Genomic DNA, 57207 nt, shown 5'->3' with positions numbered 1-57207 from the left:
GGAGACTTTAGAGGCATTTACGGCAACCAGTATGCCACCACCTACTCACCGGCCATAATGGAGCTATTAATAAAAGCAGGCTACAGTAATGATCACCGCATAAAAAAGGGTTTCCAGTGGTTGATTTCCATGAGGCAGGAAGATGGAGGTTGGGTTATTCCCTTCCGAACCTCGGGCAGAAATATTAAAGAAACATTACTGGCCAGTGAACCTGATTTACCCGACCGGGGCAAGCCATTTTCCCATTTAGTGACAGGCATGGTTCTCCGGGCATTTGCAGCGCACCAGGAATATCGTGGATCTGAAGAAGCGAAAAAAGCAGCGAACCTGCTGGCCAGGAGATTTTTCCAGGCAGATAAATATCCAGATCGTAAAGACAAGAAATACTGGGAAAGGGTTTCATATCCTTTCTGGTTCACAGATATTATCAGTGCTATGGATTCCTTATCACTTCTTGACATAAAAATGGATAATCACCATATACAAGATGGATTAGACTTTTTAATTAAAAAACAGAATAATAAAGGTCTTTTTGATTTAAAAATAGTAAGAGGAAGTGATAAGGACTTAAAATACTGGATTTGTCTTGCCATCTGTAGACTGTTCAAAAGATATGGTTAATAACTGGAAAATAAATAATGGGCTTTAACTTATAGGTTGATGTGGGAGCATAAGTAACATCAAAGGAGATCAAAATGAAAGATAAAAAGGCCCTTTTAATAATAGACATGTTAAATGACTTTGTACGAGAAGGTGCACCCCTGGAAGTTCCATCTACCAGAACCATCATCCCCCATCTTAAAAAAGAAATTGAAGAAGCCAGAAGGGAAGGATTTCCCATTATTTATGTTTGCGACACTCACAACCAGCAGGATAGGGAATTTGTGAAGATGAACTGGCCAGTTCACGCCATCAAAGATACTACTGGATCAGAAGTGATTAGGGATTTAGAACCAAAAGATGAGGATATTTTCATAGAAAAAACCACTTACTCTGCATTCTACAATACTAATCTGGATAAAGTCCTAAAAGATCTAGAAATAGATACGTTGAGGATTACCGGTACAGTTACCCATATCTGTATACTTTTCACAGCTGCAGAGGGAGGTATAAGAGGTTATGATGTGGAAGTACCATCGAGTTGTGTGGCTGGACTGGATGAAGATGACGAAAAATTCGCTTTTAGGCTTATGCAGAACGAATTTGGAGTGAAACTGCTCTAATTTAATTTGAGAAATCAAATTCCTATTAAAAAATCTCTATAAATATCTCCAATAATTTTTTTAAGTTTACCAAATCAATATAAACTTTTCATTAATAACCACGGGGACTCAGACAATGGCTGAAACTAGGGACACATTTCAAATTGAAGACGATAACTATGCTCTTTTTGCGAATAAAACAAAAGTATCAATAGAAAAAGGCGAAGGAGTGTATGTTTATGGCGAAGATGGTGAAAAATATATAGATTTTACTGCAGGATGGGGAGTAACCAGTATAGGGCATGCTAATCCGGTAATTACCCAAGCCCTTTGTGATCAAAGTAAAAAAATTATACAGAATCCTAATTCAGGGGCAACATATTCACCAGCACGGTCAAAACTTCTATCCTTAATGCAGGAAATACTACCTGAAAATTTAACCAGAATATTTTTTTCAAATAGTGGAGCAGAAGCAAATGATGCTGCAATTAAGCTTGCAAGGAAAGCAACCGGGAAATTAAATATTATATCCACAGAAAAAAGTTTTCATGGGCGAACTATCAGTACAGTGTCTGCAACAGGCCAAAATGTCCATAGAAGCCGATTTAATCCCCTAATTCCCAACCATATATTCGTTCCATACAATAACATCCCAGCAATTGAAAAAGTTATAGGAAATGATGTCGCTGCTGTGATAGTTGAGCCAATACAGGGTGAAGGTGGAATCAACGTACCAGATCCCGATTATCTTGAAAATTTATCTAATTTATGCATGGAAAATAATGTTCTTTTGATAGTAGACGAAATTCAGACAGGATTTTACAGAACAGGGCCAGTGTTCATGTCAAATAATGTTAAAGTAGATATTTTGACCATGGCAAAAGGTATCGCAGGAGGATTTCCCTTTGGAGCATTTGCATTTACTGAAGAAATACAGGATAAACTTGGAATAGGAGACCATGGCGGCACATATTGCGGGAACCCCCTCGGTTGCGCAGTGGCATATTCTGTTATCAAATATATGCTAAATAATAAACTATGGGAAAATGTTGAATATGTTGGTGAATCCTCAATTGCAGAACTAAAAGAGTTGAAAAAAGAATACCCTAATATTATTAAAGATGTGAGAGGAAAAGGCTTATTAATTGCCGTAGAGTTAGCGAATGATAATGCCGCAGCCACTATAAACTCTAAATGTTTGGATGATGGGCTTATTTTAAATGTCACACAGGGTAATATAATCCGGATGTTTCCAGCTTTGAATATATCCATAGAAGAAATGGAAGAAGGGTTAAATATATTTAAAAATGCTTTAGATGAATTTAAAGATCAATAACATCCTTGACATACCGACGTGTTCTGGGAAATATTTGCTCTGGGGGGATCAGAGGATATGGTTAATATTGTATTTATTGAAACTGGTGCTTTTGATCTGGATTTAATCCAGCAACTGTGGGAGAAGCTGAATGACCATCATCGCAAGCAAAAATCAGATTTCAAGGAGCACTATGAAAATTTCACTTTTCCCGAACGTGCAGAAGCTCTTTTAAAGAAATCCCTTGAGGGGGATATGCATATTGGCCGGGCGGAAGAGAAGAAAACAGGACTTCTGGTGGCCTACTGCATCACCACCATCTCCCCTGATAATGAGGGGGAAATTGATTCAATCTATGTTGAAGAAGAATACCGTGGCCATGGTTTTGGTGATGAACTGATTAAACGCTCCTTGGAATGGATGGATAAAAAAGGTGTAAAGAAAAAGACAGTCCGGGTGGCAGTTGGTAATCAGGATGCGGTGTCCTTTTATGAGCGTTACGGATTCCGTCCTCGATCCATAACCCTTGAACAAACAGCTAATCAAGAAAGGTAATTTTAAGAAAGGTAATTTTAAATATAAGGTTTAAAATTATTATTTAAGACAAAGCAGAGATTATTTGATTAATCTTAAAACTAATCTTGTACTAAATAGGAGGGAATTTCTCTTGAAGGAAAAAAGTCTTGACCAGTTACTGAAGGAAAAATTCAGCCAGGGTGCTTCTTCTTATGACCGACAGCGAAAGCATGTGATTCCCTGCCTGGAAGACCTTTACAGGATAACCTCTGATCTGGCCACAGTTGATAATTCCCGGGCTAAAATACTGGATCTTGGTGCTGGAACTGGACTTCTTACCAGCTACCTTCATGAACGCTACCGGGAGGGTCATTTCACTCTTCTGGATCTATCCAAGGAAATGTTGGAAGTGGCCAGGGCCCGGATAAATAAGGATTCTGTAAAAAATGACTCTGATTTCAGTTACATTGTTGGGGATTATTTGAAACATGATTTTGGAGGAACATTTGACATTGTAGTGTCATCTCTATCCATCCATCACCTGGAACACCATGATAAAGAGTTCCTGTACCAGAAGATCTACCAGCACTTAAACCCAGGTGGAGTCTTCATTAATGCGGACCAGGTCTTAGGACCACATTCTGCCAATGAAAAGGAATATCAGAGGAACTGGATGGAAAAAATAGATCTTGGTTCCCTTTCTGAATCTGAAAAAAAGATAATAATGGACCGGATGGAACTGGACAACCCTGCCAGTCTTCAGGATAACCTGGAATGGCTTGAAGAAATTGGGTTCAAGGATGTGGATGTCTATTATAAGTACTATAACTTTGTAGTGCTGTATGGCAGGAAATAATGCTTTAACCTGGATTAATTTGGTGAAATTTAACCGATAAAGATACTATGAAAGATGGTTAGGTGAAAGAATATTTTAAGTGGAAGATGATTCCATGAAATCGAATATAAAGACCAAACTAAATGAGAATATCAAAGATTTAGCCCTTAAAGAGGGGGCTGATTTTTATGGAGTGGCTGATCTTACATCGGCAAGGGATTTTATCCGTGATCAGGGTGGGGATGAGGTTGCATCCTACCCCCTGGCTATTTCCCTGGGAATTCGGATCATGGATAGTATTGTGGATCAGCTCCCCCACCGACAGGAACGGAAAGTGGCAGTTAACTATCGCCATCATGGCTATGATATAATCAACCGGCGGCTGGATCTTCTTGCATCTCGTGTAAGTAGCCTTATCCAGAATGAGGGTTTTCATGCTCTGCCCCTACCTGCATCGGAACGATACGATGATGAACGGATCTGTGCCGTGCTATCCCATAAACTAGCAGCCCGCCTGGCTGGACACGGCTGGATTGGGAAAAGCTGCCTTCTAGTCACCCCTAAATTTGGACCACGTGTACGATGGATAACCATACTGACCGATGCACCCCTGGAAGTCACCGGACGCGTGATGGATGAACATTGTGGGGAGTGCACTGAATGCGTGGACATATGTCCTGTTTCTGCATTCACTGGTGTTCATTTCAAGGAAGATGACCCCCGGGAAGTGCGTTATGATGCCCGGAAGTGTGAAAAATACTTAGAGGATGGTGAAGAATGGGCAGTTTGCGGATTGTGCGTTTACGTTTGTCCCCACGGAAGAGATAAAGGTATAATAAATGAGAATAGAGAAAGAGAATGAGAAAATAATTAGAATAGAGAAGATCTGAGAAAGAATAAATTTAAAAAAAATTAAATAAATTTTTATTCATACCTTTCGTAACAAACAATGTCATCTAAGGCCTTTCTCGGCCTTGGTGCAGGATTTTCATCAGCATATCCCAAGGTGAACATTGCAGGAACTCTGATGTCGCTAGGAATGCCCAGAGTCTCTTTAACTTTCCCTTCATCATAGGCACCCAACCAGCATGTTCCCAAGCCAATTTCTGTGGCCTCGAGTATCATGAAGGATACTGCAATTGAGAGATCTACAGTGTAAGCATACTGTCCGCAGGGCATAACCCTTTCAGACTCGGTTGAACAGGCTACAATGGTAATGGGTGCTTGTCCCACAAATTTCTGACCATGAGCCGCGTCAATTAGTTTGTCACGGGTTTCTTTATTTTTCACTACCAGAAATTTCCATTCCTGTCGGTTTGCCGCCGATGGTGCGATCCTGGCGGATTCTAATATTTTTTCGAGTTTTTCTTCCTCTACTTCGATATCTTTATATTTTCTAATGCTTTTTCTTTCACCAATTGCTTCAAAAACATTCATTTCTATAACCCCTTACCCATTCCTCTGAACATTGTAAATCCTCTGAACATTGCGAAAAAAACTCCAAGCTGAAAATAAAAAGGAAAAATTAAGTAAAAATAAAAAAAATTAAGAACTTTTTTTTATTCTGCGTCCATCATTTCGCCGTATTCAACTTCTATCTGACAACCTTTAGGACCACAGCAGAAATGTTGTAAATCAAATTGTGCTAGCATATTTTTCACCTCGGTAAAGTTTCAACAATATATAAAAGTAACTAATAGTATTTAAAGTAGGTACTGACACTGATCATACATACTTACATAAAGTATACTTAGTCCAGTGGTTATATCATTAATTAGTTAATCCACTATAAATAGACACACCTTAGTACTAATGAAAGCCCTCACATATCCGGTGATCACATGACCAAGAATGGAGAAAATCATGAATACATATGTTCAGTAGAAGCTGCCATTAATGAAATAGGCGGGAAATGGAAATCATTAGTATTATGCTCGTTAAAAGACGGGAAACTTAGATTTAGTGAAATAAATAATAAACTACCCAATATAAGCCAGCGAATGTTGACAAAAACCCTGAGAGAATTGGAAAAAGACAGAATAATCAACAGAAAGGTTTATCCAGAAGTACCTCCCAAGGTTGAATACTCCTTGACCCCTAAGGGACAGTCTGTCCTACCAATCCTGGACTCATTATGTGAGTGGGGTAAAAAATACTGCGAAGAAGAGGAAAACTGGGAAGAATAACCCACATCACCATTATGAATTTATCCCAGTACGTTGCCAATTTCCAACCAATCAACTTAAAAATCATTATATGCTAATTATAAACCTGATTTTAAACCAGAGTGGATGATAAATGGCTGTAAACACCCCTGAAACTTCCCAACTGAGATTATTTGATTTCAGGAGCAAAAAGAAGTTGTTTTTGATTTTATGTGCCGCTATTTTATGGGTAGGTGCATTAATAGCCTATTTCACTCCTGGTTTTGATTACTGGCTGGTGGCCAGTTTCAATTCCCTGCGTGCCAATTACTTATTTGCAGATTTCTGGTATTATTACACCAAATATATGCTTTACGTGGTTGGATTTCCACTTTTAATCATATACATTGCTTCATTTAAAATTGATAAATTAAAACCATACCGTTTGGTGCTTTTGTTAACCATAATGACTTCTGCAATTGGGAATCCAATTATAGACCCTATCTTAAAAGATTTAATTGCCCGTCCACGCCCCCAAGTGGCCCATCTCGATCTCAACAGTTTATATTATGAAAGTGGATTTTCCTTTCCTTCTGGACATGCGTTTCAAGCATTCTCAAACACCTTACCCCTGATAATCTGTTTTTTTACCAATGATGCGACATTTAAGAGAAACTGGAAAAAAATAGTTTTAGCATTAATTCTTCTGGTTTATGCTATAATCCTGGCTTTCAGCCGAATTTTCGCCGGTGTACATTACTTTTCAGATGTGTTATTTGGAATTGGATTTGCAATTATTTTAATGGTAATTTTAGCCAGTTTAATGCAATGGTTATTAAATAAGGACTATTTAAACCTTCAAAACGAAAAATTGTATGCTCTGGTATTTTTAATCATGACTGCAATTAATTATATTTCATTTTGGTGATCTTCCGTTTCAGTGATGATTTACTCAATCCCGCAAGAACCAATTAAAACAGCGAACTGGATTTAATCCGTGCAAACTGGATTTAATCCATTATTGTTTGTTTCACAACAGTAGCAGCAAATACTGCTGCCCCAAATCCATTATCAATATTAACTACTGCTATTCCCGGGGCACATGATTGTAACATGGCATTGAGCGCTGCGAAACCTCCTTCTCCCACGCCGTATCCAACCGATGTGGGCACTCCAATTACCGGAACATCCACCAGTCCGGCAACCACTGATGGTAGTGCTCCTTCCATACCAGCAACTACGATGATAGTCTTAACATCCTCTTCCAGCATCCATCTGATTTTTGAAAATAAACGATGAATTCCAGCAACCCCAACATCATAGGATGTTAATACTTCGCATCCTGCCTCCTCAGCAACAACACGCGCCTCTTCCGCCACCGGAATATCAGAAGTGCCAGCAGTGATAACACCAATTTTCCCCTGCTTTTCTATCTCCCCATCTTTAAGGACTAGAATCCTTGCTTTTTGATTGTACTCCACTTTAAGAGATCCATTTTGGATAAAATTGATTTCATCTTTGATATTCTGATATCTATCCTCTTCCAGTCTGGTTACCATCACCCGGCCACGCTTTGCACACCCCTGGATGATCTTAATCAAATCCTGATCATCTTTACCCTCAGCAAAAATAGCCTCGGGAAACCCAGTTCGAAGGTCACGCCCAGTATCTATCTTTGCAAAATCCTCCAATTCAACCATTTGCATGGTTTTAAGCATTTTTTCAGCTTCTTCCACTGATAATCTACCATTGATTAGTTCCTGGAGTATTTTCTTCATATTATCACTGCCTGATCAAACTTATATATAAAGCTGGAGTATTAAAAAGAATTCTATAAACTGAACTTATAACTCCAGATCAACAATGTTTAGATAACTGAAGTCCTAATAATTAAATAAAATTTATTATAGGGGTATTGAATTGAAAAAAGCACGTATACTTGTCCAGGGAATTGTGCAGGGAGTTGGATTCCGTCCCAATGTTTACAGAATAGCCAAAGCTCGGGGGATTAACGGATACGTGCGGAACCTTGGTAATGTGGTTGAAATAGTAGTTGAAGGGAATGAGGAAGATATTAAAACCTTCACCAGGGACCTTAAGATTAAAAAACCACCCATATCCAAAATTGATTCAGTGAAAATAGAAGAGTTAGATGATATTACTTCACCAGAGTTTACTGGTTTTAACATACTGGAAAGCTCCTCTAACTTTTCTGGATCTTCAGTTATACCCCCCGATGTAGCCACCTGCGACCGTTGCATGGAAGAGGTTATGAAAACTGGTGACAGACGTTACAGGTACCCTTTCACTGCCTGCACTGATTGCGGACCTCGTTTTACAGTTACAAGTTCCATCCCCTACGATCGTATGCGTACATCCATGGAAGAATTCCCTTTATGTCCGGATTGTTTAGAGGAATACCAGGATCCCGAAGACAGACGCTACCATGCTGAAGCCACCTGCTGTCCAGTATGTGGACCTGAAGTTTTCCTTTACCGTGACGGAAGAGTTGAATCAAATAACCCACTTAAAGAGGCAGCCAAACTCCTGGATGAAGGCAATGTGCTGGCTATGAAGGGTATTGGGGGCACCCATCTGGTGGCAGGTACCATTGATGATCTTCCAGTCATCAGGCTGCGTAAAAGGTTGGGTAGAATGAACCAACCCTTCGCCTGCATGTCCCCTGATATCCCTACCGTCCAGAGCTTCGGTGAAGTGGCAGATTACGAAGAAGAAGCATTATTATCTCGAAACAGGCCCATTGTTATCCTTAAAAAGAACAAAGATTATTATTTATCCCCTCATGTTGCCCCGGATCTGCATAACCTGGGAGTTATGCTTCCCTACTCTGCCCTGCATCACCTGCTTTTTAGTTACACTGATTCACCGGCATATATCATGACCTCTGCCAACATGCCGGGTGAGCCCATGCTCACTCAAAATCAGGAGATAATCAGTAAGCTGGATGGTGTTGCTGATTATTATCTCCTGCATAATCGTGAGATTGTTAACCGATGCGATGATAGTGTGGTTCGATTCCGTGGAGGTGATTTGGCATTTATCAGACGCTCCAGAGGTTATGTTCCCGAACCATACGATTTTTCCAGTATCAGCACAGATTTGAATGTTCTGGCCCTGGGACCAGAGATTGATGTTACTTTTTCCCTTCTTAAAGAGGGTAAATGTTACGTGTCCCAGCATATTGGTGATACCACCAAGTACGATACCTTCCTCTATCTCCAGAAGGCAATTGAGTATATGATGGGGATCACCCAGACTGAGAATATTGATGCAGTAGCCTGTGATCTGCATCCACAGTTTTTCACCACCAAACTGGCCCATGAACTGGGTGAAAGGTTCAGCTGTCCTGTTTTAAAAGTGCAACACCATCATGCCCATGCTGCGGCACTATCAATGGACTGGGGTGTGGATGAGTTCATCTGTATTGCTGCTGATGGTGTGGGTTACGGGGATGATGGTGGTGCCTGGGGCGGGGAGATACTATACTACCACGGAGCCAAATATGAAAGGATGGGGAGTTTAATGCCTCAAAAGATGCCAGGCGGAGATTTAACCACCCGTTATCCTGCCAGAATGATGTTGGCCATGCTTTATCCCCATTACAGTAGGGAAGAAATTGTGGATCTGATGAAAACCCACTACCTTGATTACTTCCCCCACCAGGGAAAAGAGGTGGATATCGTGGCCAGTCAGCTTCAGAAAAAGTTCAATCTAACTGAAACCACCAGTACGGGGAGAGTGTTAGATGCCCTTTCTGCCTGCCTTCACATCTGTGGTGAAAGGACTTATGAAGGGGAATGTGCCATGAAACTGGAATCTACTGCCTATGGTGGTGAGGATCTTTTCAATATACCTCTGAAAATTTCCCATAAGGAGGGTAGAGATGTTCTGGATACTTCAGGCATGCTAATATCTGTCCTGGAAAACCAATTAGAAGGCAGCATTGTTAAAGATCTGGCGTGTTCTGCTCAGCGGGCTGTTTCCCAGGGCCTTGCTGAACTGGCCATCACTGCAGCACGGAAAAAAGGTGTGGATATCATTGGTGGATCAGGAGGAGTTTTCTACAATGAAGCCATCAGCATGACTATTAAAGAAGTTGTGGAGGATGCGGGTTACACTTACATCCAGCATAAAAACAGTTGCGCTGGGGATGGTTCTGTTTCACTGGGACAGGCAGCAGTAGCCGCTTTAAGATGTGGGAAAAATTTTAGTCTATGAAAACTAAAATTCAGATGAAAAATTACACTAAGAAGTTAAAGGAAAATAAATATCAAATTTAAGTCAATTTAAAGATATTTTTTAATTCAGATTAATTTAATCCTAGTTTTTAAGGTTTTTCATCCTGGGACCCTCCTTCTGAGGACCCTTCTTCCCCAAACATAACTGGCAGATTTAAAGAACGTATTTTTAAAGCTCTTTTTCTTTCATCCACTTGTCTTAAGAGGAGTTCTGCGTGTTTTTTGGCCTCATCATAGTTTCCGATGAGGTTTTCCAGATCAGATGAAACATCTTCACCCATTCGAGCTCTTTCTTCCAGTAGTTGCAATTCCTGGAACTCATGGCCGGGTAATTTTACACGAATAGTACCCTGACTGATGAATATCTGGAATTCAACATCATTGGAAATGTCATAATATTTTCTAGGTCTTCCACGCTCTATTTTTTGGAATGTTGAGCTTAAAAGACCCGCTTTTTCCATAGCACGCAGGTGTTCAATGATGGCCTTCTGACCTATTTCCAGTTCTCGGGATATCTGGCTGACAAAACGAGGTTCATCCCGTAAAAGGTCAAGTATGTCCCTACGGGTTTTACAGCCCATAACATCCAGTAATAATTCTAAATCCATTTTGAATCCACTTTTTTAATGTATAAAATCATGTTGATCTTTAATTTATTTTAATTTTATCTGAGGCTATCAAATTGTATGATTCTGATGTATTGTATGATTTTGATGTATCAATTGTATGATTATGTAAAATCCATTCTAATTAAAAATTCCCTTCAGATGATTTTATTTTAGGAATTTAAACTCTAATTTGGGATTTAATCTACAATTAATATTAGATTATTTTTATTAATCTAAATAATATTTGCCAATGCAAAAATATCTAGAGATTTTTATATAACTGTTGGTTACTATAACCTCTATTTTCAGAAAGGTTTATATAACCTTTGGTTACTATAGTCTTATATAACTTTTGGTAACTATAACCCTGATTTAGAGAAAGGTTTATATAACCATTGGTAACTATAATGGTAAAGTTACTTATCTTTCCATCCCCACAATAAAGGTGAATAAATGATTGATAAAAAAGATGTTGCCCAGATGAAGGACGATCTGAAGGAATTAAAGTCAGAGATCCAGAAAAAAGATGATGAAATTAAGGAGAAGGAAGAGGAAATCCAGGCTAAAGATGAAACAATAACACAATACAAAGAACAACTATTAAGACTTCAGGCAGATTTTGATAATTTTAAAAAAAGAACCGAGAAAGAACTAAGTGAACAAATTCATTATGCCAATGAAAAACTCATTCTTAAAATATTAGACAGCTATGAAGACCTGGAAAGAGCCCTTAAATCAGGTAAATCCGATGATATCCATGAAGGTGTGGAAATGATCTACCAGAATCTCAAAAACATCCTGGAAGGAGAGGGACTGGAGATAATCCCTGCTGAAGGGGAAAAATTCGACCCATTTCAGCATGAAGCTCTCATGGCAGAGGCCCATGATGATTTCGGGAATGGACAAGTTATTGAAGAGCTCTGTAAAGGTTATAAGTTGAATTCTAAAGTTATAAAGTATTCTAAAGTTAAAGTTTGTAAAAAAAATGATTAAAAATATAAAAGAAGAGGTGATTTTGTATGGCTAAAACAGAAAAAATTATAGGAATTGACCTAGGAACCAGTAACTCTGCTGCTGCAGTACTGGTGGGTGGTAAACCAACCATCATACCCAGTGCAGAGGGAGCTACCCAGTACGGTAAATCATTCCCCAGCTACGTGGCTTTTACTGATGATGGACAGCGCCTGGTGGGAGAACCCGCCAGGAGACAGGCAGTAACCAACCCTGAAAAAACCATTACCGCCATTAAAAGGCAGATGGGTACCAGTTACAAGGTAGATATCTCAGGTAAACAGTACACACCACAGGAAATCTCCGCATTCATCCTGCAAAAAATCAAAAAAGATGCAGAAGCATTCCTGGGAGAAGAGGTAAAAAAAGCAGTCATCACCGTGCCTGCTTACTTCGATGACAACCAGAGAACCGCCACCAAGGATGCTGGAACCATCGCCGGACTGGATGTGGTACGACTGGTCAACGAACCCACCGCCGCCAGTTTAGCTTATGGTATTGACAAAGCCAATGAAGATGAACTGGAAATCATGGTCTTCGACTTCGGAGGGGGAACCCTAGACGTAACCATCATGGAATTCGGAGGAGGAGTCTTCGAAGTCCGCTCCACCAGTGGGGACACCAAACTGGGAGGAACCGACATGGACGCCACCATCATGAACTACCTAGCAGCGGAGTTCAAAAAAGAAACCGGCGTAGATGTCCTGAATGACGACCAAGCAGTTCAGAGGCTCAGGGAAGCTGCTGAAAAAGCCAAGATCGAACTATCCACCACCCTCACCACCGAAATCAACCTACCATTCATTACTGCCACCCAGGACGGGCCAAAACACCTGACCCACACCCTAACCCGGGCTAAACTGGAAGAACTGGTTGATTCCATCATCAAACGCTGCTCCGCACCAATGGAACAAGCATTATCCGACGCTAAAATGTCTAAAAGTGATGTGGATAAGATCATACTCGTGGGAGGACCCACCAGAATGCCCATCGTCCAGAAATTCGTGGAAGACTACCTAGGCAAACCAGTGGAACGAGGAATCGACCCCATGGAATGTGTAGCTGTAGGCGCTGCCATCCAAGGAGGAGTACTCGCCGGAGAAATCAAAGACTTGGTCCTCTTAGATGTGACCCCATTATCCCTGGGTATTGAAACCCTGGGAGGAGTTTTCACCAAGTTAATCGAAAGGAACACCACCATACCTACCAAGAAAAGTCAGGTGTTCACCACCGCTGCTGACAGCCAGACCTCAGTGGACATACATGTCCTGCAGGGTGAAAGATCAGTGGCCACTGGAAACACCACTCTGGGCAGGTTCCAGCTGATTGGAATACCACCAGCACCCCGTGGAATGCCCCAAATCGAGGTAACCTTCGATATAGATGCTAACGGTATTCTCAACGTATCTGCCAAGGATATGGGAACTGGTAAGGAACAGGCCATTACCATCACCGCCCCTAACAAATTATCCGAGGATGAAATTGATCAGAAGATCAAAGAAGCTGAACAGCACGCCGACGAGGACAAAAAACGTCAGGAAGAAGTGGAAATCCGGAACAATGCCGATTCCATGATCTACACCGCCGAGAAAACCCTGGATGAACTGGGTGACAAGGTCCAGGCTGACCAGAAAACCAAGATCGAAGGACTGGTCAAGGAACTCCGGGAAGTTATTGGTGGAGATGATCTGGAAGCCATTAAAGCAAAAACCGAAGAACTGACCAAAGTTGTGCAGGAAGTTGGAGCTGCTATTTATCAGCAAGCCCAGCAAGAACAGGCTCAACAGCAACAACAACAGGATGCGCAAGGTCAGGATCCTAAGGATGACGACACCATCGACGCCGACTATGAGGTTAAAAAATAGACCAAAAGAGATAGTATGAAATGGGAGTTGGATGAGATTTCTCATCACTCCCCCATTACTACCCAACACTTTTATTATACATCATCTCACTAAAATTGAATATACTGTAGTTAGATATTCTATGAAATTTAATTTAAAAAAATGAAATCAAATTTAGTAAGAAATTGATTTTAATTCACACTCATATTAATTCATCATTAATTCAATAGATCAGATGATAATTTAATAAATTTAGAGTATTTATTTAGAGTATTTAAGGAAGATTAGCATGGCAGAGAAGCGCGATTACTACGAAGTCCTGGGAGTGGAGAAAGGAGCCACTAAGAAAGATATTAAGAAAGCCTACCGTAAACTGGCCATGGAATATCACCCTGATGTGAGCGAAGACCCTGAAGCAGGCGAAAAATTCAAAGAAATTAGTGAAGCCTACGCTGTGCTGTCTGATGAGGAGAAAAAAACCACTTATGACCAGTACGGTCATGCGGGAATGGGTGGATTCAGTCAGGAAGATATTTTTAACAATATTAACTTCGAAGACATTTTCCGTGGATTCGGATTCGGAGGAAGCAGAGGAGGGGGAGGAGGAGCCAGTGGTTTCGAGAGTATATTCGACCTTTTCGGATTTGGAGGAGGCCGTCGTAACGGACCTCAGCAGGGCGATGATGTGCTTTATGAAATGAAGATCACCCTGGAAGATGCTGCCCATGGCCTGGAAGAGGACATTGAAGTTCCCCATAAAAAAACCTGCCCCCACTGTAATGGATCAAAAGCCGAACCTGGAACTGATAGCAGGACCTGTGATGTTTGTGGAGGAAGTGGTCAGGTAAGACAGGTACAGAACACCCCACTGGGCCAGTTTGCCACCATACGTCCTTGCAGTGCCTGTCGTGGTGAAGGGAAAATAATAGACAGCCCCTGTCATGAATGTCATGGAAAGGGTATTGTAAGACAAAAAAGTACCATTCACGTTAACATACCTGCTGGAGTGGAGGATGGATCCCGTCTGCGAGTTCCTGGTGAAGGAGATGTTGGTAAACGTGGGGGACCACCAGGAGATCTTTACGTTCTCATTCGAGTAAAACCACACAAGTACTTCCAGCGGGAAGGAGCCAACCTTCACTATGAAAAACCCATCAGTTTTGTGCAGGCCACCCTGGGAGATAAAGTTGACGTACCCACCATCGATGGTGAAGTGGAACTTAAAGTACCTGCCGGTACCCAAACTGGTACATCATTCCGCATAAAAGGTCATGGAATGCCCCATTTAAGATGGAATGGTAAGGGAAACCTGTATGTGAAGGTTAAGATTGTCACTCCCAAGAAGCTCAGCACCCGTCAAAAGGAACTCCTGGAAGAATTCGCCGAGATCAGTGGCGATGAGATCTACCAGGAGGAAAAAGGTTTTTTTGATAAGGTGAAAGATGCCATTAACCACTAATATGCCATTAATAATAATAATAATAATAATAATAATAATAATAATAATAAGAGCTTGAATTTGAGTAAAAAATGATATACTTCAAATTACTACCCTAAATTAGTATCAAACCCATTATCCACAATATCCATAATTTCTTAAGTATTATAAATCTCCAGCACCCTGATCAATATGTGCACTTTTTCTTAAAATCCCTCTGTTCCAAACCTCTTTATTTTTACAGTTCCCTCCCAACAAATAAGGGAATGAGGGCATAACTATTTATTTTACATAAGACAATTTGCATTTAATTGAATGTGTCCTGCAAAAAGCTTTGAAGAAGTGATTCTGTGAATACTGCCCATGAAAATTGTGAGATAAATGTAGAAGAGATATTGGAAAAGATAAACAGTTACTTTGGTTTTGTGCCAAAAATATTCCAGGTTTTATCAGAAAATCCACCTGCTTTAAAAGTTTACTTTGATAAAGTAGAGGTTATGATGGTGGATGATACTCTCCCACCATTAACCAAGGAATTTGTGTCTATTGGGGCTGCTGCTGCCCTAGGATCACCCCACTGCCTTAACACCCATCTGGAGGTGGCCAGGGAATTTGGAGCCACCAATGAACAGCTTCTCCTGGCGATTATTCTCGGAACTACCATTACAGAAACCACCGCACTTTCAAAGTCGCTAAGAGTTTATGATGAGTTTAAAAACGAGTAACCCCATTCAATTTCTCTTTATTCTTAAATTCTTCCCTAAATTCTTTTTTATTAATCCTTAAATTCATTTAAAACCTTAAATTCATTTAAAAAAATTCATTCAAAAATTAAATTTAATTGCTTATTTTCCGTTTATTCTTAATAATAAAATAAACAAGAGCCAAAACTAAGATTACTAGGATTATGTTGTCTATAAATGATAATCCCTCAGATAGGGTTAGGTAAAAGTTTCCAAACTGCCATCCAATGATTCCCAGAATGGATGCCTGTACCAGTGCACCGAAAAATGTTATTATCACATAATTCCGTGGATTGTATCGTATCATACCACAGAATAGGCTAATTGCTATGCTGGGGATCACTGGCACACATCTAGCAGCGAAAAGAAAAAGGCTTTCATATCTACTTTCCTTTACTTTCTGCTCCACACTCTCAAGATCCTCAACAGTAACCCCCAGATATTTCCCAGCACGTTCAACAAATGGAATTCCAATTTTATAGGTTATTCCATAGTATAAAAGTGAACCCAGGGTAACTCCTAGTGCAGCGGGGAAGGTTATGGTTAAAAACATGGTTTCCAGAGATCCGACAGATAGGGCAACTCCTTTCATTAAAAAGAAGCTAGCCCCTAACACTACCAAACTGGAGGGTATGGGAGTAACTACCTGTTCCAGTATAGATCCACCGAACACTGCCCATGGACCGTAACTAACTACAAATCCTTCCAAACCTGATAAAATATTAGTGAACATTATAAAACCCTGAATTTTTTAACCCCCCGAATTTAAAACCCTGAATTTTCTTTATTTTTACATTATTCACGGATGCATTATATCCTTATCCAAATTAGAGATGCGAATAGTATGAGCAAAATATTAGGAGCTAAATATTTGCTAGATACCTCCATGTAATAAGTTGAGAGTGAATTCTGAACACACTTTAAGATCATCCAGGGGATGGCACATTTCGTGAAAAAACTTAGTGTATTTATTTAAAACCAAATTCACATATACATATATGGTCATGAACCTATAGAAACAATTAGTCTGTCCAGACAAATTAAAAATAAATGAGGATCTGATCATTCATTTGTAAACAAGTGTAATTTTAAAAATAATGGAGGGATTCACCTGCTTTTATCCAAAAAGAATCGTGTTTATATTGAAGACCAGATAGTTCCATCTCCAGCTCGTAGGGTGCGAATGGTGCTAGACCTTCTTACCGATGAACCCATCATTAAGTTTCCAATGGAAAAAGGAGTCCTTGAAGACATGGAAATATTTGGGGTTAACCGAGACTGGTTTATCCCATTTTTAGAAGAAAATGGTCAGTTAATAATTGATCTGGGTAATCTGGATCAGTGGATTGGAACACCAAACGAACATGGGCTTAAACATGTGAAACTGGACATCAAATTCATTCTGGTGAACCCTGAATTTGAACTTAACCACTTAAATCGCGGGTATAATGGTATTGTTGAGCTTACCGAAGCTGAAGAAATGGAATTACACATTACACTCCCTCTGGGAATGAAAATGTCCCATGAAAAGGATGTTAGTAATATAACGCTTTCAAAAGAAAACAATAGATCAAAATCCATCTCCATACCTGCAACCAGCATACTGGATAAAGATCGCAGGCGCCGCTACGATTTTCTGGTAAACTCGGACCACCTTAAATCTATCCTAAACCCAGAAAATCCCGATGAAATGATAAACTTAAACTATGACGTGACCAATGAAAAAGAATACTACGTTATAACTGTAATAGGGCTGGGTTTATTTGCATTTGCACTTTTTCGCATGATAGATATGTTAGATGGGCAGATAGAATTTGATATCCGTTACCTGGCCGCTGCCGTTGCATTCATCAGCCTGTACATAACCATACTCCGTGAAAAATACGAATTACCATTTAGAAAAGTACTGGTTTACACCACTGTGTTTATTGGGATTGAACTGATTCTAGAACTTTTAATGGAATAAGTTCATTTATTAGATTTTCAAACTGGCAAGATTTTTTAAAAACTTTCTTTTTTGTCCATATCACTGGATTAATGCTTATATAGGATTATTTCTCTATTTTAGAATTCATTCCATCTGTTTTCAAGTTAATATTGAGTATAGGGGGATGGATCAAAAAATATAATACTAATGCTAAACATAATGCATCAAATAATAGGGAGTTAATTAACAATAGGAGGGAAAAATATGCAGAAAAATACCTTGGCCATAGTACTGATAATTTTAGGTATAATAGTCTTGGCCTTTCCCCTGCTGGGACTAGTCCCCATTAGTATATTAACCGGTCTTGGAGTGGCATTTTTAGGTATAGGTCTTATACTGGCTGGTTTTTCCGACAGAGTGGAAAGCAGCGGTCTGGGGCTTCTGGAGATAGTGCTGGGAATTATTGCCCTGGTATTGGGTCTTGGATTCATCCTGAACCCGGGTCTTTTCAGCTTCGTGGCAGGATTGATCGTCTACATGGCTGGTTTGTTCCTGATTATCGTCGGTGTAGTTGCTTTATTTACTAAAGCCGGTGGTAGCCGTTGGAACGGAGTTGTTGCCATTATTATCGGACTAATCTACCTGATATTTGGATATTTCATTTCCAACCCATTCTATCTGGGAATACTAATCGGTTTATGGCTGCTAATAACTGGAATTATGATGTTTTTCCAGAAAGATTAAAGTAAAAAACCCAATTAATTTCCTTTTTTATTTTTAATTATATTTCAAAGACAAATTTGATATTAAAAATTTCCCTAAAAAAACAGAGAATTTCTAAAAAAATGGAATAAAAATAAAGTAAAAATAAAGATAATGGCCTGCCGAGAGTAACCCACCTTCTGTTCGTGGCAGCATTCATCTATGCGAGTTACCTCTGCCTCATACAGGATTCACTGGCAGTGTTTACCCTTGCATCCCGTGGATTGGCCGTTTCACCGTTCCTTCTAGTGTCAATCAGACGAATCTTCATGTTCATCCACCAGAAGACGTGTCGTTTCTGCTCCAGAGTCCTGCTTCTCAGCAGATGCCTTATGACATCACGGTTCTGTATGATGGGTGGAGTTTCCTCAGTTTAACTACAGATATAGATCTGCTTAAAACCGGTAGCTGCCCTTCGGCTGGCCATAAAAAAATTAGTAGCGGGGCCTAGATTTGAACTAGGGCTCTCGGGGTTATGAGCCCCGCGGGATCACCAGACTACCCCACCCCGCTGTATACCAGTGTTGGGTCTCCGCAGTATATAAAGGTTTCCCCCACTCCGGTTGAAATCTTTTGTATTCCTATTTTATAATCTTAATTAATTCAATTTTTTTATTATATATAAGATAAGGATTCATGGAATTATTTGGATCATCATTTAACGGGGGATAGTTCCTTTAATTCGCTGTTTAACGAGTATCCAACCACGGTTCTTATGGCCACGATCACCGCCAGAACAACAACATCATTGAGGGTTGGTTGAAGTATGCTCTTGATTAAATCCGCGGCTATAAAGAATTCCAACCCCAGCACTATCTTATTGGTGAAGTCCAGGCGGATGTCATTATATTCGTAGGATCTTCTCAAAAGTTCCTTGGAGAGAACCTTTATTGCTGCCCTTAATCCCCCATAAAAAACTAAAATAGCCCCAAACAGGGCTAAAGAATAAGAAATATAATATACAATATCTTCGTACATTTCCCCTCAGTTTACTTTTTATGTTCTTTCTTAGGGTTTTCCAGACTATCTAAACGTTCCTCGATAGTTTCCAGTTTCTTGTTGGTTGATCCACGGTACTCGTTGAAACGTTTTTCCAAAGATTCAATATCAAGGGAGACCACATCGAAACGTTTTTCCAGTTGGGATAGATCCTTTTTTGTGGCTAGATCCCAGTCTTCTATTAGCTGGTCACTCTGTTCATTCAGGAAAAGGTCTATGCGGTGGGATAAATTATCAGTACTGATGGGAACACTTACTTTCCCCTTGATCTTTTCACCCATTCCTGAGACTTTTTCACTGACCCCGGAAACATTCAACTTTTCTCCGACTCCAGAAACTTTTTCACTGACTCCAGAAACATTAATTTTTTCACCCATTCCTGACATTGACCCCTCTCCTGCTACTTTTTGACCCAAGTCATTGGCTCCTCCCTGAACCTTTTCGCCTAGATTACTGGCCCCACCATAAACTTTTTCTCCTAAATTGGTGGCATCACCTTTCATCTGAGAGAAATTAACCTTACGGTTATCCTGTAGATAGTAATATAATAATACAATTACCGCTCCTGCTAAAACCAGAATGGCAAATATTTCTAAAGGAGTCATAGACTATTTACCCCCTTTTTTCCCCTTTTTATTAAGTTCTTCTTCCTTTTTCTCAATATCATCCAGAAGTTTCTGGAGTTTTTCGTATTCCGCACGAGTTTCCAAGCGGGTGACTCTTTCATTGATTTCACTGTGCAGAAAACCGACTTTTTGCATCATTTTTGATGTTTCGCCTCTAATATTTGAAAGTCTCTCCTGCTGGTCTTTAGGCAGTGGTATCACATTTTCCATTAATCGTTTGGATTCCAGATCACGTTCAACCAGTTCAATTTTCTTTATTTCTGCCTGTTTTTCAAGGAATATTACATTACTCTGGGCTTCTCTAACCTTTCTCCATTGCATTACAATAACGATTACTGCGATAAGTGCTATCACCGCAATAATAAGCAAAAAAATGTTTTGTGGGATGCTTATAGTGTCTGCCATATTGTATTCCCCCTTATCTATTAATTATTACAGCACAATACATAAATTTAATCATTTAAAAGGCTTTAAAGAGCTAAATCAGGGCATTGAATTCAGACATCCTTAAACATGTGTAAATCAGCAAGGTTTAGACCCTGTCAAATCTATACGTTTAATCCAAGCCTTTAAATACCTTAAACCTTTTATGGACTCTCATATGAAAAGTACATATAATATATAGGTTTTATATAATTAATGCTTTGTTATTTTAAGTTTCATCTTAGAACCAGTTCATAACACCAATGGACTTGACTCCATACTACGAAGGATTATGGTCATTGGATTATAATTATAATAATAAGTAAGAGTGTTAGCTATTAAAATTGTTAGATTAGTAATCAGTTCCATAGTGTGATGCCATGATAGATATGTACCAAAAAGCAGGTAAAATTGTAAAAGATGTCAGAGAACTTGCAGTTAGTGAAGTTCACGAAGGAATGAAAGTTTTGAGTCTGGTAAATCTCATTGAATCAGAAATCAAAAAAAGAGGAGGTATTCCCGCTTTTCCCTGTAACATATCCATAAATGAGGTTACTGCCCATTACACATCACCTCCAGGGGATGATACCCTCTTAAAAGATGGTGATCTGGTTAAAATTGATTTAGGAGCCCATGTTGAGGGTTTTATTGCTGATTCAGCCATTACTGTAATGATTGGTTCAGGAGAAGGCCCTTACAGATCTGGAGATAAAAACTATACCCCTGAAAAACAGGTTGAACTTATTGAAACTGCTAATCATGCCCTTGAAGTTGCCATCAGTAACATCCGGGCTGGTGCGGAGTTGGGTAAAATTGGTGGGGAAGTGGAGGAGTATGTGAAGTCCCAGGGGTTTTTACCAGTGGCCAACCTAACCGGCCATAGTATGGATCGATGGATCCTGCACTCAGGATTATCAATACCCAACATTAAAGAAAAAAACCATCACCGAATAGAAGAGGGGGATGTTCTGGCCATTGAACCCTTCGTAACTGATGGTATTGGTGTGGTGGGAGATATGAAAGACACATTCATCTTCCGATTCCTTCGAGACCGACCTTTACGCCTGGCACCTGCCAGGAAATTGCTCGATCTGATAAAATTAAAGTATGCTAACCTTCCTTTCGCCCAAAGATGGTTAAATGAAGAATCAGGTGTACGTCAACTTAATCCTGCCATGAGGCAGCTTATCTCTTCCCGGGCAATTTACCCCTACCATGTGCTTCGTGAGAAAAGTGGTGCCAGGGTGGCCCAGGCCGAACATACGGTTATTGTAGAAGGAGAAGGATGTACGGTTATTACTGAATAGAATAAAGTACAAAAAGGATATATGGTGATTAGATCTGGTGAAATTATAGTTCATTCACCAATCATCATCCCCACCTTCAAAAGAATCACATATATCATCAAAGGAATCAAAAACATCATCAAAGGAATCAATTTCTAAATCATCTAATGCATCGAAAACATCCACGTCGAACAAATTAAGGGCATCATCGTTAGAATCAAAGAAATCTAAATCTTCTTTTTTTCTAAAAGCATTTTTGGTACCGAATTTTATTCCAATCAAAACAGAAACCGGATACAGTAAGTAAGGATAGAATTTTGATGTTTTTGTCTTAACATTTGCCAGTCTATTTTTCAACGAAAGCAACTGATTCATGTCATATGGTAAGATAAATATATGCGTACCTACTGCGGAGAGAAAAGCTTTAGCTTTTTCTGGATTGGAATCCGCCCATTGGAACAAATTATCTGAATCCTTAAATATATCATTTATTCGATTTTTAATTTCCACACCCGATTTAGTTAGCTCATATTTTGCAGGAGATACTATGCCCTTCTTCTTAACCAGTATGACATATCCTTTTTCAATTAAAAGAGGCATTACATAATCATTTTTATATTTGAAAAAAGAATGACCAGTTAAACGGGATTTAAACTGTTTTAACATTTTTTTGAAATATTTCTTAATTTCTAATTCGGGATGTTTAGTTAAAGATGCTGTAAAAATTTCTTCATGGGGCTTAAGATCTGTGTTAAAGTTCTCACCCTTTCCTATTTTACGGACAATTTTAGTGGATAAAAACCCTTTCTCTTTGCGGGAATCCATTTGAATAACTTTACGTGCTAAAAGGTCCTTCATTGTTAATTTTAACAATTTTTTTCCATGAGCATTATCTGTAGATAAATTTGCAGAATCTATAAATAATATTACATACGATTCAGCAGGTGTTAATTCCAAAGATTTTTCACCAGAGAAATTCGTTTCCGAATTAAAGGAATGATTATCAAATTTTATATTATCAATTTTCAGTCCACATTCAGTGCAGAATTTAGCAGTAGTGGGGTTTCGAGCACCACATTCACTACAAAAAACCACAGTATCCGGAATTTTTTTCTGCAACATTTTTTCACCCAGAACTACCTGAATTGAATTAATAAGGAATTATTCTAAATTTAGAGATTCCAAATAATTAAGAGAATTTTGGGTTTTATCAATTCCCCTTTCCTCATTATATTCATTGAATATCTTAAAGGCCTCTTCAAAAAAGTATCGAGCATTTTCAACATCATCCTGCTCCTTATACACTAATCCAATGTGATAAAGGGCTTCAGCCATGTTATGATAATCGTTTATCTTTTCGGAATATTCATAGGCGATTTTAAAATAAGCATAAGCTTTCTCATAAACTCCCCTTCTGAGGCTCATTACACCTTTAGAAATTAATTTAGATGGCTTATTCTTCCTTTCTTTTGAATGAACGTTATAATATAACATCAACATTCCTGCATATGCTAAAAACATTGCCCCGACAATTAAATAAATCATTTCCATTTCAACATCCCCATTACTAATAATTTGATTTGTCATTACCCCTCCTAAGTTTTCCCCATAGTCAGTATGCTCAAATGAAGCGCACTCCACATACCTCACCCTTTCTAATGGAGTTTATGTATTAAATCGTTGAAATTTCATTGGAAAGGCAGAAAACATTTATTGTCATAATAGGACCTTAATTCCTTTAAATCGTTTGAAAATGATAATAAACTAATAAATACATTGGATAAATAAATAATCCAAAAAAATAGAAAAAATAGGGATGTTATCCCTATACGTTAGCTAGTGGGTCTTCTTTTTCAGCACTGCCTTTGAAAGGTACAGGTAGGCCCATGGCCTTCCGTTCATCGATTACTTTCATGGCTTTGGTTTTCTTGTCAGTTGCCAGTTTTTCAAGTAGGCCTAAACCTGGTTTCACATCATCCATTGGTTTGGTTTCAATGACTCCAGCTTCAACCGCCTGTTTGAATATGGTTTCACCGGCATCGGTTCTGACGAAGACTGTAGACCAGCCGTCTGGGGTTCCAACTGAACCGGTGGACACATCACCCAATTCTGCCACGTAGTCAAGGCAGACTTTACATCCGCTCTGTTCGTATCCGTGGGTTTCTTTGAGTGGTATGCTGAGTAACTCATCAGCAGTCTGGATCCAGAATTTACCTTTGCCTATGTCCATTTTTTCCACTAGGTCGAAGTCAACTCCTGCTTTCTCTGATATGAAAGTTCTTAGAGATTCGTAAGGGAAGTTTTCCATGCAGAAAATACCTAACGTTAAGGCGATTTTATCTGCTAGGAATCTTACTCCGAATGGGTAGGACTGCATTTTTCGGATTCCCATGCTCTGGCAGGGTATGGCTACGGTACCAACTTTCTCTAGACCGTACTGTCGGACTGCTTTTTTAAGCATCCAGACGTTTGGGGAGAAGGTGTACTTGGTTCCAGCGGCGGCCAGTATCTCGTCTGAGGACATGGCTACCATTGGTTCTGGTTTCCACATAACATCAGATGGTCCGGCTACTACTGCACCATCGATGAGTTTTTCATCCAGGGCATAGCAGAATAGACCGGATACTATACCTCCGTCCTGGGCTAGTTTTTGGATCTGTTTGTCAGTTGATCTTGCTGCAACAACTTCTTTGTAGGTTCCTAATACCATTTTTTCACCTCCTATAACCCTAGGTCCTGGTTGATCCTTTCAGCAGGCCACCAGCTTCGTGGGCACTGCACATAGCAGACTCCACACTTAACACAGCGGTCACTGTTTACTTCTGGTCTTCCATTGGTCATGCCTATTGCTCTGGTCTGGCAGGCCATGGCACAGGTTCCACATCCGATACATAGTGCCTGGTTCACAACTTTTAGCTGCAGGTCGCAGCCACAAGCTTCGGTGTAACCGACTAGGTCCATCATAGGCTGTAAGTAGTCCATGTCTCCGTTGATGGCGGCTACTACAACTTTGGCGATTATTTCTGGTGATGGTGGGCAGCCAGGTATGGCTAAATCCACTTTTACCAGGTCCCCGACGGGCACAAATGATTCGTGGTTTGGTTGAGCTTGCTGTCCTCCTCGGGAGTATCGGGTGAAACAACCAGTTGCTGCGCAGGACCCGAAGGCCACTACTAAGCCGGCTTTTTCCCGTACTTCCATGAGCTCTTTCAAACTGTGTTCATCTTGTAGACATACAGACCCTTCAATAAGGGCTATGTCCATTTCAGGTATATCCCAGCGGTCTACTAGGGTTTGCCCGTAGACTATGTCTATCATTTCAGTTAGTAAAGGTGCTAGGATGTCGTAATTCTCACTTAACGACATAACGTCGCCGGTACATCCTGACAAATGGATGTATCCGATTCTTGGTTTAGCTTTTTCTTCAGCCACTTTTTCAACCTCCTCTTGTGAAGCTTCTCTGTCAGGTTTTGCCTCCATTCCAAAAAACGATTTGATACGGGCTAATATTGACATTAACTAACCCCGATTTCCTTTAATATCATCTCGATGGCCTTGGGAATTGCATCTTTTACATGGGGGGTTAACCCCATTTCCACATCGGGGGCAGAGACATTTTCTGGCTGGCATCCGATTACAATCACTTCGCAGATTTCTGCTAAATCGTGCAATGGTGCATTAACTGGCCAAGAATGTATATTTTCGTAAGAACCCTTTGGTAACTCATCTACACTGAATTTTCGAATGGTGCCAGGCTCTACTCCAAATTCAGCAATATCCACTACGATCATCTTCTTCCATTCCTCGTGAGGAAGACTGAAGACAAAGTGGGGACCGCCAGTACCGGCATCCAGTATCATGACATTTTCTGGTAGGGGGTTTTCCTTGGAATATTCTCCAAGTGCCTTTATCACTTCGGGTCCGAATCCATCATCCTTAAAAAGGATATTTCCGCATCCGACCACTATTATCTCTGCACTGTATGGCATGCTTTTCCCTTAAATCCTGACCATCTCGTTTTTGAGAATGCTCCTGTCTTCATCGTCGATTACGATCATGTGAGTCGCACAGGACAGACATGGGTCGTAGGCTCGGATAACGTGAGGTCCGAATTCATGGTGGAATCCTTCGGTAGCTGGTCCCATAGTGGGTATGTTCCAAGTGGTTGGTACTAAACAACTGTAGAACTGAGTTTTACCATCGGCAACCTGGGCCATGTGAACATCCATTCCACGTGGTCCTTCAATAGCACCGACTCCCAGCTTGTTTGTACCGGTTACGTCGAAATCAGCCATTACAGGTGCAGAAGTGTCCAGTTCACCCAAAATATCTATGGCTTTGGATAGAGCTGTTTTCATCTCCAGTGCCCTTGCAACGTGTTGAGCAACTACACCTCTTTCTTTGAAATCCCCGTATACGGCTGCCCTGGCCCTTGGACCCACTTCAACATTTCTTCCATCGTAGAGTGGGATGGTTGAGCAGGCTCTTTTGGCTACTTCTGGGTCGTCATACCAGCTTTCAGGCATTATTTCTGTGAATCTGTCCAGATCGAAGTTTTCCCTGTCACCGTATAATATGTCAGTGGCAAGTGTTGGTGCGTTTGTTACACCTAATCCTTTTGGGAATCCTTTGTCTGCGACTAAACCAATGATTAAGTCGACATGTGCGTCCAATTTTGGTTTGAGTTGTTTTAATCTGGCGTAAAGCCTTTTTCTTGCAACTTCACTTATGTTACTGGCCATTCCTCCGATCCTTATATCGGATGGGTGTATTCCTTCTCCAGCAACCATGTCCACCACATACTGGGCGGTTTTTCTGATTTCAGATACTGAGTTAACTGCTGTCGCGAACAGGTTTTCAGGTACAACATCGGTGGCAATTAGGAACTGATGGATGGCGTGGCTGTTAATGTCGTGGGCGGCTAGGGTAAGTTCTCTTAACTGTCTAGCTGCTTTTGGTATTTCTATACCTAATGAGTCATCCATAGCTTCTACTGAAGCCAGGGTGTGAGGTATAGGGCATACACCACAGATTCTCTGCGCATAAACAGGCGCAGATTCTGGGGCTTTGCCTGTTAACATTTTTTCTAAGCCTCTAACCGGAGTAATACTGAAGTATTTCCCCTTGGTTACGATTCCTTCATCATCTACTTCCATGACCAACTCTGCATGTCCTTCCTGTCGTGAGGTTGGCGAGATAACTATTTTTTCGCTCAAATGTATCACCTCTTAGTTTTTATAAGAACATCAATATCTCTAACTTTTAAATATTATTATAAGCTTTTCTTTAAAAATAAAAATGAAAAATATAAATAGCAGGAGAGACCTAACTATAAACTCTTATAAGAATCAGGAAATTGGATAAATGTTACTGATGGTTCTTTTTATTGGAAGAAATTATGGGATTTGAAGGCAATATAAAGAAAACATAAGAATTAAATCTTCAAAATCTTAATATAAGATTATATTCTTAATATATTATATTCTTAAAATAAAATTAATTTATAAGCGAAAATATAAATTCTTCAACTGAGAATAAAAAAATTGATCTTAAATTCAATACAATTCACAAAGAGGTGAGCTGATGATAGACTCCAAAATTCTGGTATCTGTGGTCATAGTATTGTTAATTGGTGTGGCTGCTGCTGGTTATCAAATATCCAGTCAGACTCCCGGACTATGGCAACCAGTGACGTCAACTAGCACAGACTCGAGCGGAGATTCAAGTTCAACCACTGGAACTGACTCCGGAAACCAGCAAAGTTCTGCATCCAGTGTTTCAACATCTTCCAGTCAGAAAACAAGTGCATCAGGGAGTGATACCGTGAAGATAACATCTTCAGAAGCTAAAGCCATTGCTGCAAAATCAATTCTGCAGGAAGGGGCTACTGCCGGGACCCCTAAACTTACTACTTACGGTGGTACTAAGGCTTATTTAGTACCAGTTATGATGAATGGTAATCAGGTGGGTGAAATATATATTGATGCCCAAACTGGTAAAAACTTAGGAGGAGCAGGGGGTGCTCCCTGATGGTTGAAATGGTGGAAACTGAAGTAGAATGCTGTAAAATAATATCTAAAGATATTGAAAATGCAACCGTTATTGAAGGATCTCCTGAATTAGGGCTTATCGGCAATATAGTGGGATGGCTTCTGGTTGAAGAACTGAAAATGGAGGAAATTGGACACATTGAGTCTAAATACTTCCCACCTCTTGCAGTTCTCTACAAAGGAGTAGCTATACACCCATTCAGAATTTACACCGCTGATGACCTAGTTCTATTCCTATCGGACTTTGTGGTTCCACCAACTGTTACCTATGACATGACCAATGTTATTGTTGAATGGATGAAGCGGAATAATACTAAAGAAATCATCACCCTAAACAGCATTGCAGTCCGGCAAAAAACCAATGGCGTTGCAGCCGCGGCTAACTCTCTTGAAGGGTTAAAACGATTAGGGGATCTTGATCTTCCCATACTCCCATTTGGAAATATCAACGGACTATCAGGAACCCTCTTAACCCGTAGCATGACCAGTGACATTCCTGCCTCATGTCTGTTTGCCGAGGTCTTAAATCAATATCCTGATCCCCGTGCAGCAGCCAGTGTAGTGGATGTTTTAAATAGGATGTTGAACATAGAGGTTAACTCCGAGCCACTTTTGAAAGAAGCCGAAGAAATTGAGTCAAGGCTTAAGGAGCTGGCTCAAGCAGTTCAAGGTGAAGGAGAATCACCTGCATACAGTTAAATTCATACGGGCCCGTAGCCTAGTTGGATAGGGCGTCGGACTTCTAATCCGAAGGTCCCGGGTTCAAATCCCGGCGGGTCCGTTACTTGTACCCTTTTTTAATTGAATACCCCGATAGGTAGGATATTGTAAAAGTACTGTGAAAAAGAGAATAAAATAATAATTAATTAGTATTTCTTTAATAATGAATGTGGGCCCGTAGCCTAGCCAGGATAGGGCATCAGACTCCTAATCTGAGGGTCCCGGGTTCAAATCCCGGCGGGTCCGTTACTTTTACCAATTGTATATTAATCCAATCCCACTTTTTGACTGCGTCTTTCATTAAAACAACATCACGCCATTTACCATTTATTTTTCCTATCTTTTCCCGGATTCCAACTACTTTGAATCCACATTTCTCATGCAGATTAATGCTACTCTGATTTTCTGGAAAAATTCCAGGCTGTAACGTCCATATCCCCTGATCCTCAGATAATTCTATTAATTTTTTAAGAAGAGCTAATCCTACACCTTCACCGCGATGTTTCTCATTTACATAGACGCTAACTTCCATCACGCCATTATATATTTTTCTCCGGGAGGTGAGAGACAATGCGGCCCATCCTAAAATTTCATCATCACTACGTGCCACTATACCCAATTCAAGGGGATGGTTCAAAATCCAGGAATCCCCTGAGGGTACTGATTGCTCAAAAGTGGCGTTGTCAGTTTCAATGCCCTCCTTATAGATCAATGCAACCTGATCCCCAGTCACTTAGTCACATATGGTCAATTTTAAAATACATTGAAAAAAAAAGTTGATTACAAGCCTACTTAAATTTTATTACACTTGCCTACTCATCATTTCATCATAAAATGAATCATGAGCTAGATAATTTAACTTAAATACCATTATAGATCAATTAAGTAATATTCCAAGAATTATTATATTTTTTATATTATTTATAAAAAAATAATTTGTAAAATAAATTGAGATTTACGGTATAATCCTGTAAGGCTTTAAAAAATTTGTAAATAAATGAAAAATTAGTTGATAGAAAATATTCAAACAACCTATCAGTCTTAAAAAAAAAATGATTTTATTCTGCAGGATTTCTATTTAGAACTTGTGTCATTAAACTCACTAAAACGAAACCAGCGATAATTATTCCTAAAATCACCCAAGAATATTCCATAGCAATACTCATATAAACACCTCAAATTTCCTTTTTAATTTCCGGATAATATATCATTTCTATAAATTTATTACCATCATTCTAACTTAATCTATAGAATGGGATAATCACTCAGAATATAAAAACTTTTTCAATTCACCATGAGATTAAATTCAAGTGGGATCAAATTTCTAAAAAATGCATTCTACAGAGTTATAAGAAAGCATCCAAAGTGGAATTTGTGGAATTATCTTCGTTGAAAACTAATTCTCCGTATTTTCCACCGCCTCCTACTTTTATTTGCAATGTTTTATTTCTGAATGCCTGTATTCTACGAGCCAGTTCCGGATCGATTTCAATCATCTCATCAATGGGGGCATCTATAAGCGCGGAAATTTCATCACCGAATTTTAGAATGAGTTCCTGCCATATCTTTTGCACGAACTTGGTGGTAACCCCTTTACTGTAGGTGAGGCTTATGATTTCAGCCAGAGGCATGATGTGGATATATGGGGGCCGGCGTGGTGGGTGGTGTGGTTCATCCCATGTGGCCAGCTCTTCCACACGGTAGTCCACCCCTTTTTTTATGGTGCCACCACAAGGGCATTTCATGTTCATCTTGATGGCTTCATCAGGATGGAACTGCTGGTAACATTTGGTACAGGCAGTGTGGTGATACTTGCCCAGTCTCGGGTCAAACCCATAGTTTGCTGTGATCTTCTTATCACCAATTGCACTAGCCAGGGCAGGGAAGCTTATATCTTTAACGTTAATTTCATTAAACTCACGTCCCAATCGGTGGGGCCATGGAGAATGAGCATCGGAGTTGGTGAGGAATGGTATATTCTGCAATTCTTCTATGCGATCCGCCATATCCGTATCTGCAGAGAGTCCAAGCTCCAGGAAATCGGGCTTTTCACTGTAACAATCATGGATACTATCATATTCTTTGTAGATGCTGGTCCAGGGGGTAAATGCATGGGAGGGTCCCATTATACAACCATTTTCCAGAGCTAATTCCTGTATCTCAGCACCGTTCATACGTACTCTTGGCCTGCCATCGGAATCCAGGTTTCCCTTAAGTTTCCTGCGGATCTGGTAAGCTGCTTCAAAGGAAGGGATGATAATAAGGTGGTGAACTCTTTTAGAATCTTCCACTTCTGCAGTCAGAATTAGATTGGTTTCCGGGTTTTTCGAATGACCCTCTGGAATTTCCTCCTGAAGAAATTCATTGTGTATTTTTCTACTTTCCCTGATCCTGAAAACTCCTTCAGCTGCTTCTTCAGTGGCTTCCTCTATCATGTTCAGCCAGCCCTGATGGAAGGCATCACCGGTTGCAACCAAATGCAACCCTTTAAGGCTTCCCTGAGATGATAATAACTCAGGGGTCATGTTTTTAGAAGTGGCCATAGAATAACGGCCGTGAATATGCAGATCAGCCCTTATGATCATGTTTTACACCCTTTTTTTAATAAAGATTTTTTCCTAATTTCTAAATAATAAAAATATGTTTTCTAAATAAAAATATGTTAAAAAAGAATAAAATAAAAAAAATTATGTGATTTATTTCTAGAAGTTAACCTATGTATCGCAGGTCTTCTTCTCCAGGAGCTAGGTTCATTCGCTCAGCCATTTCCCGTTCCATCTGCTGGGCTTTACTGATCATCTTTCGGGTTTCTTCAGCCCGTTCTTCCAGTTTTGCCACATCTACTTTTATTTTAAGTAGTTCCAGGAGAATCGTGAGTACGGCTTTGGATGCATCGGCATCAATGAAGTAGCCTGGGGTTTCTCCCATTAGGCAAACACCGTTCATGCCCCTGGAAATTCCCAAGCCTAAAATAAGACCAGATGCACCTATTATTCCACCATCAGCAGATCTTAAGGTTACTTCATGTTCTTTGAGCATTTCAGCCAGTTCTTTGCTGGTCGCTGCTCCGAAAACCTTTGGTTTTTCCACGGGTTGGCCTGTTCCCAGACCGCCCAGGGTGTATATCTCTTTAACACCGTATTTTTCAACGAAATCAAGTATAGAGCCACATATTTCGTATTGCCCTTCTGGACTGAGTCCCTGAGTATTTCCTCCCAGGAAAATGAAGTCTCTTTCATCTTCGCCCTGGCTTTTTAGATAGTAAAACTCATTTTTCATGGGCTCTATAAGTCCATCTTCATCTACGAAGACTTGTGGTGGGAATGAGGGTGAGTAAAGTTCTGCGAATTTTTCTGCCCCCAGTTCGTGTATGATGTGCTCTGCAACCAGTTTGCCCACATGACCTATACCTGGTAGGGCTTCAATAAATATGGGATCATTGAGATCCACTTCTTTAATCAGTTCTATGAAGGTTTCATTCATCTAAAACACTCCTAAATGATTAATAAAGGATTCTTTTATGAATTCATGGAAATAAGTTATTGATCATGATTGGAAGGATAATAAAGAATCATCCTGAGTGAATCACATCTTTTAAGAAGATTCATTGAGTTGTTTCATGAGTATTCTTCTGTATTTACCATATTTATCCTCAGGAGAATAACGTGGAGGGTATATTACTTTTAGTTCACCCTCGCAGTGCGGGCAGTGGTCTTTAAGGGTGTACTCCCTACAGAGGCTGCACCGCCTCATTTTCATCTTCATTCTAATTCCCGGTGGAACTCACCCTCGCCACCAGCCTCTAAAACAGTAGCAATGGCTTCATCCGCTGCATCTTTAAGAATGGTTTCTGCAGTGATGTAATCCGATGATTTGACCAGCAGCCGATAACGCGGTGCGCCAACACATTGGACGGCTATGTTATCCTTATTTATTGATGTAAGGGCATTGCGTATGATATCCACACCATCAGGAGCGTAAGAAGTTAAATCAACGTATCCGGTGATCTGTACTTCTGGGGGAGAGATGTTTTTCTGAGCTACTTTAGTTATGGCATTTGCCCATATTTCATCCATTCCTCTCTCAATAAGGGAATCTGCTCCTTCTTCAGCAGATATCTCAAATGCACCGTAGAGATCTCCAAATTCATCCATCATGGCATAGCCTACTTCCTCGTAAGCTGCGTCCAGATCCTTATCAATACTTTTTGCTGCAAATTCAAGGAGTTTTTCAGCCTTTTGTTCAATTTTCCACTGCTGGATCTTACGGGTTCTTTGATCCTCCCTGATCCTTTTCATGGAAACATCAACATGGCCCTTTTTGGGGTTAACACGGAGTACCCGGGCAACAATCTTCTGATTTTCCCGTACGTAGTCCCGAATGTTCTTCACCCATCCGGCAGACACCTCGGAGATGTGTATGAAAGCTTCCTCCCCAGGGTATTCTTCCAGTTTGGCAAATGCACCATAATTAAGGACCTTATGCACGGTGGCCACGATTAAATCGCCTTCCTGTGGCCACTTATGCTTCATTCTTACCATTAAAACACCTAGTCCAAGACTTCGATTATTTGGGCTACAACTTCAGATCTTCCGCCCTTAGATTTTACCAGAGATTTACCACAGATGATGCACTCCACTTTAGAGGCAGCATGATCGAAAACAACTTGCTGGTTGCCACAGTCTCCACATTTGACTCTTAAAAAGTTACTTTTACTTTTTGACATTTTTTCACCTACTGCTGGATGAACTCCACTTTTCCAGCACGGAATGTTGAGCGTTTTATGTGGGATTTGTTGCACTCTTTACATTTGTATCTTAAGTCCAGTTTCTTAGTTGGTTTATTACCTGAAGGTAATGGTCGGGGGTATCCACGGTAACCGCTGGTTACACGCCTGAATTGACGTTGACCCCATTTTAATTCACTGGCCTTTCTTCTTTTTGATTCTAATACTGTGTGAATTGTGTGTTTCTTGCAACTTGGGCAGTAAGTTTTCCTTTCTTTAGGAATCTTCATATAATCACCTCTTTGGCTGTAAAAATAAGTCATCTGACCTGTAAAATTGATTAATGGTCCTCGGACTATTATAAAAAGCCTGACTCTATATCTCGCTATTTATATTTCACTGTTTATTTATACCTTTGGATGGACTTACCCTTATGATTCTTGATAAGTATGCGAGCATTGGGTTCAGGCATGGTAATAATATCACCAGGATGGAATGGGCCGTAAACTTTACTATCAACTCCCATGATGGAAGGCAGCTCGTCTAAAATCATTAAAATCTCTGTAGACATTTTATGAAGACTAGAATTATCTTTTAATACTTCTGATGGAACATTATCCTCTGAATGAACCTGACTTTCTTTAAATTCGTTTTTAAAATCATCTGGAGTATTGGGACTTTCTTTTAGATCCCTGGTTTTAGTTTCTCCTGGAGAAACCGTAGATGATTTTTGAGAACCCTGTTTTGATGGTTCTCTGCCGAACTGCCGATATATTTCATCTTGAATTTCAGGGGGAATCTCATCCACTGCAGGGTTTGTCTTTAAAGAGCTATTTACCTTTTCTTTAGAGATTGAAACCCCATTAGAACTTTGAACTCTTTCATCCACACCTGAATTGTTTTGATTAATGCTAGTATTAACTATCTCAACTTCGTTTTCAACCGGTTTAGAAGTTCTTTTAGGTGAATTTGATGAACTTAATTTAATTTCTTTTTTATGAGAGTAAGATATGAGAGGAGACCTCATTTCCTCCCGGTAAAGAGTTAAAGACCGGTAAATCTCCATATAAAGTTTTTGCTCCTCAGGAGTAGAATTTGATGGAATTCTGGGCCTTCCATCTTCTCGAGAGTTTTTAAATAGATGATGTGAACGTTGAGCATTCATCACTGCACTGTTGGTTATTTTATATTCTCTTCTCTCACAGATTTCAACCACTATTCTCTGAGCATCACGAAGAAGATATGATTCAAAGGAAAATGGATTATTATCTATCTTTTCCATGAGCCTGTTGAAATAATTAGAGATTTGTTGGTAGAAATCTTCCCCTACAGGGGATAGACTACTTAAACTCCGTTCCTTCTTTTGGATCTCCCTCAAATTCTGGAAAAATTCATCCAACCCTATTCCTCACTTATTCCTCACTTTCTATCCTTGGGGCTAGAAGGAAACTCAGTTCACCCTCATCAGAAGCCATTCTCAGGGCAAGATTCAGAGGCATGTCATTTCCCAGTCGTAACACCGCAGATTCTGAGAATTTATCAGCTTTTAACATTTCTTTAACTTTTTCCAGAGAAAATATTGACCTTGCAGATTCTTCTATCTTTTCTCCGTGAAGATACTCAACTTTAGCATCACCAAACTCTCCCTCAGCTGAGGCTTCGAATTTTTCCTCATTCACATGGAGAGATATCTTGTCAGAGACTATGCCAATGTCCTGGATGGAATCCTTAAGAAGTGAAAAGGGTACTTCAAATTCCGTAGGATATTCAAGCTGAGGAGGGCTTGGTGCCTCATATTCTATGTCTATGAGACGGATCTTGAATTTTCTGCGGGCTTCACCTTCAAATGATATGATAAGGTTACCTTCATCCACAGTAAGCTCCACCATATCCTCTGCCTTGGCCCTTTTTAAGACCTTCATCAGTTCTTCAGTATCCACGTTGATCTTCATGGGCTCGCCGCACTGGTATTCATCGAATACTCCTTTTTTGAGCTCCAGGTGGACAAAAGTAATATGACTACGGTCCAGAGCATCCAGACGTAAGCCCTCTTCATCGGCCTGCATCTGCACTTCATCTACAATGGATGATATGGCATCAAAACTGGTCTTCAAAATATTGGAATCACTTAAAACTGCCTTGAACATGTACATCCTCCTTAAATTACTTTTTATCCTTCTCCTCTATATTACCCTTTTGTTTTCCTTTCCTATCTTTTGAGTTTTCCTCAGAATCATGGTCTTCAGCTACTTCCAGTTCGCTGTGTATGTTTTTTAGGAAACTTCCTTCCAACAGCTGACGGGCGAAGATACCTGCAATGATCAAAACTCCCAACAATATTAAAAAAGCAGAGATGACTGCTCTTTCACCAAATATTACATTGTCAGCCACCCTGACTGCAGAGCCAAATATGTATAATATTCCGGCGATGATAAAAATCGCACCTATTATCCCCCCGCTGATTCGGATGACCTGTTCTTTATTGGATCGGAGCTTCCTGTAAAAGTTGAATTTCATGAGTTCCTGACTGAAGTGGAAGTCATGTGACTCAGATGAACTTTTATCACCTTCTTCATTATTCTCCTGAGATTTTTCTTTAGAAGTTTTAGAAGATTTTTTAGAACTTTTAGAAGAACCATTAGCAGAAGAGGGAGAAGATTCAGAGGGATCAATATTCCCCCGGGTCAAAAAATCTCTGAAACGTCTCTGCGAATTTTTATTAACTGATGCATCCTCAGATGTATCTTTAGACTTCTTGGATTCCTTAAACTTTCCAGATCCATCAGATGCAGGGGATACTTGAGATGTATGAGATGATTCGTCAATTTCAGAGATCGGCTGATCTTGACTTCCCTTTTTGGGTTTTTCTTCCAATTTAAACATCTCCGTTAATAACGTTTAATCGTACTCTCTCCAAGTTTGTCCGCATTCAGTACATCTTAAAAACCTGGTTTCAGATTCATCGGCCCTTCTAGTTTGTTGCAACCACCAAAATGCTAGTCGATTGCCACATTTTGGGCATAGAGCCTTGGTGGTGGGCAGAGTTTTAACATCATCCCCGGTTACAATTACATTTTCCTTAGGCGCTACTTTCTCAGAAATCTCATACTCACTTAAAGATTCCTTGGTTATCTTTTTTTGGTAACCGCATGAACATTCAAAACAATCACCTTTGGGGAACAGTACTGTTCCGCATTTAGGGCAAAATTCCATTTAAATCCTCCTAATAAGATTTACCATTTATTATATTGAATTATTATAATATTGAATTACATTGAATTGATTAACTGACATGTACATCTTACCAGAATTGATTTAATTGTCAGTTTAGTGATCATGTTATAATTTATAATGATAATGATTGGATTAGTATTTTAATTTTGATTGGTATTTTAATTAATTATTTCTTTAGTTTTACAGTATTCTTTTTAAAGCATCCTTTAAGATTTTGTTATGATCAAAGGCCAAATTCATCCTCAATGCCTCATCAGCTGTGAAACAGGAAACTTCAGCAGCATCTGTATCTGCCCTAAGTTCACCTTCGATTTTACTTGCCAAAAAACACACTGTAATCATGTGCCCCCTGGGATCTCTTCCCGGATCTGAATAAACTCCCAATAAATCCTGAATTTTAATTATTACCCCGGTCTCTTCCCTAACTTCTCTTATAACCGCTTCTTCAACGGTTTCACCATACTCGACAAATCCACCTGGGAATGCCCATGAACCCTTATAAGGAGCGTTTTTACGCCTTATAAATATTATTCGCCCATCAAAGATAGTTATTACCGCATCAACAGTTAAGAGAGGATGTTTAAAGCTTTTAATAATGTACACACCCCTTTATTAATAATGGAACCCATCTTAATTGGAAACCATCCATCCCCAACCATCTACAGGGAGAAAAAGCACACTTTATCTACCATCCCCCCATCTTTCCATTGACTATTTTAAGCATTTCCTTTGGATTCTCCAGTGGTTACACCAGCTGCAATGATGTGTGCGACTCGGATAGGTTCTGGTATTGCACTTCGGGTTGCAGATAGTGTCACGATCTCACTGGCATCCTCCTCAGTGATGCCACAGAACTGCATGTAGATGGGCTCCTGGTTATGAAATTTGTGAACTTTATAAATATCCCCTGCTTCAAGAATATGATTCCACCTTTCTTCCCAGTCAGGAAAATTTTTTAAAGCCTTTTTTATACGTGGCAGGTCCGGATATTTGCGCATGATAACTATAACCGGCACTCCGGTTTCCTGGAAGACCTTACAGATATTAACCACGTTAAAGCCACCAAAGGTGATGCCATCAAGCATCATAACTCCCAGTTGTTCCAGGTGTCGGGAGCCATTAACCATCGTAATCAAAGAGGTGGTGGCATCAGTGCCATCTACTGTGATATAGGTGCGGAGTACTCCATCCAACCAGTTTCCTGCCCGGAAAAGAGTTCCGATAATCATGACCTGTTCCCTGCTATGGGGAACAAATGGGGCATCATCCACTCCCAAGATTCTTATCTCTGGTTTGATGTTTCTGAACTTTTTGATGTTTTGAAACATTATGTGTTCATTTTTTCTTTTTAGTGGTCTTTTTAGTGGTTTTCTTGGTGGTTTTCTTGGCTGTTTTTCCAGTTGCTTTTTTAGCTGGCTTTTTAGCCTTCTTCCCTTTAGTTTTTCCATCACCATCAGATTCTAAGAGCTCTTTAAATTCATCACATCGTGATTTAAGAGTTTCAGCAGCATTTTTAAGAGATTTTTTGGGATTCTTAGCTCTTAAGTAGAGTTTTGGCTCTCCAATAATAGGGTGTTCTATCACGTATGCTGCGGCTTCCACATCCTTATCTTCCATAAGGGTCCTTCGCAGAGCATTACATAGCGAATGAGTTTCTCCTGTAATTTCTATCTCTAATTCATTCTTTTTGTCAGTTATAATCTTCATTTTATCCCTCGTAATTTGAAGAGATGTTTCTAGTCTCTTTCCTACCGCAGTTAGGACATTTAACTTCTTTTTTGCCTATTTTTTTCATGAAGTGTCTGCAGTTGGTGCACATGGCTTTCAAAACGCCCAGTTCATTTTCAGCAGTGGTAAGATCAGTGTTGTCCACTCCCATCACTTTGGTGACCCTGGCCGCTATAAGATCCCCAATATGGAAATCATCAGTTAATTTGTCCACATATCCCTTTCTTGCCTGGGAGATATGTATAGCACCTAAAAAAGTGACCGGAAGACTTCTTTTACTGTCTCTAATTCCATCTACATCTACTAATGCTCTTTGTCCTCGAACATCTCTTATCTGTCCTAAAACTACGTCGCCTTTTTTTAATATTGCAGGGGATTTTGTTTTGGGAATTATGGATATTTTTTTGTTTTTCTGGTCTATGGTTACTGTTCCCGCCACCAGTGACCTGATTTCACCATAGTCATCATAGGTCCATTCTGACGGGAGAAACTCCTCAGTGACTCCTAATGCATCACCAGGAAGAACGAAATCTCCGTTTTTTGCTTTCATCTAATTCACCTCATTTTAAAAACAAGCGTACTTGATTAATTTTGTTTTTTTGTTTATTTTTTGATGTTGTTAATGTTTAAATGACTTTGAATGATTAATAATGTTGGAAAAAGCACTTTGTTCCCATGATCATTCCTAGAAAACACTTAAAGCCCAGTATTCATCCTGAAAACATACCAAATGGAAATCGTACGTTGAAGTACACCTAATTGATTCTCTGCTATTATTAATACAGCTAATTTCAAATTTATGCATAAATGTGATAAAATTGCAATACTCATGATGATCATCTGCGCAGGGTGTTGGTAAATAACCCTTTAATAACCAATATGAGCGAATAATGATTTGTTAATATGTACTGATGATATGATTTGTTAATGTGATGTTGATGATATGATCTGGTTAGGGATGTAATCATGTTATATATGTATCTTTGAAGGTTGAATCTTTGAAAGCAGGAATAGGTAAGATAAGCACATAGAGTACTTTATTGATATTGATTTATATGATAAATTTCTTGAATTTACAGCTAATGATTTGGTAATAGGGAAATTGAGTAGGGAACTCATATTATAATCAAGGTATAGGTAATTGTGTGATAATTGACAATGTAAATTTGTTAATATATTTTGTAATTAGTTTACATTATGTTATGAACTAATGATTATATAAATTATATAATCTTAGTATTTAATCTCATCCATCTGATAATTTTCCCACTCCCTTAACCCCAGGACAATCTCCAACTCCTGAGGAGTCAAAAGAGGTTTTCCATACATTTTGGAGTCATCAATCGCTATTCGGGGACATGCAGTCACTATGAATGCATCTAAATCCATGTAAGGCAACAAACTGGGAGGGTTTATTTCATCCAGAAGTATCAGATAAGCTTCCCTGCCTTCATTATATATCATCTTCTTTAATTCTTTTGCCAGCTCCCACCGGCACTGCCCTTCCTTAGATGATATGAGTATTCCGAATTTTTTAGCCTCGCTAGCCCGGGTTATGCGGGCAAATCTTATTCTAAGAATTCTATCTGTAAATTCATCTATATCCCTTACCTGGTTAAGATAAGGATCAGCTATAATCACTGGCTTTTGGGTGGAAAGTTTTATCCCCAGGGGATGGAAGTTACCACTGCCCAGGTAAAGGTAGGCATCCACGGGCAGATCATGAACTGATGAAAAATTACATCCCAAGACCTGACCTTTTAATGTCCCAGCACCCTCCTTCATGATAACTTCCTTGCCACTTTCCTCCAGAAAATGGGCAGCGTCTTCCAAAAGATGCAGATGCTGAGTGGTAGTTACCAGACCAATTTTGTCCTTCCCTTCCAGATATTTCACTGCTTCTTCCAAAATTTCCATGGACTCCAACCGGTAATGGGCTTCCACAAAAAGAGTGGGAACTTTATAATCAATAGGAAGAGGCGTATGGCCAAAATGCACCAGTAAATCCACCATTCCATTCATTTCCACATCAGACAAATCACAGGCCCCATAACAGGGATCACCCGATATTAGAACTATTACCCCTGTTTCATTTTCTATCCTGGAGGCTAAGTCTGTTGCGTGGACTTTAAGACCTTCAGGGAATTGCAAACCAACTACTTTAGCCCCTGTTTCCCTGATTTTATCCACTATCTGCTCGATTTTGAATTGGTAATTTGTCATTTTTCTAAAATCCCATTTTATACATACGGTCTAGTTTTAATTTGTTCTTATACAAATCATAAGGTTCCAGTTAATCATCCTTTCCAGCAGTGATTTTTTCCACCACTACTTTACCATTCCTAACATTGGCCCGTACCAGTGTTTTCACCCTGGTTCCGGTTTCTTTCTCCACAAATTCCCGGCCATCACCCTTTTCAATAATAGCCATTACATCCACGATCTCTGTTTCTATACGTTGAAGGGCTTTAATCACAGCAGTCATGGTCCCCCCGGTGCTGACCACATCATCCACCAGGAAAACACGATCTCCCTTCCTTAAACCATTAACGTATAATTCGCCTTCACTGTATCCTGTTGTCTGGTGAACCGCCACTTCTCCTTCCAAACCATAGGAACGTTTTCTTACCACCACAAAGGGAATGCTGGTGAGGAGTGAAATGGCAGTTGCCAGGTGGATGCCCATGGCTTCCACGCAGACAATTTTATCCACATCCATGTTTCCAAACTGGGAAACCGCTTCTGCAACTTCTTGTAGTAAATCAGATTCAACCAGAGGAACACCATCAGTTATAGGATGAACAAAATAATCATATTCACCTTTTTTCACAACGGGGGCTTCAACAAGACTTTTTATTAGCTTTTCCAGCATATTATATCACCATCACATCAAATCTTTAAATCCAATGTTTAACCAGTTACTCAAACAATACATATAAGGACGAGTAAGGGAGGATCAGTACTGTTATGAGAGAGTTGTTTAAGAATAATTCTAAATTTTAACAAATAATTCTAAATAATACATAATTCATCTCATTTGATTAATCAATTAAAGACTGTTATGGGAGTTTGAATATTTTAACCCAAATATTCAAGATATAGGGTTATAAAATAGGTTGAAATAGGTAGGCATACATAATAATATAATATATTATAATCCTTGAGTTTTAGTATCATATTACACACAAATTGTTATAACTTTGAAAATGACATCCCAATTAATTTTATATATTATATATATTAAATTTAGATGAAGAACTAAGTGAAAGTATAGGATGTTTTCATAAGAATTTGAGAGGTAGGTGACTGATTTTCATATTTCAATATGAAAGCAAATCTACCCGAAAACAAATCTACACTAAGAATATAATTCCTTAAACTTATAAATACGGGATATTTGATACAAACATGACGTTAATTGATTACAAAGATTATGACCTGGTGATGAGATAATGTTAGGTAACCTGGGTAAAAATCTGACCAAAACCATGAAAAAATTGGCCGGAATGACCATTATCGATGAGGAAGTGGTCAAAGAGGTCATTAAAGACATCCAAAGAGCTTTAATCCAGTCGGATGTCAACATAAAACTGGTTCTGAACCTATCTAAAACCATAGAGGATAGGGCCTTGAATGAAGAACCCCCTAAAGGAGTTACCGCCAAGGAACATGTCATTAAAATTGTTTACGATGAACTGGTCCATCTCCTGGGAGATAAAGCAGCGGAAGTTGAAATTGAGAAGAAACCCTACAAAATACTCTTCGTAGGGCTGCAGGGAAGTGGTAAAACAACCACCATTGGAAAAATGGCCCGATACCTACAGAAGAAAGGTTTCAATCCAGCAATCATCTGTACCGACACTTGGAGACCTGCGGCCTACGAACAACTGCGCCAACTCACCGAAAATCTGAATTTATCCCTTTACGGAGATCCAGATAACAACGATGCCCTGGATCTGGCCCGAAAAGGTTTGAAGGAGTTCAAAAAGCAGGATCTTATAATTGTGGACACTGCCGGACGTCATAAGGAAGAAAAAGATCTTCTGGACGAGATGGAGCAGATATCCGCAGTTGTGGAACCTGACGAAGTTATGCTGGTCATTGATGGTACCATTGGTCAGCAGGCCAGGGAACAGGCCCTTGCATTTAGTAAAACCGCCAAAATAGGGTCCATTGTAATAACCAAACTGGACGGTTCAGCTAAAGGAGGAGGTGCCCTGTCAGCAGTAGCTGAGATTGGTGCTCCTATAAAGTTCATTGGAACCGGCGAACGCATAGAGGACCTGGAAGTTTTCGATCCCGAACGGTTCATCTCCAGGTTACTGGGAATGGGAGATATTAAGAGCCTCATTGAACGTGCTGAGGAAATTGCCGAGGAAGATGTTGACACCGAAGCTATGGATGCCATGCTCAGTGGTAAGTTCACCCTGAAGGATATGTACAGTCAGTTCGAGATGATGAATAAGATGGGACCCATGCAGCAGGTGATGAACATGTTACCCGGTATGGGAAATAAACTACCTAAAAACGCTTCCCAGGTAACCGAAGAAAAACTGGGCAAGTACAAGATTCTGATGGATTCCATGACAGAACATGAATTAATCCATCCTGAAGTCATCAAACAGTCCCGGGTTAAAAGAATAGCTCGAGGCTCTGGAATGCGTAATGAAGATGTTAAGGAGCTTTTAAAGTATTACCAGGTGACTAAAAAGGCAATTAAGGGCTTTGGAAAACGGAAGATGGGCGGACCACTGGGGCAGATGATGCGGCAGATGATGCGATAAACATCCCCCTGTCAACTTATTTTATGCGTATACTGAAGTTGAGTTAGTATACTAAAATTAAATTTGAGAGAGTATACCAAAATTACTGAAAATTCTGAGGCATTACTACTCTCATATCATTTTATAACAAAATTAAGAATCCAATTCATATCAGGACAGACCACCATGAAAAATATTAAAGAACAGGCCCAGAAAATAATCAAAATCAGCCATGGGAACATTTGCAACCGTTGTCTGGGTAGGAATTTTTATCCACAAGTTTCAGGTAATGATAATCAGGAACGAGGTGCTTATCTGAAAGATGTCCTGAGCGAAGACGAGGAAATGCCTGAAAAGAGTGAAGCTTGCTATGTATGTGGAGATATTTTTCTGGATCTGGAAAATATCCTGGAAAAAATAATCAACACCATCCATAATTCCCAGGTTGAATTTACAACATTCCTGGTGGGTTGTCGTCTGCCAGATGAAATCCTGGAGAAAGAGAAATATATCCAGGAAAAAACTGGATTTAATGGCGATATCATAAAAAAAGAGATTAACAGGGAGTTGGGTAAAGAATTAGAACTTCGTCTGGAGAGAGAAGTGGATTTTGATAACCCAAATCTGGTGATTATGATGGATTTCACCAGCAACCAAGTAGAACTTCAGATAAATCCACTGTTCATTGAAGGAAGATACCGAAAACTCATACGAGGTATTCCTCAGACCAGATGGCCTTGCCGAAAATGCAGGGGAAAAGGATGCAAAATATGTGATTTCACCGGGAAAATGTACCCCGAATCCGTTGAAGAACTAATGGCAGAAAAGGTTTTAAAGGCAACAAGAGGCGTTGAATCTAAATTTCATGGTGCAGGTAGGGAAGACATTGATGTGAGGATGCTGGGGAGAGGAAGGCCATTTGTACTGGAGATAAAGGAGCCTAAACTGCGTGATTTGAACTTGGAAGATTTAACTGCTGAAATAAACCAACACTGCACTGGCAAAGTGGAAGTTCTTGACTTAAAATCAGTGAATAAAGATCGAAGAAGCGGTATTAAAGCATCTTCCACAGAAACCTATAAAATCTACCGTGCACTGGTAGAACTGGATCAGGAGACGGATGCGGAGAAATTAAATGTCTTAAATTCTCTTAACATAATCAAACAACGTACTCCCATTCGGGTTTCCCACCGGAGAGCAGATAAGATCCGTACCAGAGAAGTGAAGGAGATTCAAGTTAAACTGCTGGATTCCAACCATCTGGAATTGGTTGTGAATTGTGAAGGCGGATTATATATCAAAGAACTCATATCAGGAGATGAAGATAGAACCCAGCCCAGTGTGACTTCCATTCTGGGCATAACTGCCAAGTGTATAGAGTTAGATGTGTTGGAAGTTAACATTTAAATGAGTGGAAGGATAGTTTTATAAACTCCGTTACATCATAAATAATTCTAATCGATTTACAAAATGAGCCAATTAACCACTGGAAGATTCATACGAATTTTATCTTAAATTGCAGGTTAGGCCCTATAAGAAATAATATCTTAAATTAACAAATCGTATCTGCGCAAATCACCTGAGAGGCCAAATACTCATAAATATTGCCCAATAACTCATGGAAGCAGACAACTCTAAAACAAAGATAGTTGGAAGTAAATTTAATAATAAATTTAATAACCCATTTCTAACTGAAGTGGAGGTTTTGAAAATGACTCAGAGATCAAGAGGTTTTAGAAGTAAAACAAGGTACAAACTTAAAAAGACTTTAAGAGCAGGGAGAAGCAATCCCATAACCAAAAAAATACAGACATTCCAGGAAGACGATCTGGTTCACATAATAATCGACCCCAGCGTTCACAAAGGCCAACCTCACCCACGTTTCCATGGTAAAACCGGTAAAGTGGCTGAAAAAAGAGGCCGGGCATACATAGTAGCAATTAATGATGGGAATAAAGCTAAAAAACTGATTATTCGACCTGAACACCTGAAAATACAGGAGTGATGGTGATGATTGGGAAAAAAGTCCTTGAAACCGATCCAATACCCCTGGTTAAAGTCAAGCCACTCTTAGAAGAACGAGAAGCAGTTCATGAGTTAAGTTATGAACAGAATCTGGCCCTGGATCACGTCACCAAATTCTCTAAAATATCAGTAGAAGATGCAGAGAAGCTGGTAGATGAACTGGAAGAAATTATCAAAAAGACCCAGGCCATTAAGATAGCAGATGTCATGCCCGAAGATATGGATGACATGCGATTGATTTTCGCCAAGGAAAGGGGATCCCATAAAAAGGAAGAACTTGAGAATATACTGAAAATTGTGAACAAATACCGGGAAAAAGACTAAAAAACTTTTTAAAAACTCTTTTTCCTTCGGGTGAAACTTTAAATATTATGGGAAGTATTCACATCGGCTATATCGAGATGTGATACGAACGAAATTTAAACTGTAATTATCTAAAATTAATTCAGGGTGTGGTTAAATGGAGGATTATGCTATTATTTTAGACTATCTACCTCTGGGTTATGTTAGAGAGGGATCAAACTCCTATAAACGTAAACCTGTGGCTCAGGCAATTGGTACAGAAGAATTCACCCTGTTAGAGTTAACACCAAAGGAAAATGTAAACTTGGATATTCATGAAAAGGTTTACATTGGAGCCGGGAAAAGAGAGAAAATTGCCCGGGTTAACCGTAGATTACCCTTTAACAAAATGACTTCAACTGCTAAAATAGAGGTAAATTACGTCATTGAAGAAATTATAAAAGAAAAGGAAGATAAATTTGTCCAATTCTTCAATGAAGCAGGCCCCATTTCCACCCGCCTGCACCAGATTGAACTTCTACCCGGTATCGGTAAAAAGCACATGTGGGATATTCTACAGGCACGGAAGGAAGCCCCTTTCCAGGACTTTGTCGATGTGAAAAAACGAGTTCCCATGCTATCTGACCCTGTGAAACTCGTTGCCAAAAGAATTCACCTGGAACTGGAAGCAGCTGAAGACAGGAAAGGTAAAAAGAAATACATCTTATTCACCCGACCTCCAAAACGCAAATTTTAAATTATATTCATTTTTTAAAGAATGAAGTTTTAAAATTAATGAAGGAATTCAAAGATTAAGGAAAATGTTGGCCCAAGAAACCTCCCAGCTGTTAAAAAAGCACCAGATAAGGTTAAACCGGAGGAAAGGTCAAAATTACCTCATCAATGACCATATTTTAGCTCGAATTATTGAAAACTCCCATCTCAATGATTCAGATGTGGTGCTGGAGATTGGAGCAGGTATCGGTACATTAACCATCCCCCTGGCTGAAAAATCTTCTAAAGTAGTTGCTTTTGAGCAGGATAAGAAAGTTTCCCGGGTTCTCAAGGAAAGGCTGCAAGAACTAGAAATATCCAATGTGGAAGTTCTGGAGGGCGATGCTGCCAAAATGGAGTTCCCTTATTTTAACAAAGTAGTATCCAACTTACCCTACCAAATATCATCCCCCATAACCTTCAAACTCCTTAACTACGACTTTGATTACGCTATTTTAATGTATCAACTGGAATTCGCCCAGAGAATGGTAGCCCAACCTGGTGAATCTAATTATTCCCGTCTGTCGGTGATGATGAACATGTGCACACACACAGAACTTCTTTTTAAGGTTCCCCAGAATGCTTTCCTACCTCCACCCCGAATTTCCTCGGCAGTAATCAAGTTAGTACCCCAAAAGAACCCCCAGGCTGATAAATTCTTCACTAATACCTGTCGGGCATTATTTCAGCATAAAAAGAAGAAATCAGGAAAGGCCTTGCTTCAATCTTTCCATGAAATATCCAGCTTAGACTTGGACCGAAGCAGTATCAGGAATCTCATCCGTAAACTGGACCCCAAACTCACTGAAGAAAGGGTTTTTAACTTGAAAGGTGAAGAAATTTTAACAATTTCCAGAGAACTTAAAGAGTTAATGGAGAGGTATGATGAAAAAAAGGGGTAAGATAAATAACACTGAGAAAATGGATGGAACGAATAACACCGCGATAAATCCTTTTCAACTATTTCAGGATGAATTTCCAGAATTAGCAGGACGTTTCAATGATCTGGTGGATGCCCAGCGTTCTCTTAAAGGAATGGATCCCAAAACCAAGCAACTGGTGAATATAGCCATCCAGACTGCTAACCGCAACCCAATGGGAGTTAAAATGCATTCATACATGGCTAAAAGTCAGGGTGCATCCAGAGATGAGATTTTAGGAGCAGTGGTGATGAACCTTCATCTTTCAGGACTCTCAACTGTACTGGATTGCCTTCCATCAGCATTGGAAGGTCTGGAATCAGTGAAAGAATAATTTTATACAAGTTCTTATATGTACTTACTATTAGAGGATTAACATGTTAGATTACAAGGGAATTCATTACAAGACCTATCCTGAAGTTTACGAACCTGCTGAAGATACATTTCTCCTTGCAGAAAATCTTCAGGTGGAAAGAAGGCACAGAGTGCTTGAAATAGGAACCGGGACGGGAATTGTGGCAATAACTGTTTCCAGACAATGCAGGACCGTTGTGGCAACTGATATCAACCCCCATGCCATAAAATGCGCCACCCACAATATTATCAACAACAAGACATACAATGTGGAGTTAAAGGAAGGAGACTTATTTGAACCGGTTGTTGGTGAGAAATTCGATTTAATATTATTCAATACACCATACCTCCCCACTTCAGAAGATGAAAGGGTTCATGATGAACTTGAAGCTGCATGGGATGGTGGCTCAGATGGTAGAGAAGTTATAGACCGTTTTTTGGATGAATTAATTGATTATCTTAATCCAGAGGGAAGAGTTCAGTTAGTACAGTCATCTCTATCAGATATTGATAAAACACTTGATAAACTGGAAAAAATGGGTCTGGATACATGTGTAACTGCCCGTGAAAAGCATTTCTTTGAGGAAGTGGTGGTTATAACCGGGATTCTAAGAGATTCCAATTAATTTTTTATTTTTAAATAATAATATCCTTTATTTTTCATTAAATCTACCTTAATACGATTTTAGCTCATATAAACCTCAGACCATTTAACACCCCAATATGACCTTCTCATCATAACATCATAACATTTATATGATACTTACGATTGATAGCAGATCATACTTTAAAATATCTTTAAATTATTCAATTTAGTGGAATATTAATAGAAGAAGGGAGGGGCAATGGTGGATAAAAAATTATTCTATCTAATTTTGGGTTTTACCTTCCTATCAACCATTTGCATCTCCTCAACAGCTTTCGCAGTAGAATTAGAAAAAAATTACACTAACAACTCTGATTTTGATAATGGCACCCTAATAAACTTAGAATACAATAGTACTCAAGACCAGTTGCAGCTTTCCAACAAATCACAGTCCTTATTTTCATTTATATGGGTTCCTAACAGTAACGAAGGCACAGTATCTAAAATAGATACTGTAACTGGACAGGAAGTGGGCCGTTACCACACCGGCCCTTATAATTATGGTAACCCCTCCCGAACCACCGTGGACCTTGAGGGTAATTGCTGGTTGGGAAACCGGCAAACAGGTACTGCAGTGAAAATTGGAATTCTAGAAAACGGAGGATTCATAGACCGCAACCATGATGGAATAATCGAAACATCCGGTGATCTTAATGGAGATGGAGTGATAACTGATAGTGAAATTCTCCCATGGGGTCAAGACGAATGCGTGCTCTGGGAGGTGATACTTATACCGGGCCGTGAGGGCACTTACACCCCTGGAGAGTACACAGGATCCTACGTTAATGACAACAACTATCCTGGACCAAGAGGAGTGGCAGTAGATTCCCAAAACAATGTTTGGTTAGGTTGCTATGGAACTGGCAAATATTACTATGTTAATGGTACCACCGGGCAGATCCTTAAAATGGTTGATGTCTCATCAGTAAGTCACACCCCCTACGGAGCAATCATAGATCAAAATGGAATATTATGGTCGTCTGGCGCAGGAGGCAATAATATTCTCCGCCTGGATCCGTCCAACAATACCTTCACCCGCATAAACATTGGACATTTTGCTTACGGACTGGGCCTGGATAAAAATAATCATCTTTTTGTGGCAGGTTGGGATTCCTCACGATTCACTCGAATAAACATCCTCACAGGTACCATTGAATGGACAAAACCGTGCCCTTATCAGTCTCGAGGAGTAGCCGTCACTGATGATGACGATGTGTGGATTGTGAACTCAGCAGCTGGCACATTAACCCGTTACTCCAATAATGGAGATTTCAAAGCAACCATAGCCATTGGTAACACCCCCACAGGCGTTTCTACCGATAGAAATGGTAATTTATGGGTCGTTGACTACGGCGATGAGTACATCCATCGCGTCGACCCCCTCATCAACAAAGTAGATCTCAGCAAAGCACTCCCTGGAACCCGTCATTACGGTTACAGCGACATGACAGGAACAGTGTCCCAAAGCATCACCACCAAAAAAGGCACTTGGACCGTGACCCATGACTCTGAAATTCCAGACACTCCCTGGGGCCCCATAAACTGGAATAGCTATGAACCTAACGGCACCAAAATCACCGTACGGGTGAAAAGTTCCAACGACGGGATAAACTGGTCACCCTGGGAAACTGTTACCAACAACACCCCCCTTCAGAATACCCCACCTGGCAGATATTTAATGGTTGAAACCACCCTGCAAAGATTTCAGGGTAACATATCACCCATCCTTTATGATCTCACTGTCAAAGCACTGGTGGCTGATGTCTCAATAGAGATTATCGGGGATAATTCGGTTATTGCTGGCAAAATGCAAATACTTCAGGTGAACATCCGAAATCATGGCCCTCAAACATCCAACAACAACATATTCATTGCAGATATACCACTGAAAAACCCGGAATACTCTCAAGATAACGGGGCAACCTGGAATAACTGGACTGGGACTTTGAACCTGGGAAACCTGGATAAAAATGATTTTAAAACTTTCTTAATAAGGGGTTTAATGCCTTGCTGGGCCAACGGCACATTACAATTCACTGGAAGGATCTCTTCAGATACCAAAGATATTAACTCTACCAATAACATTTATCATCACTTCACAATTGCAGACACAGAGTGTGAACTTTCTGTGGGTGTAACTGATTATCCAGACCCAGCCACTCCCGGGGAACAACTCACCTATCAGGTGACAGTTCAAAATAGTGGCCCTTCCACCGCCAGCGGAGTTTATTTAACTGGCACTTTTCCTTTACAAAATCCAGAATATTCATTAGATGGGGGTAGTAACTGGAACTTGTGGACCGGATCAATGGATTTAGGAACAATGCAATCCCACACTTCAAAATCCGCACTGTTCCGAGGGTTGATACCATCCTCTGCCATAGGAATCTTAAATTGTACAGTTCAGGTGGGAAGTAGCACTACCGACACCAACCAGACTAATAACATCGGCAACCAGTCCACCATCCTTAAAAGTGTTTCAAACCTCTCTGTTATCCTGAATGAAATCCCTGAAGCTGTGGCTGGCAATATAATCGCCACCACCATAACTGTATCCAACGATGGACCCTCAGACGCACATAATGTTATAGTATCCTTTGAATCAATCTTGGAATCATTGGAACAGTTAATCAACGGTAATTGGTTGCCTTTGGTAGGTTTATTATGTTTAGGAACCATTCCAGCAGGAGAAAATCGAAGTGTTCAGGTGAGAGGAACCATACCTTCCTCCCTTGAAGGGGCCTTGAACATCGTGGTCCGGGTAAACGGGACTAACTCAACTGATACCAGTGTTCTTTTAATAAGTAACTCCACACAGTTCCAGGTGAATATAGAAACACCTGCCAGTGCCCAGGCAGGGGATGATTTAACATTTAAAGTAAATGTTAGAAATCCCGGAACTTCTACCCCTGAGAAGGTAATTCTCACTGGAACCCTCCCCCTAATTAACCCTCAGTTTTCCCTGGATAATGGAGTAACCTGGAATCCGTGGAGGGGAATGGTAGAACTGGGCCAGATAGGTGTCAATGATTCTGTACAAATCATTTTCCAGGGAAAAATACCATCATCCCTTAATGGCACCATGAATCTAAACACATCCATACTAATACCCGGTAGAGATCCTCAGAAACTCACCGGCATTCCGATTGGTCTGGAGAAAATTGCTGACCTTAAGATCACCCTCACCATCAACAACCCTCATCCTCATCTGGAGGAGGATTTCCAGGTTAAAATCAGGGTGGAAAACCTGGGTCCCGGTGACAGCAGCCAGGCCCGGGCGGAATATGAACTTCCACCAGGCATGGAGATAATTGGAAACCGCATCTATGACAGACAGGGAAATGTGTGGATTCTGGGAGACATACCCCGCGGAGGCATAGTCACCTTGATTTTAAAGGCACGTTCACATAGTTTAAACATTTTACAACCTGTGGCTGTGGCTTATGGTATGGAATATGATCCAGACCTCTTTAACAATCGAGCCTCCTCTTCCCTTCTAGCTTATTTAGTACCATCAATTTACCTCACACCCCAGGTTAATGCAGCCAGTTCCTCCAATGTAAGGAGTCAGGGAGGCAATCCTAAGACCGTTCCTATGCAGGAAACAGGAGTACCCTTTAATTTCACCAGTTTTCTGATTCTTGTGGTTTTTATGGGTGTTTCGCTCCGTAATAACCGGTACGCAAGGAACAAAAAGTTATTTATCATTACCACATTATTTTTGGCCCTGGCAGCATCAGGCGCTGCTTTTGCAGATACACCACCAGATACAGCAGATATAATCCCGGAAACGGTTAAATCAGGGGATGTGATCCTAATTGAAGCCAATCCTGCCCCATCCACCACTAAAGTAAAAGTCTACATCCAGGATGAGACTTACGATATGGTTAAAGAATCTGACAACATCTGGAGATATAAATATGTAACCCCCCAGGCGGCTGATGGTAATTATCCCGCCCTAATCACTGCCTGGAACACCTCTGGAGGTCAAAAACAGTTCCAACTTAACTACACAATTGATAACACTCCACCACTAATGGAATCCACCATCAACACCAGCCAGGCCAGATCCGGAGATAAAATCACCATTAAAGTAGAATCAGACCCAGATACAGTCATCACCCAGGCATTATTCAGAGGGGAAACTTTGAACCTAGCAAAACAAATTGATGGAACCTGGAACCTGGAATACACTATACCAGAATCCACACCAGATGGTTTATACACCCTTATAATCACAGGACAGGATAATCTAGGTAACGCAGCCACTAATAACCTCTTCTTAACCATTGATAACACCCCTACCACCTCTCCCCGCCTATCCACCTTAACTGGTAAAGTCACCCCAGACATCAGCAGATCCGGAGGCCAAATCATCGTAGAAGCTTTCAGTGGGCCAGAGACCACCACCCTGGATGCGGTGATAATAGGAACAACCCATCATCTCATCAAACAGGCAGATGGCACCTGGAAACTCATCTACACATTACCAGATGCCCCTGACCGGACCTATCCAATACTGTTCATCGCCACTGATAACAAAGGCACACAGAAAAACACCACACTTTTCCTCATCATTGATAACACACCACCACAATTAGATGCCACTTTAACACCGGAACTGGTACGTACTGGTAACATAATCACCATAAACGCCACCACCAGTTCTGATGCAGAGAAAGTCACCGCATCTATATTGGGGGAAACACTGAAACTTAAAAAACAATCCACCAATTCGTGGATGCTCAGATACGCAGTACCCCAAGCAACAGACGGATCACACAACATCAACATAATCGCCACAGACAAAGCAGGCAACCAGGCACAAACCACCCTCACCTTCACAGTAGACAACACCCCACCCACACTAAACCCCACCATAAACCAGACGCTGGTCAGATCAGGTGACAAGATCACCATAGCCACCACAGCAGACAACGACACCCAATCTGTGAAAGTATACATTCAGGATAATACCTACGACCTAACCAAAAACCAGAACGGCACCTGGAACCTGGAATACACCACACCCCAAATTGGTGACGGAGTCTACTCCATCCTACTCATTGCCCGAGACATGGTGGGTAACACCAACCAAACACCACTCACCTTCACAGTGGACAACACACCCCCTGTTATCAACCCAAAAATCAATCCAGAAAGTGCAAAACCGGGAGAAAACATCACCATAACCGTAAACACCTCCCCAGACACGCAAAACGTGGCGGCCATCATAGGCACACAAAGAATCAACCTCATCCTCACAAACGGAACTTGGACCACCAACTACACCATACCACTAGATGCCACCTTCGACATACACACCATACAAATAGAAGGAACAGACACCGTTGGGAACATTGGCAAAAACACAGCCAGTTATGAAGTTTTGGATCCTAACCCCACACCCTCCTGGCTTGAAGATCTGATAACCCCAGACACACCCGAACCCCAATATCCAAATATTTACACAAACAATCCCGGAACTGGAAACACAGGAGGATCTAACAGCCCGGGATCCGGAACCATAGGAGGCAACGACCAACTCTACAGAGACCAAATGTACATCCGAGACACATTAAGTTACACACCCACCACCGACCCAAACACCAACACAACAACAACCCCACCCAAAATGTCAGGATGGAACATAGACACAAAGATAATCCCTGAAATATTAATAACAGCAGCAATTCTTGCAACATCCGCCATTGCTGCAAGATTTTTAAATGGAGAAGTGTTAGAGTTAAAAAACAGCTTTGAAAAATGGGCTGTGAAACATCTAGGAAATAAAGTACCAAGTACAAAATCAATTGTTTTATATGTAATTTCTATAGGCATTTTTGCGTTAGATCCAGGGCTTGTAGATGGAATTTTGCTGTTTGTTGGAATGTTTGGGTTTTTCTTTAATTTCATTGCAGCAATAATGTATAGCGGAGCAATGGAGATTTTTGGCTACATTCTAATGGCATTCGCTATCATTAAATTAGTCAAAAAATATTGGGGGCTTGATGTTGTACAAATGGCAAGTGATAAACTAGGTAAATTAAAGGAAATATTTACAAATGAATTTGGCCCAATATTCGACCATCTAAAAGAAATGTTTGGATTAAAATAGAATATAAGATGATATAATGTTTTCAAAGAAAGAATCTGACTTTGAAAAGTTGCAAAGGCTTTTCTGGGAATTTATCAATAATTACGGTGAGGATGGTTTTGAAAACATCCTTTCTAATTTAGATAATCCACAAAAGTTGGGTTATAGTGAAAAATTAGTTGACAATCATATTTCTAGTCCAGTTTGTAGGGCTCCAGACTTTCACAATAATATGAAGAAAACTTTCGCTAAGGGATATACTAATTTTTTAAGATATGTCTATGGAGTAAGACTTAGAACAATGGCTGTGAATACTTTACCAGAAGAGGTAGCAGGAAGAGGTCAAATTATTATAGCTATGATGAATTTGCCACGAGGTTGGCCATTCACTAAATTCACGCAGGATGAATTTTTATCATTGTATTTATTATTAGAGCGGCTTTATTTTGTCCAAATAGGCCATAAATTAAGAGCAGAAGATCTTTTGAATATTTATTTTAGTGGTTTAGACGAACGGTTAGTTTTCTTTTTGAACGAATTTGATACTGTGGTGGATGAAGATATTCCTGAACCTTCCAAGGAGTATTTTCAGGTTCTCAAATATATGAAATATCAAGATGAAACTGTAAAAAACATGAAACGAGAACTGGGTTTTTTGATAGGAACTGCAATTAGGTATTATGTTGGGAGATTAGGCGGATGGGAAAATAATGTTTTAAAAACTTTAATCTATTGTTCAGCAGCATCAGACGGAAGAAAAATCATTACCCGAAAGGATATTGTAAGAGGTTATGAAACTTACTTCAAACTTTTGAACAAGGATATCACCAAATACAAAGCCCGAGAGGATGTTTTAAACTCTACAAATTACGATAGTTTTAGAGCTAAAATGTCATACTATAATCTTAGATTATTGCATGGAAAAAATCCATAATATTAATATCCTGTTTTCAAAGAAAGAATCTAAATTTGGAAAGTTAGAAAGGCTTTTCTGGGAATTTATCAATAATTACGGCGAGGAAGGATTTGAGAAAATCCTTTCCAACTTAGATAATCCAAAAAAGTTGGGTTATACTGAAAAACTCGTGAATAATCATGTTTTCAGCCCTGTGTGTATGGCAACTGCCCATCGCAATATACGACGTGAAGTTTTTTCCAAAAATTATACTGATTTTTTAAAATACGTTTATGGAGTTAGACTCAGAACACTTGCAGCAAATACATTACCCACAGAGATCTCAGGTTGGGGCATGATAATTGCAATTATTGAAAACCTGCCACGCGGCTGGCCATTCACTAAAATAACACATGATGAGTTTGAATCAATATATTTATTATTAGAAAGGCTTTATTTTGTACAATCAAATCATAAACTAGGGGCAAACGATCTTATAAATATCTATTTTAGCGGTTTAGATGAGCGACTGGTGTTCTTTCTGAATGAATTTGATAATGTAAGAGATGAAGACATACCAGAACCATCTAAAGCATATTTTCAATCTTTAAAATATGTTAAATACCAAGATAAGACTACAAAAACTATGTATCAAGATTTAGGACAGTTAATCGGATTTGCCATGAGATACTATCTTTCAGGAAGATTGGGTGGATGGGAAAGTAACTTATTGAAAACTTTAACTTACTGTTCAGCAGTTTCTGATGGAAGAGAAATCATTGTCAGGGATGATATAGTTAATGCTTTTAACACATATTTCAAGCTTTTAAAAACAGATGTCACCAAATACAAGGTTCGGAATGAGATTCTAAACTCTGGCGATTACGACAGCTTCAGAGCCAAATTAATGTACTACAATCTAAGACTTACACATGGAATAACACCTTAAATAGTAATCCAAACTTTAAACATCTTCCAGTTGTGAAAAACTAGAAATACACTAACAACAACACCCAAAGATCAATTATAACATTCTCACAACAACTACAGACAAAGCAGGCAACCAAGCACAAACCACACTCACCTTCACCCCGGACAACACCCCACCCACACTAAACCCCACCATAAGCCCAACCCTAGTTAAATCAGGTGACAAGATCACCATAACCACCACAGCAGACAACGACACACAATCTGTGAAAGCATACTTCCAAGACAACACCTATGACCTAACCAAAAACCCTAACAACACCTGGAGCATGGCATACACCACCCCACAAATTGGTGATGGAGTTTACTCCATCTTACTCATGGCCCGGGACATGGTGGGTAACACCAACCAAACACCACTCACATTCACAGTAGATAACACCCCACCCGTAATCAACCCTGAAATCAATCCAGAAAGTGCCAAACCTGGAGAAACAATAAATATAACCGTCCACGCATCACCAGACACACAAAATGTAGTGGCCATCATAGGCACACAAAGAATCAACCCCACATACAATAATGGAACCTGGACCACTAATTACACTATACCTAGATGCCACCTTCGACATCCACACCATACAAATAGAAGGAACAGACATGGTAGGTAACGTGGGTAAGAACATGGCCAGTTACGAAGTACTGGATCCTAACCCTAACCCAGAACCTGGACCAAACCCCAGGCCCAACCCTGGACCTGGACCAACACCCAGCCCCTTAAACACACCCCAAACACAACTACAACGTTATCGGAAGAATTACGGATTCTTTGGATAAAGTGAACAAAGCTGTTAATAATCCTACTGTTCAAAAGGCTTTAAAAGCATGGGACAGCTTTTTAAACAAAGTCGGTTTCAATTACGGAATGTCAGTTTTCAAAAAAGGACTATACAAATTATTCCCCGACAAAAAATCTGAAATAGATTCCCTATTATTATTATTATTATTATTATTATTATTATTATTATTATTATTATTATTATTATTATTATTATTATTATTATTATTATTATTATTATTATTATTATTATTATTATTATTATTATTATTATTATTATTATTATT

The 57207-nt window shown here is 39.8% G+C and carries 63 protein-coding genes, 3 tRNA genes and 1 other RNA gene (1 of these 67 only partly in view); 34 read left to right on the top strand and 33 right to left on the bottom strand.

Annotation, left to right across the window (positions count from 1 at the left end; translation table 11 throughout):
- The 6 genes from HY987_RS06760 to HY987_RS06735 all read left to right on the top strand — a co-directional run.
- Nucleotides 1-621: the 3' portion of a hypothetical protein gene (locus HY987_RS06760; protein WP_292756912.1), read on the top strand. Its footprint begins 351 nt before the window's first position; 621 of the gene's 972 nt are visible here — the last part of the coding sequence; its start codon lies off the left edge, out of view; the stop codon is at nt 619-621.
- A 74-nt stretch (nt 622-695) separates the two neighbouring features.
- Nucleotides 696-1223 (top strand): cysteine hydrolase family protein, encoded by a 528-nt coding sequence (locus HY987_RS06755; RefSeq protein ID WP_292756911.1) that lies wholly within the window; start codon nt 696-698, stop codon nt 1221-1223.
- Nucleotides 1224-1338: 115 nt separating this feature from the next.
- Nucleotides 1339-2538 (top strand): aminotransferase class III-fold pyridoxal phosphate-dependent enzyme, encoded by a 1200-nt coding sequence (locus HY987_RS06750; RefSeq protein ID WP_292756909.1) that lies wholly within the window; start codon nt 1339-1341, stop codon nt 2536-2538.
- Between the two features lie 57 nt (nt 2539-2595).
- The gene (locus tag HY987_RS06745) at nt 2596-3072 is read left to right on the top strand and encodes an N-acetyltransferase (RefSeq protein ID WP_292756908.1); all 477 of its coding nucleotides are present in this window, start codon (nt 2596-2598) and stop codon (nt 3070-3072) included.
- 112 nt (nt 3073-3184) lie between these two features.
- Entirely contained in the window at nt 3185-3889 is a 705-nt protein-coding gene (locus HY987_RS06740; RefSeq protein WP_292756906.1) for a trans-aconitate 2-methyltransferase, read from the top strand.
- Nucleotides 3890-3983: 94 nt separating this feature from the next.
- Nucleotides 3984-4730: a 4Fe-4S double cluster binding domain-containing protein gene (locus HY987_RS06735; protein ID WP_292756904.1), complete on the top strand. Its 747-nt coding sequence runs from the start codon at nt 3984-3986 to the stop codon at nt 4728-4730.
- Nucleotides 4731-4792: 62 nt separating this feature from the next.
- Here the strand turns inward: HY987_RS06735 and HY987_RS06730 are convergent, their stop codons facing one another.
- Entirely contained in the window at nt 4793-5305 is a 513-nt protein-coding gene (locus tag HY987_RS06730) for a nitroreductase family protein (protein ID WP_292756902.1), read from the bottom strand.
- Nucleotides 5306-5709: 404 nt separating this feature from the next.
- On the opposite strand from HY987_RS06730, the gene HY987_RS06725 reads away from it, so the two are divergent.
- Together HY987_RS06725 and HY987_RS06720 are read left to right on the top strand one after the other, a co-directional pair.
- Nucleotides 5710-6054, top strand: a complete 345-nt coding sequence (locus tag HY987_RS06725; RefSeq protein WP_292756900.1) for a helix-turn-helix domain-containing protein — start codon at nt 5710-5712, stop codon at nt 6052-6054.
- A 112-nt stretch (nt 6055-6166) separates the two neighbouring features.
- Nucleotides 6167-6940 carry a phosphatase PAP2 family protein gene (locus HY987_RS06720; RefSeq protein ID WP_292756898.1) on the top strand — a complete coding sequence of 258 codons (774 nt, stop codon included), beginning with the start codon at nt 6167-6169 and terminating at the stop codon, nt 6938-6940.
- An 82-nt stretch (nt 6941-7022) separates the two neighbouring features.
- Here HY987_RS06720 and larB read toward each other — a convergent pair whose 3' ends face one another.
- Nucleotides 7023-7790, bottom strand: coding sequence for a nickel pincer cofactor biosynthesis protein LarB (larB, locus tag HY987_RS06715; RefSeq protein WP_292756896.1), 768 nt, complete (start codon nt 7788-7790; stop codon nt 7023-7025).
- Nucleotides 7791-7932: 142 nt separating this feature from the next.
- On the opposite strand from larB, the gene hypF reads away from it, so the two are divergent.
- Nucleotides 7933-10251, top strand: a complete 2319-nt coding sequence (gene hypF / locus HY987_RS06710) for a carbamoyltransferase HypF (protein ID WP_292756894.1) — start codon at nt 7933-7935, stop codon at nt 10249-10251.
- 109 nt (nt 10252-10360) lie between these two features.
- On the opposite strand, the gene HY987_RS06705 is transcribed toward hypF, so the two are convergent.
- Nucleotides 10361-10879: an ArsR family transcriptional regulator gene (locus tag HY987_RS06705; protein ID WP_292756892.1), complete on the bottom strand. Its 519-nt coding sequence runs from the start codon at nt 10877-10879 to the stop codon at nt 10361-10363.
- A gap of 453 nt (nt 10880-11332) precedes the next feature.
- Between HY987_RS06705 and grpE the strand changes: the two genes are divergently transcribed.
- The 4 genes from grpE (at nt 11333) to HY987_RS06685 (ending at nt 15897) form a co-directional block, all read left to right on the top strand.
- Nucleotides 11333-11872, top strand: coding sequence for a nucleotide exchange factor GrpE (gene grpE / locus HY987_RS06700; protein WP_292756890.1), 540 nt, complete (start codon nt 11333-11335; stop codon nt 11870-11872).
- A gap of 26 nt (nt 11873-11898) precedes the next feature.
- The gene (gene dnaK / locus HY987_RS06695) at nt 11899-13755 is read left to right on the top strand and encodes a molecular chaperone DnaK (RefSeq protein ID WP_292756888.1); all 1857 of its coding nucleotides are present in this window, start codon (nt 11899-11901) and stop codon (nt 13753-13755) included.
- A gap of 268 nt (nt 13756-14023) precedes the next feature.
- Nucleotides 14024-15193 (top strand): molecular chaperone DnaJ, encoded by a 1170-nt coding sequence (gene dnaJ / locus HY987_RS06690; protein WP_292756886.1) that lies wholly within the window; start codon nt 14024-14026, stop codon nt 15191-15193.
- A 329-nt stretch (nt 15194-15522) separates the two neighbouring features.
- A complete protein-coding gene (locus tag HY987_RS06685; protein ID WP_292756884.1) occupies nt 15523-15897 on the top strand; it encodes a carboxymuconolactone decarboxylase family protein in 375 nt (124 codons plus the stop codon).
- Between the two features lie 112 nt (nt 15898-16009).
- Here the strand turns inward: HY987_RS06685 and HY987_RS06680 are convergent, their stop codons facing one another.
- Nucleotides 16010-16648 (bottom strand): VTT domain-containing protein, encoded by a 639-nt coding sequence (locus tag HY987_RS06680; protein ID WP_292756882.1) that lies wholly within the window; start codon nt 16646-16648, stop codon nt 16010-16012.
- 450 nt (nt 16649-17098) lie between these two features.
- Here HY987_RS06680 and HY987_RS06675 point away from each other — a divergent pair, with 450 nt between their 5' ends.
- Both HY987_RS06675 and HY987_RS06670 read left to right on the top strand, forming a co-directional pair.
- Nucleotides 17099-17881, top strand: coding sequence for a hypothetical protein (locus tag HY987_RS06675; protein WP_292756880.1), 783 nt, complete (start codon nt 17099-17101; stop codon nt 17879-17881).
- A 225-nt stretch (nt 17882-18106) separates the two neighbouring features.
- The gene (locus HY987_RS06670) at nt 18107-18586 is read left to right on the top strand and encodes a DUF308 domain-containing protein (protein WP_292756878.1); all 480 of its coding nucleotides are present in this window, start codon (nt 18107-18109) and stop codon (nt 18584-18586) included.
- Between the two features lie 135 nt (nt 18587-18721).
- Here the strand turns inward: HY987_RS06670 and rnpB are convergent.
- From rnpB to HY987_RS06645, 5 genes are all read right to left on the bottom strand, one after another.
- Nucleotides 18722-19028: RNase P RNA component (gene rnpB / locus HY987_RS06665), an RNA gene on the bottom strand.
- Nucleotides 19029-19042: 14 nt separating this feature from the next.
- A tRNA-Met gene (locus HY987_RS06660) sits at nt 19043-19117 on the bottom strand.
- A 141-nt stretch (nt 19118-19258) separates the two neighbouring features.
- Nucleotides 19259-19582 (bottom strand): DUF1622 domain-containing protein, encoded by a 324-nt coding sequence (locus HY987_RS06655; RefSeq protein WP_292756876.1) that lies wholly within the window; start codon nt 19580-19582, stop codon nt 19259-19261.
- 11 nt (nt 19583-19593) lie between these two features.
- On the bottom strand, nt 19594-20208 hold the full coding sequence (locus HY987_RS06650; RefSeq protein ID WP_292756874.1) for a hypothetical protein: 615 nt from the start codon (nt 20206-20208) through the stop codon (nt 19594-19596).
- Between the two features lie 3 nt (nt 20209-20211).
- The gene (locus HY987_RS06645) at nt 20212-20634 is read right to left on the bottom strand and encodes a hypothetical protein (RefSeq protein WP_292756872.1); all 423 of its coding nucleotides are present in this window, start codon (nt 20632-20634) and stop codon (nt 20212-20214) included.
- Between the two features lie 398 nt (nt 20635-21032).
- Here HY987_RS06645 and map point away from each other — a divergent pair, with 398 nt between their 5' ends.
- Nucleotides 21033-21959, top strand: coding sequence for a type II methionyl aminopeptidase (gene map / locus HY987_RS06640; RefSeq protein ID WP_292756870.1), 927 nt, complete (start codon nt 21033-21035; stop codon nt 21957-21959).
- A 54-nt stretch (nt 21960-22013) separates the two neighbouring features.
- On the opposite strand, the gene HY987_RS06635 is transcribed toward map, so the two are convergent.
- From HY987_RS06635 to frhA, 6 genes are all read right to left on the bottom strand, one after another.
- Nucleotides 22014-23060 carry a zinc-ribbon domain-containing protein gene (locus HY987_RS06635; RefSeq protein WP_292756868.1) on the bottom strand — a complete coding sequence of 349 codons (1047 nt, stop codon included), beginning with the start codon at nt 23058-23060 and terminating at the stop codon, nt 22014-22016.
- A gap of 39 nt (nt 23061-23099) precedes the next feature.
- The gene (locus HY987_RS06630; protein WP_292756866.1) at nt 23100-23579 is read right to left on the bottom strand and encodes a tetratricopeptide repeat protein; all 480 of its coding nucleotides are present in this window, start codon (nt 23577-23579) and stop codon (nt 23100-23102) included.
- 184 nt (nt 23580-23763) lie between these two features.
- The gene (gene frhB, locus HY987_RS06625) at nt 23764-24648 is read right to left on the bottom strand and encodes a coenzyme F420 hydrogenase subunit beta (RefSeq protein WP_292756864.1); all 885 of its coding nucleotides are present in this window, start codon (nt 24646-24648) and stop codon (nt 23764-23766) included.
- Between the two features lie 11 nt (nt 24649-24659).
- Nucleotides 24660-25454, bottom strand: a complete 795-nt coding sequence (gene frhG / locus HY987_RS06620) for a coenzyme F420 hydrogenase subunit gamma (protein WP_292756862.1) — start codon at nt 25452-25454, stop codon at nt 24660-24662.
- Nucleotides 25454-25927, bottom strand: a complete 474-nt coding sequence (gene frhD / locus HY987_RS06615; protein WP_292756860.1) for a coenzyme F420-reducing hydrogenase, FrhD protein — start codon at nt 25925-25927, stop codon at nt 25454-25456. The genes frhG and frhD overlap by 1 nt, the downstream gene beginning before the upstream one ends.
- 9 nt (nt 25928-25936) lie before the next feature.
- Complete coding sequence (gene frhA, locus HY987_RS06610; RefSeq protein WP_292756858.1) at nt 25937-27154, bottom strand: coenzyme F420 hydrogenase subunit alpha; 1218 nt, start codon at nt 27152-27154, stop codon at nt 25937-25939.
- A 367-nt stretch (nt 27155-27521) separates the two neighbouring features.
- On the opposite strand from frhA, the gene HY987_RS06605 reads away from it, so the two are divergent.
- The 4 genes from HY987_RS06605 to HY987_RS06590 all read left to right on the top strand — a co-directional run bounded on the left by HY987_RS06605 (nt 27522) and on the right by HY987_RS06590 (nt 28954).
- Nucleotides 27522-27968 carry a PepSY domain-containing protein gene (locus HY987_RS06605; RefSeq protein WP_292756856.1) on the top strand — a complete coding sequence of 149 codons (447 nt, stop codon included), beginning with the start codon at nt 27522-27524 and terminating at the stop codon, nt 27966-27968.
- The gene (locus HY987_RS06600; protein ID WP_292756854.1) at nt 27968-28687 is read left to right on the top strand and encodes a proteasome assembly chaperone family protein; all 720 of its coding nucleotides are present in this window, start codon (nt 27968-27970) and stop codon (nt 28685-28687) included. Before HY987_RS06605 ends, HY987_RS06600 begins: the two co-directional genes overlap by 1 nt.
- 8 nt (nt 28688-28695) lie before the next feature.
- Nucleotides 28696-28769: transfer RNA gene (locus HY987_RS06595), tRNA-Arg, on the top strand.
- A gap of 110 nt (nt 28770-28879) precedes the next feature.
- Nucleotides 28880-28954 (top strand) — tRNA-Arg (locus tag HY987_RS06590).
- Here the strand turns inward: HY987_RS06590 and HY987_RS12750 are convergent.
- From HY987_RS12750 to hpt, 17 genes are all read right to left on the bottom strand, one after another.
- The gene (locus HY987_RS12750) at nt 28908-29441 is read right to left on the bottom strand and encodes an N-acetyltransferase family protein (RefSeq protein ID WP_367146885.1); all 534 of its coding nucleotides are present in this window, start codon (nt 29439-29441) and stop codon (nt 28908-28910) included. The genes HY987_RS06590 and HY987_RS12750 overlap by 47 nt on opposite strands.
- Before the next feature lie 613 nt (nt 29442-30054).
- The gene (locus HY987_RS06585) at nt 30055-31293 is read right to left on the bottom strand and encodes a TIGR00375 family protein (RefSeq protein WP_292756852.1); all 1239 of its coding nucleotides are present in this window, start codon (nt 31291-31293) and stop codon (nt 30055-30057) included.
- Nucleotides 31294-31417: 124 nt separating this feature from the next.
- Nucleotides 31418-32191, bottom strand: coding sequence for a proteasome assembly chaperone family protein (locus HY987_RS06580; protein WP_292756850.1), 774 nt, complete (start codon nt 32189-32191; stop codon nt 31418-31420).
- Nucleotides 32192-32302: 111 nt separating this feature from the next.
- Nucleotides 32303-32473 (bottom strand): RNA-protein complex protein Nop10, encoded by a 171-nt coding sequence (locus tag HY987_RS06575; protein WP_292756848.1) that lies wholly within the window; start codon nt 32471-32473, stop codon nt 32303-32305.
- Nucleotides 32470-33249, bottom strand: a complete 780-nt coding sequence (locus HY987_RS06570) for a translation initiation factor IF-2 subunit alpha (RefSeq protein ID WP_292756846.1) — start codon at nt 33247-33249, stop codon at nt 32470-32472. The genes HY987_RS06575 and HY987_RS06570 overlap by 4 nt, the downstream gene beginning before the upstream one ends.
- A gap of 8 nt (nt 33250-33257) precedes the next feature.
- Nucleotides 33258-33434, bottom strand: a complete 177-nt coding sequence (locus HY987_RS06565; protein ID WP_004029362.1) for a 30S ribosomal protein S27e — start codon at nt 33432-33434, stop codon at nt 33258-33260.
- Nucleotides 33435-33442: 8 nt separating this feature from the next.
- Entirely contained in the window at nt 33443-33724 is a 282-nt protein-coding gene (locus tag HY987_RS06560; protein WP_292756841.1) for a 50S ribosomal protein L44e, read from the bottom strand.
- Between the two features lie 113 nt (nt 33725-33837).
- Nucleotides 33838-34833, bottom strand: coding sequence for a hypothetical protein (locus tag HY987_RS06555; protein ID WP_292756839.1), 996 nt, complete (start codon nt 34831-34833; stop codon nt 33838-33840).
- Nucleotides 34834-34846: 13 nt separating this feature from the next.
- Nucleotides 34847-35581, bottom strand: a complete 735-nt coding sequence (pcn, locus tag HY987_RS06550) for a proliferating cell nuclear antigen (pcna) (protein ID WP_292756837.1) — start codon at nt 35579-35581, stop codon at nt 34847-34849.
- A 16-nt stretch (nt 35582-35597) separates the two neighbouring features.
- Nucleotides 35598-36317 carry a CvpA family protein gene (locus HY987_RS06545; protein WP_292756835.1) on the bottom strand — a complete coding sequence of 240 codons (720 nt, stop codon included), beginning with the start codon at nt 36315-36317 and terminating at the stop codon, nt 35598-35600.
- Between the two features lie 15 nt (nt 36318-36332).
- Entirely contained in the window at nt 36333-36647 is a 315-nt protein-coding gene (locus HY987_RS06540; protein ID WP_008516208.1) for a transcription factor S, read from the bottom strand.
- Between the two features lie 201 nt (nt 36648-36848).
- Nucleotides 36849-37271, bottom strand: a complete 423-nt coding sequence (locus HY987_RS06535) for an NUDIX hydrolase (protein WP_292756830.1) — start codon at nt 37269-37271, stop codon at nt 36849-36851.
- Nucleotides 37272-37384: 113 nt separating this feature from the next.
- Entirely contained in the window at nt 37385-37996 is a 612-nt protein-coding gene (locus HY987_RS06530) for a DUF99 family protein (RefSeq protein ID WP_292756828.1), read from the bottom strand.
- A 7-nt stretch (nt 37997-38003) separates the two neighbouring features.
- Entirely contained in the window at nt 38004-38375 is a 372-nt protein-coding gene (locus tag HY987_RS06525; RefSeq protein ID WP_322175372.1) for a DNA-directed RNA polymerase subunit L, read from the bottom strand.
- 1 nt (nt 38376) lies between these two features.
- Complete coding sequence (locus HY987_RS06520; protein WP_292756826.1) at nt 38377-38946, bottom strand: exosome complex RNA-binding protein Csl4; 570 nt, start codon at nt 38944-38946, stop codon at nt 38377-38379.
- Between the two features lie 683 nt (nt 38947-39629).
- Entirely contained in the window at nt 39630-40619 is a 990-nt protein-coding gene (dph2, locus tag HY987_RS06515; protein WP_292756824.1) for a diphthamide biosynthesis enzyme Dph2, read from the bottom strand.
- Nucleotides 40620-40689: 70 nt separating this feature from the next.
- Entirely contained in the window at nt 40690-41268 is a 579-nt protein-coding gene (hpt, locus tag HY987_RS06510; RefSeq protein WP_292756822.1) for a hypoxanthine/guanine phosphoribosyltransferase, read from the bottom strand.
- Between the two features lie 580 nt (nt 41269-41848).
- Here hpt and HY987_RS06505 point away from each other — a divergent pair.
- From HY987_RS06505 to HY987_RS06455, 11 genes are all read left to right on the top strand, one after another.
- Nucleotides 41849-43180, top strand: a complete 1332-nt coding sequence (locus HY987_RS06505) for a signal recognition particle protein Srp54 (RefSeq protein ID WP_292756820.1) — start codon at nt 41849-41851, stop codon at nt 43178-43180.
- Between the two features lie 165 nt (nt 43181-43345).
- On the top strand, nt 43346-44566 hold the full coding sequence (locus tag HY987_RS06500) for a tRNA pseudouridine(54/55) synthase Pus10 (RefSeq protein ID WP_292756818.1): 1221 nt from the start codon (nt 43346-43348) through the stop codon (nt 44564-44566).
- A gap of 304 nt (nt 44567-44870) precedes the next feature.
- Nucleotides 44871-45164, top strand: a complete 294-nt coding sequence (locus HY987_RS06495; RefSeq protein ID WP_292756817.1) for a 50S ribosomal protein L21e — start codon at nt 44871-44873, stop codon at nt 45162-45164.
- A 5-nt stretch (nt 45165-45169) separates the two neighbouring features.
- Nucleotides 45170-45508, top strand: coding sequence for an RNA polymerase Rpb4 family protein (locus HY987_RS06490; protein WP_292756815.1), 339 nt, complete (start codon nt 45170-45172; stop codon nt 45506-45508).
- 136 nt (nt 45509-45644) lie between these two features.
- Nucleotides 45645-46223, top strand: a complete 579-nt coding sequence (locus HY987_RS06485; protein WP_292756813.1) for a DUF655 domain-containing protein — start codon at nt 45645-45647, stop codon at nt 46221-46223.
- Nucleotides 46224-46287: 64 nt separating this feature from the next.
- Nucleotides 46288-47142, top strand: a complete 855-nt coding sequence (rsmA, locus tag HY987_RS06480; RefSeq protein WP_292756812.1) for a 16S rRNA (adenine(1518)-N(6)/adenine(1519)-N(6))-dimethyltransferase RsmA — start codon at nt 46288-46290, stop codon at nt 47140-47142.
- Nucleotides 47126-47494, top strand: coding sequence for a carboxymuconolactone decarboxylase family protein (locus tag HY987_RS06475; RefSeq protein WP_292756811.1), 369 nt, complete (start codon nt 47126-47128; stop codon nt 47492-47494). Before rsmA ends, HY987_RS06475 begins: the two co-directional genes overlap by 17 nt.
- A 43-nt stretch (nt 47495-47537) precedes the next feature.
- Nucleotides 47538-48140, top strand: coding sequence for a HemK2/MTQ2 family protein methyltransferase (locus tag HY987_RS06470; protein WP_292756809.1), 603 nt, complete (start codon nt 47538-47540; stop codon nt 48138-48140).
- 219 nt (nt 48141-48359) lie between these two features.
- Complete coding sequence (locus HY987_RS06465; protein ID WP_292756807.1) at nt 48360-54278, top strand: Ig-like domain-containing protein; 5919 nt, start codon at nt 48360-48362, stop codon at nt 54276-54278.
- Nucleotides 54279-54294: 16 nt separating this feature from the next.
- Nucleotides 54295-55191, top strand: coding sequence for a hypothetical protein (locus HY987_RS06460; RefSeq protein WP_292756805.1), 897 nt, complete (start codon nt 54295-54297; stop codon nt 55189-55191).
- Nucleotides 55175-56101, top strand: a complete 927-nt coding sequence (locus tag HY987_RS06455; protein WP_292756803.1) for a hypothetical protein — start codon at nt 55175-55177, stop codon at nt 56099-56101. Before HY987_RS06460 ends, HY987_RS06455 begins: the two co-directional genes overlap by 17 nt.
- A gap of 75 nt (nt 56102-56176) precedes the next feature.
- Here the strand turns inward: HY987_RS06455 and HY987_RS06450 are convergent, their stop codons facing one another.
- The gene (locus tag HY987_RS06450; RefSeq protein WP_292756801.1) at nt 56177-56317 is read right to left on the bottom strand and encodes a hypothetical protein; all 141 of its coding nucleotides are present in this window, start codon (nt 56315-56317) and stop codon (nt 56177-56179) included.
- A gap of 31 nt (nt 56318-56348) precedes the next feature.
- Here HY987_RS06450 and HY987_RS06445 point away from each other — a divergent pair, with 31 nt between their 5' ends.
- The 3 genes from HY987_RS06445 to HY987_RS06435 form a co-directional block, all read left to right on the top strand.
- Nucleotides 56349-56753 (top strand): Ig-like domain-containing protein, encoded by a 405-nt coding sequence (locus HY987_RS06445; RefSeq protein ID WP_292756799.1) that lies wholly within the window; start codon nt 56349-56351, stop codon nt 56751-56753.
- Nucleotides 56743-56919, top strand: a complete 177-nt coding sequence (locus HY987_RS06440) for a hypothetical protein (protein ID WP_292756797.1) — start codon at nt 56743-56745, stop codon at nt 56917-56919. The genes HY987_RS06445 and HY987_RS06440 overlap by 11 nt, the downstream gene beginning before the upstream one ends.
- Nucleotides 56912-57207 (top strand): hypothetical protein (locus HY987_RS06435; protein ID WP_292756795.1); only part of this gene is annotated, 296 nt, incomplete at its 3' end. The genes HY987_RS06440 and HY987_RS06435, both read left to right, overlap by 8 nt.

Source organism: Methanobacterium sp. (assembly GCF_016217785.1).
Taxonomy (GTDB): Archaea; Methanobacteriota; Methanobacteria; order Methanobacteriales; family Methanobacteriaceae; genus Methanobacterium.
This window is presented reverse-complemented; position numbering and strand designations above follow the sequence as displayed.

What these genes read in the sequence shown, in the direction of transcription:
- HY987_RS06755 (WP_292756911.1), top strand. Translation starts at nt 696, where the DNA reads ATGAAAGATAAAAAGGCCCTTTTAATAATAGACATGTTAAATGACTTT.
- HY987_RS06750 (WP_292756909.1), top strand. Translation starts at nt 1,339, where the DNA reads ATGGCTGAAACTAGGGACACATTTCAAATTGAAGACGATAACTATGCT.
- HY987_RS06745 (WP_292756908.1), top strand. Translation starts at nt 2,596, where the DNA reads ATGGTTAATATTGTATTTATTGAAACTGGTGCTTTTGATCTGGATTTA.
- HY987_RS06735 (WP_292756904.1), top strand. Translation starts at nt 3,984, where the DNA reads ATGAAATCGAATATAAAGACCAAACTAAATGAGAATATCAAAGATTTA.
- HY987_RS06730 (WP_292756902.1), bottom strand. Translation starts at nt 5,305, where the DNA reads ATGAATGTTTTTGAAGCAATTGGTGAAAGAAAAAGCATTAGAAAATAT.
- HY987_RS06725 (WP_292756900.1), top strand. Translation starts at nt 5,710, where the DNA reads ATGACCAAGAATGGAGAAAATCATGAATACATATGTTCAGTAGAAGCT.
- HY987_RS06720 (WP_292756898.1), top strand. Translation starts at nt 6,167, where the DNA reads ATGGCTGTAAACACCCCTGAAACTTCCCAACTGAGATTATTTGATTTC.
- larB (WP_292756896.1), bottom strand. Translation starts at nt 7,790, where the DNA reads ATGAAGAAAATACTCCAGGAACTAATCAATGGTAGATTATCAGTGGAA.
- HY987_RS06705 (WP_292756892.1), bottom strand. Translation starts at nt 10,879, where the DNA reads ATGGATTTAGAATTATTACTGGATGTTATGGGCTGTAAAACCCGTAGG.
- grpE (WP_292756890.1), top strand. Translation starts at nt 11,333, where the DNA reads ATGATTGATAAAAAAGATGTTGCCCAGATGAAGGACGATCTGAAGGAA.
- dnaK (WP_292756888.1), top strand. Translation starts at nt 11,899, where the DNA reads ATGGCTAAAACAGAAAAAATTATAGGAATTGACCTAGGAACCAGTAAC.
- dnaJ (WP_292756886.1), top strand. Translation starts at nt 14,024, where the DNA reads ATGGCAGAGAAGCGCGATTACTACGAAGTCCTGGGAGTGGAGAAAGGA.
- HY987_RS06680 (WP_292756882.1), bottom strand. Translation starts at nt 16,648, where the DNA reads ATGTTCACTAATATTTTATCAGGTTTGGAAGGATTTGTAGTTAGTTAC.
- HY987_RS06675 (WP_292756880.1), top strand. Translation starts at nt 17,099, where the DNA reads ATGGTGCTAGACCTTCTTACCGATGAACCCATCATTAAGTTTCCAATG.
- HY987_RS06670 (WP_292756878.1), top strand. Translation starts at nt 18,107, where the DNA reads ATGCAGAAAAATACCTTGGCCATAGTACTGATAATTTTAGGTATAATA.
- HY987_RS06655 (WP_292756876.1), bottom strand. Translation starts at nt 19,582, where the DNA reads ATGTACGAAGATATTGTATATTATATTTCTTATTCTTTAGCCCTGTTT.
- HY987_RS06650 (WP_292756874.1), bottom strand. Translation starts at nt 20,208, where the DNA reads ATGACTCCTTTAGAAATATTTGCCATTCTGGTTTTAGCAGGAGCGGTA.
- HY987_RS06645 (WP_292756872.1), bottom strand. Translation starts at nt 20,634, where the DNA reads ATGGCAGACACTATAAGCATCCCACAAAACATTTTTTTGCTTATTATT.
- map (WP_292756870.1), top strand. Translation starts at nt 21,033, where the DNA reads ATGATAGATATGTACCAAAAAGCAGGTAAAATTGTAAAAGATGTCAGA.
- HY987_RS06635 (WP_292756868.1), bottom strand. Translation starts at nt 23,060, where the DNA reads ATGTTGCAGAAAAAAATTCCGGATACTGTGGTTTTTTGTAGTGAATGT.
- frhB (WP_292756864.1), bottom strand. Translation starts at nt 24,648, where the DNA reads ATGGTATTAGGAACCTACAAAGAAGTTGTTGCAGCAAGATCAACTGAC.
- frhG (WP_292756862.1), bottom strand. Translation starts at nt 25,454, where the DNA reads ATGTCAATATTAGCCCGTATCAAATCGTTTTTTGGAATGGAGGCAAAA.
- frhD (WP_292756860.1), bottom strand. Translation starts at nt 25,927, where the DNA reads ATGCCATACAGTGCAGAGATAATAGTGGTCGGATGCGGAAATATCCTT.
- HY987_RS06605 (WP_292756856.1), top strand. Translation starts at nt 27,522, where the DNA reads ATGATAGACTCCAAAATTCTGGTATCTGTGGTCATAGTATTGTTAATT.
- HY987_RS06600 (WP_292756854.1), top strand. Translation starts at nt 27,968, where the DNA reads ATGGTTGAAATGGTGGAAACTGAAGTAGAATGCTGTAAAATAATATCT.
- HY987_RS06585 (WP_292756852.1), bottom strand. Translation starts at nt 31,293, where the DNA reads ATGATCATAAGGGCTGATCTGCATATTCACGGCCGTTATTCTATGGCC.
- HY987_RS06580 (WP_292756850.1), bottom strand. Translation starts at nt 32,191, where the DNA reads ATGAATGAAACCTTCATAGAACTGATTAAAGAAGTGGATCTCAATGAT.
- HY987_RS06575 (WP_292756848.1), bottom strand. Translation starts at nt 32,473, where the DNA reads ATGAAGATGAAAATGAGGCGGTGCAGCCTCTGTAGGGAGTACACCCTT.
- HY987_RS06570 (WP_292756846.1), bottom strand. Translation starts at nt 33,249, where the DNA reads ATGGTAAGAATGAAGCATAAGTGGCCACAGGAAGGCGATTTAATCGTG.
- HY987_RS06565 (WP_004029362.1), bottom strand. Translation starts at nt 33,434, where the DNA reads ATGTCAAAAAGTAAAAGTAACTTTTTAAGAGTCAAATGTGGAGACTGT.
- HY987_RS06560 (WP_292756841.1), bottom strand. Translation starts at nt 33,724, where the DNA reads ATGAAGATTCCTAAAGAAAGGAAAACTTACTGCCCAAGTTGCAAGAAA.
- pcn (WP_292756837.1), bottom strand. Translation starts at nt 35,581, where the DNA reads ATGTTCAAGGCAGTTTTAAGTGATTCCAATATTTTGAAGACCAGTTTT.
- HY987_RS06545 (WP_292756835.1), bottom strand. Translation starts at nt 36,317, where the DNA reads ATGTTTAAATTGGAAGAAAAACCCAAAAAGGGAAGTCAAGATCAGCCG.
- HY987_RS06540 (WP_008516208.1), bottom strand. Translation starts at nt 36,647, where the DNA reads ATGGAATTTTGCCCTAAATGCGGAACAGTACTGTTCCCCAAAGGTGAT.
- HY987_RS06530 (WP_292756828.1), bottom strand. Translation starts at nt 37,996, where the DNA reads ATGTTTCAAAACATCAAAAAGTTCAGAAACATCAAACCAGAGATAAGA.
- HY987_RS06525 (WP_322175372.1), bottom strand. Translation starts at nt 38,375, where the DNA reads ATGAAGATTATAACTGACAAAAAGAATGAATTAGAGATAGAAATTACA.
- HY987_RS06520 (WP_292756826.1), bottom strand. Translation starts at nt 38,946, where the DNA reads ATGAAAGCAAAAAACGGAGATTTCGTTCTTCCTGGTGATGCATTAGGA.
- dph2 (WP_292756824.1), bottom strand. Translation starts at nt 40,619, where the DNA reads ATGACAAATTACCAATTCAAAATCGAGCAGATAGTGGATAAAATCAGG.
- hpt (WP_292756822.1), bottom strand. Translation starts at nt 41,268, where the DNA reads ATGCTGGAAAAGCTAATAAAAAGTCTTGTTGAAGCCCCCGTTGTGAAA.
- HY987_RS06505 (WP_292756820.1), top strand. Translation starts at nt 41,849, where the DNA reads ATGTTAGGTAACCTGGGTAAAAATCTGACCAAAACCATGAAAAAATTG.
- HY987_RS06500 (WP_292756818.1), top strand. Translation starts at nt 43,346, where the DNA reads ATGAAAAATATTAAAGAACAGGCCCAGAAAATAATCAAAATCAGCCAT.
- HY987_RS06495 (WP_292756817.1), top strand. Translation starts at nt 44,871, where the DNA reads ATGACTCAGAGATCAAGAGGTTTTAGAAGTAAAACAAGGTACAAACTT.
- HY987_RS06490 (WP_292756815.1), top strand. Translation starts at nt 45,170, where the DNA reads ATGATTGGGAAAAAAGTCCTTGAAACCGATCCAATACCCCTGGTTAAA.
- HY987_RS06485 (WP_292756813.1), top strand. Translation starts at nt 45,645, where the DNA reads ATGGAGGATTATGCTATTATTTTAGACTATCTACCTCTGGGTTATGTT.
- rsmA (WP_292756812.1), top strand. Translation starts at nt 46,288, where the DNA reads ATGTTGGCCCAAGAAACCTCCCAGCTGTTAAAAAAGCACCAGATAAGG.
- HY987_RS06475 (WP_292756811.1), top strand. Translation starts at nt 47,126, where the DNA reads ATGAAAAAAAGGGGTAAGATAAATAACACTGAGAAAATGGATGGAACG.
- HY987_RS06470 (WP_292756809.1), top strand. Translation starts at nt 47,538, where the DNA reads ATGTTAGATTACAAGGGAATTCATTACAAGACCTATCCTGAAGTTTAC.
- HY987_RS06465 (WP_292756807.1), top strand. Translation starts at nt 48,360, where the DNA reads ATGGTGGATAAAAAATTATTCTATCTAATTTTGGGTTTTACCTTCCTA.
- HY987_RS06460 (WP_292756805.1), top strand. Translation starts at nt 54,295, where the DNA reads ATGTTTTCAAAGAAAGAATCTGACTTTGAAAAGTTGCAAAGGCTTTTC.
- HY987_RS06455 (WP_292756803.1), top strand. Translation starts at nt 55,175, where the DNA reads ATGGAAAAAATCCATAATATTAATATCCTGTTTTCAAAGAAAGAATCT.
- HY987_RS06450 (WP_292756801.1), bottom strand. Translation starts at nt 56,317, where the DNA reads ATGGTGATCTTGTCACCTGATTTAACTAGGGTTGGGCTTATGGTGGGG.
- HY987_RS06440 (WP_292756797.1), top strand. Translation starts at nt 56,743, where the DNA reads ATGGTAGGTAACGTGGGTAAGAACATGGCCAGTTACGAAGTACTGGAT.